Consider the following 57671-nt stretch of genomic DNA (forward strand, 5'->3'; position numbering starts at 1 on the left):
GGGGGGGGGCCGCCCGCCCCCCGGGGCGCCCCGCCCCCCCCCGCCCCCCGCCGCACCCCCCCCCCACCACCGGATCAGGTCAGCCTCTGTTCCTGCTGAGGCTCAGGGTCAGGCCTGGGTCAGGCTCAGCGTCAGCCGAGGGCCGAAGCCTTCTCGACGGCCTCGTCCCATGCCTCGTCGGCGCTCTGCGACTTCGTGACGTCGACACGGTTGAGCGCGTTGGTGACCTCGTCACGGATGGCGAAGTAGTTCGCGCCCTTGAAGGGTGCGCTGTCGATGCTCTGGGCGCGGGCGGCGAAGATCTCGCCCACCGGAGCGTCGTTGAAGAACGGGTTGGTGAAGCTCTGGACGGCCTCGGACTCCTGCGCCTCGACCTGCGACGGGAACGTGCCCGCCGACTCGAAGAACCGGGTCTGCTGCTCGGGCGCGGTGAGCCACGCGGCGAGCTCCTTGGCCGCCTCGGCGTTCTCGCCCGAGGCGGGGACGGTCAGGAACGAACCGCCCCAGTTGCCGCCGCCACCGGGGAAGACGTTGGCGACGTCCCAGCCCTCGACGCCACCGGCGCGCTCCTCGACCGGACCGGTCATCCAGGCCGGGCAGATCATCGTGGCGAACGCGTCGTTCTGGAAACCGGCGTCCCAGTCACCCTCCCACTGCACGAGACCTGCCGACAGGCCGTCCTCGACTGAGGCGGCGATCTCGTCGTAGATGTCCTTGACCTCGGTGTTGTCCGCGAGGGGCTTGGGCTCACCGGTCTCTGCGTCCTCGAACGCCTCGGGGAGCTGGTTGACCATGCCCTGGAAGGTGCCACCGACGCTGTCGTACCAGGCGGCGTCGGACTCCTTCACGAAGTCACGGCCCACGGCGAAGTAGTCCTCCCACGTGGCGTCCTCGCCACCGAGCAGCTCGGCGACCTCTTCGCGGTCGGTCGGCAGGCCGGCCTCCTCGAACAGGTCGGAGCGGTAGCAGATCGCCTCGGGACCGATGTCGGTGCCGTAGCCGATGACCTTGCCGTCGGGCGTCGTCGCCTGCTGGACCTTCCAGTCCACCCAGCGGCCCTCGAGCTCGGGGTCGGCCAGGTCGGTGAACAGGTCCGGGTACTGCGTGAGCTCCGGCAGCCAGTCGACCTCGATGGCCTCGATGTCAGCCAGCCCCTCGCCACCGGCGGCGAGCTTGGTGGTCAGGTTGGTGCGAGCGTCGTCGCTGGTGGCCGCCGTGACGTGCTCGACGGTGACGTTCGGGTGCTCCTCCTGGTACTCGGCGAGCACCTCGTCCGTGTAGCCGAAGTTGTTGAACGTCGCGACCTTCAGCGTGATGGGGCCGTCGTCCGCGGTGTTCTCTCCGTCGGATCCTTCGTTGGACCCACCACAGGCGGTGAGGGCGAGGGCGACGACGGCGGCACCGGCGGTCGCCTGGAGGGTGCGCGCGGCGGCGCGCCGTGTGGGTCGGGTACTGCTCAGCACTGGGGACTCCCTTGTCGTGCGGTCTGGGGCTAGCGGTCAAGCTCAGTGCGGTCGCGTCACGTGCGGGCACGTCTGCGTACCGGCGCTGGAAGCGCTCCCACAAGCAAGTGTGGTAGCGCTCCCACGGGCACTGATCGTTGCGCCGTCCACCGGGTCGTGTCAAGACGGGTAGCGGGCGAAGACTGTCTGTCTCACTCCTGGACGCGGAAGTCCGCGACGGTCTGCACTGCCTGGTTCCAGGCGATCTCCGGGCCGCTGCTACCGGTGTCGACCGCGGTCAGAGCGTTGTTCACCTCGTCGCGGATCGCGAAGTAGTACGGGCCCTTGTACGGGGCGCCGTCGATGGACTGCGCCCGGGCCGTGAAGATCTTGCCCACCGGGGCGTTGTTGAAGAACTTGTTGGTGTAGCCCTGGACGGTCTCGGAACCCTGCGCCTCGATCTGCGACGGGAACGCGCCGGCGGCCGTGAAGGCCTGCGTCTGCTGCTCGGGTGCGGTGAGCCATGCGGCGAGCTCCTTCGCCTCCTCGGTGTACGCGCCCGCTGACGGCACCGCCAGGAACGAGCCGCCCCAGTTGCCGCCGCCGCCGGGGAAGACGTTGGCGACGTCCCAGCCCTGCACACCCGCGGAGTAGGACTCGATCGGGCCCATCATCCAGCCAGGGCACAGCATGGTCGCGAAGGCGTTCGACTGGAAGCCTGCAGCCCACTCGGGCGACCACTGCACGAGGCCGGCCGAGAGCCCGTCGTCGATCGCCCCGGTGATCTGGTCGTAGACCGAGCGGACCTCGTTGTTGGTCGAGAGATCGGTGGGCAGCTGCGTCGCCGGGTCCTCGAACGCGGCGGGAAGCTGGTTGACCATGCCCTGGAACGTGCCGGTGGCGCCGTCGAACCAGGCGACGTCGGACTGCTCGGCGAACTGGCGGCCCACCTCGAAGTAGCGCTCCCAGGTAGCGTCCTTGCCGCCGAGCAGGTTGGCGACCTCTTCGCGGTCTGTCGGCAGGCCGGCCTGCTCGAACAGGTCCGCGCGATAGCAGATGGCCTCGGGACCGATGTCGGTGCCGTAGCCGAGGAGCTTGCCGTCCGGCGTGGTGGCCTGCGCCACCTTCCAGTCCACCCAGCGCTTGGTGACGTCGGGGTCGGTCAGGTCCTCGAAGAGCTCGGAGTGCTGCATCAGCTCGGGCATCCAGTCGACCTCTGCGGCCACGATGTCCGCGAGCTCGGCGCCGTCACCCGTGGTGAACGCCTTGAGCATCTGCAGACGGGCCTCGTCCGACGTGGGGGCCACGATGTGCTCGACCGTGACGTTCGGGTGCTCCTTCGTGTACGCCGCGAGCAGCTCGTCGGTGTACCCGAAGTTGTTGAACGTCGACACGGTCAGCGTGATCGGGGCGTCCTCGTCGCCTCCGTCGCCCGCCGGGCTCTGCCCCAGGAGCGAGCCGCAGGCGGTGAGGGGCAGGACGAAGGCCGTGAGCGCGGCGAGGGCCACGCGTCGGGGGGCGACGGTCCGGCTTCGGACCGGTCCGTTTTTGCTGGGCACTGGGACTCCTCGTGATCGTGACTCGTGTGTGTCGGGGCTTGAAAGCGATATCAGAGCACAAAGTTGCCCACATCCGACACGAATGTTCGCTCAGGTTCTAGCACTCGCCGCCCGAAAAGGGCAGGGGTTGAAGCCATACTGCAGCATTGGGGTGTTCGCGACGGCGGGGCTGCGCCAGGACCGGGGACGGGTTGGCAAGGGTGGCGCCACGGTAGCGGTGCCCACGGCCACCGTGCGGAGGGCGCCCATGGTGGGGCGTCCGGAGCGGGACGGCTCAGGCCGTACCGGTGCGCTTGCCGGCGAGCCAGTCACGGCCGGCCTCCGCCTCGGTCTCGAGGGTCGTGCGCACTGCGCTGACCGCGGCCTCCTCGATCACCGAGCCGAAGAGCGGCACCGTCGCCCGCACGTCGCCCGCATAGACGAGACGCGTCCCGCCGTCGGGCAGCGTGGTGAGGGTTGCCGTCGCGGTGACCCGAACCGGCGCGCCCATGATCTCGACGGCCACCGTGCCGGTGCGCCGGCCCTCCGAAGCCGCCTCCCAGGCCTCGGCCTGGCGGATCTCGAGGTGGGCGCCCACGAACGGGCGTGCCTGCACGGGGATGATGTCGGTCGGCAGGGTGCGGCGTACCACCACGGTGAACCCGGTTGCCGCCGTACCCGTGACGTCGGCCTGCTCGACCACACCGTTCACGGATCCGGTGGAACGCTGGGCGCGCCATCGCACGAACGACTCGTCGGCGAGCATCGTGGAGACGTCGTCGATGTTCGCGGGGAACGTCAGGTCCACTGTCAGGTGCACGGGCTTTTCCTCCTCGCGACGACGGGGCATGCCGGTGGTGGAACTCTAACCCGACACGTTGCGTGCGTCCGATACGTACCGGTGACATCGCGGCCTGAGGTGTGCACAGGGCCCGCAACGGGCTGTGCACAGGGCCCGCAACGGGCAACGGCCGGTTCCGGCATAGGCTGGGGCGCGTGTCCGCGATGAGTGACCTGATCCTTGAGCACGCCGATCTCGAGCCCGCCGACGTCGAGTGGCTGCATCTGCTGGTCGGCGACTGGCAGGTGGTCTCGGACCTGGCGTTCGCGGACCTGGTGCTGTGGCTGCCCACCGACGACGGGCGGTTCGTCGCGATCGCGCAGTGCCGTCCCTCGACGGGCGCGACCGTGCACTACGACGACATCGTCGGCTCCTTCGCGCCGGAGGGGCAGCGACCGCAGCTCGCGAAGGCGATGGCCGAGGCCAAGGCGCAGCGGGCCAGGGAGCCGCGCTGGTTCGGCGCGTACGCGGTGCGCGAGGAGGCGGTCCCCGTCGTCCACAAGGACACGGCGATCGCGGTGATCGCGCGGCAGACCAACCTGGGCTCGGGCCGCACCCCGTCGCGCCTCGAGCTGAACTACGTCGAGGCCGCGGACGACCTCGTGGCGATGATCCCGCGGGGCGAGTTCCCGCTGCCGAACGCGGCGACGGGGTCCAGGCGCGGTGCGCCCCGCGTCGGTGACGGCCTGATCCGCCTCAACTCCGAGGGCGAGGTCCTGTACGCGAGCCCGAACGCCCTGTCGTGCTTCCACCGGCTCGGTGTCATCGGCCCGCTCGTGGGGCAGTCGCTCGTCGAGGTCACCGCCGACATGGTCGAGCAGCTGAAGCCCGTCGACGAGTCGCTGCCGCTCGTCGTGATGGGCCGCGCGCCGTGGCGCACGGACATCGAGGCGCACGGGGTGTCGCTGTCGCTGCGCGCGATGCCGCTGACGGACCGTGGTCAGCGCATCGGCGCCGTGCTGCTGTGCCGTGACGTGTCCGAGCTGCGGCGGCGCGAGCGGGAGCTGATCACCAAGGACGCGACGATCCGAGAGATCCACCACCGGGTCAAGAACAACCTGCAGACGGTGTCGGCGCTGCTGCGGCTCCAGGCCCGGCGGATGGACGTTCCGGCCGCGAAGGAGGCGCTCGAGGAGGCCATGCGGCGGGTCTCGACCATCGCGCTGGTGCACGAGAGCCTCTCCCAGACCCTGGACGAGCAGGTCGAGCTCGACGACATGGTCGGCCGGGCGCTGCGCCTCACCGCCGACGTCGCCTCGGCCGGGACCTCGGTCCGTACGGTGCGCACCGGTTCGTTCGGCATGGTGCCTGCGCAGGACGCGACGCCGCTCGCGCTGGTGCTCACGGAGCTGGTCACCAACGCGGTGGAGCACGGGTTCGTCGGCCGCACGGTGGGCACCATCAACATCGGCGTGGAGCGAGAGAACTCGGCCCTGCGGGTGGTCGTGGCCGACGACGGCATCGGGCTGCCACAGAACGGTGGCGAGGGCGGGCGAGGCCCTGGCAGCGGCCTGGGCACCCAGATCGTGCGCACGCTGGTCACCAACGAGCTCGGGGGCACCATCGAATGGTCGACCCGCGAGGGTGGCGGCACGCAGGTGGAACTGCAGCTCGTACTGCGCGTGGCCGATTCGTCGCGGTCCTGAGCCGGGTGTTCTGAGCGCCGCACCGCGGCATCCGGGTGGGCGGCTCAGGACGCGCGACATTCGGACGTGCGGCATTGGGGCGTGCGACATTCGGCGCGCAGTTCAGGCGCACCTTGGGTACAACCGAAAAGAAATGACGCGAGCCGCGCCCGAGCGAAGGGGGAGTGCTCAGGCGCGGCTCGCGGAGAAGCTGTGGTGCGGAGGTCAGCCCGCGCGACGAGCGCGTGCGGTGCGACGCTTGAGCGCGCGGCGCTCGTCCTCGCTCATACCGCCCCAGACGCCGGCGTCCTGGCCGGACTCGATAGCCCACTTGAGGCAGGTATCGACGACGTCGCAGCGACGGCACACGGCCTTGGCCTCCTCGATCTGCAGCAGGGCGGGGCCCGTGTTACCGATCGGGAAAAACAGTTCGGGGTCCTCTTCGAGGCATGCTGCGCGGTGGCGCCAGTCCATGGTCACGTACTCCTTGGAAGGAACTACCCGCCGTCCGGCTCGCCAAGTGGGAGCCTCGTCGTCGTGCGTCTGGGGCGCACAGGTCTGGTTGTGGACCGGATTCCGGTCCCTGTGCGCCAGGCGACAACCGACGGGGGTTTGTTCGGGGTGTGGTGGCTTGCTGCGTCTAGGTTCACACGCTCGTGAACGCTCGCACAAGGGGTTACGGCGAAGTTTCTTCGCCGTGAACCCTGAGGTATCCGTCACACTATTGTGAATAAGCCGCTCACCAGTATCCTAGTCCGTCATGCCAGTACTGAAAGCCTTTTTCGCGCGCCGTGTCCCGGTGTTTCTTCGTGCCCTCGTGATCGGCGTCCTGATCGAGGTGACCGGCCTCGTTGCTTTCGCCGCGGTGTTACTTGGTGAACTTTTTACTGGGGGTTCCTCCTCACTCGGAGTGAGCCTCTTTCTGGTTTTCTTCCTCCTGGGTGTTGCCTGGGTTCTCGTTGTGTCCTGCCGGGCCCTTCTCGCGGGACGTCGTTCAGGCCGCGGACCCGTCGTGACCTGGCAGCTCTTTCAGATCGTCGGTTCGGTCGCGGCGATCGGCAGCGGCACCGGGGTCTCCGTCCCGGGTGGGTGGACGGCTCTCACGATCGCTGTGGTAGTGGGCGGTCTGCTCATGACGCCCTCCGTCGTGGAAGCGACGTCGGCGACCGGCTCCGAGGACTGATCCGGGGCTCCAGCACCTGGCAGAGCACGGGTTCGCCCCGGCCGCACCAGGCCGCACGGCCCGGTGGGCCACCCGATCCGGCGAGCGCCACGGGCGCCCCGAGCACCACGTCTGCCGCGCGGTCCGTGCCGAGCAGCACCAGCCGCGGCCCTACCCGCGCCGCCAGGCCGCCCACCGACGGGCCGTCGGCCGCGAGCGCGAACGCCACCTGTGACCGCAACGCCGCTGGTGGCAGGGCGCCGCGGACGTCCTCTGCCGCGTCGACGAGCACCAGCGTGCGGTTCGGGCCGGTGTGGGTGTCGGGGGCTGCGACGACGGATGCGGCGGCGAGCACGCCGGCGACAGCTCCGGCGTCGTCCGGGCGGACGGTCCCTCCGTAACCGGGAAGGCGCTCGAGGGGCGCGAGCGAGCGGGGGTCGCGTGCGATCCCTCGTACTGCCCAGCCCTGTTGCAGCGCGGCGATCGCGAGGGTGACCAGTGCCGTGGTCCGGCCTGAGCGTGCCCGTCCGACGACCGCCAGATGGCCGTCGCGGGGGTCCCACGTGACCGTCGTACGACGCTGCCTGTCCGGGTCGTCGCCGAGGGCGAGGACCAGCCCCGTCCGGTCGCGCCGGGTCGCCGGTGGCAGGCTGGAGATGGTGGCCTGTCGGGGGAGGTGCGGTAGCCACGGCGGGGCGCCCGGGACGTGGCCCAGCTCGTCCGCGGCGCGGCGGGCCGCGTCGACCACGAGTTCTGCGGGAACTGGCCGTGCGGGAACCGGCCGCTCGGGACTCAGCCGCCCGATGGGCTGCTGGCCCGGTGTGCTGCCGGGAGCCGCCGGCCAGGCAGGGGCGCGGCGGACCAGGGGGAGCTCCGCATCGGGTGGGGCGGTGACGTGTGCGCACTGCAGGGTCACGGGCGGTGCGGATCCCAGGCGCAGCACCGCCCGGCCCGGTGCCGTGACCGGGATGCGCGCCGCGGCGGGATCGTCGAGCACGTCCCGTGACTCGAGGGGGTCGGTGACGCGGAGGGCGATCCGTGCGCTGACGTTGGCCCGCAGGTCCGGCCCGACGGCCCCGCCCGGTCGCTGCGTGGCGAGCACCAGGTGCACACCGAGCGACCGCCCCTGTGCCGCGACGCGCAGCAGGGCCGGGAGGAACTCGGGCAGGTCGTCGGCCAGTGCGCGAAACTCGTCGATCACCACGACCAGCCGGGGCAGCACGCCGGGCGGCAGGTCGGCGACATCCGGCACCCCGTGGTCCGCGAGGACGCGCTCACGGCGGCGCAGCTCCGCCCGCAGCCCGGAGAGGGCCCGCGCCGCGAGTCCCGGCTCGAGGTCGGTCACCTGACCGACGACGTGCGGCAGTCCCGGGCACGCGCCCAGGCTCGCTCCGCCCTTGAAGTCGACCAGCACGAGGGCCAGGTCCGCAGGCGAGCGGGTCAGGGCGAGCCCGAGCACGAGGGTCTGGAGCAGCTCCGACTTGCCCGAACCGGTCGTGCCGGCGACGAGCAGGTGCGGCCCGTCACGGACCAGGTCGAGGCACACCGGTGCGCCGTCGGCGCCTGTGCCGAGTGGCACCGCCCAGCTGTCCGCACCGCCCCAGCGCGCCACGAGAGCCCGTGACCCGGGCATCTGGGCAAGGCCGTGGGCTCTGGTCAGGGGCACGACGGCGGGCAGCAGGGCGTCCTCCGGGGGTCCGGCGGGCGCGGTGCGGCCGAGCCGCGCGGCGCCGGCGAGGAGGCGGGCCAGGTGCTCGGCCCACTCGGTGGTGACGCCGACGAGCGGCACGGTGCACGCTGTTCCGTCGGGTCCGGTGATCCGGACGCGGCGGGCGTCGAGCACGCGTGCCACGGCGCGGCAGCCGGGCGGTACGGCTCCGACGGACACCACGAGACGGTCGCCGGGGCCGACGAGGAGGCCCGAGGCGGGCACGGTGGCGCCGTCGTCGTCCAGGACGACGACGAGCGGCCCGCCCTGGGGGAGCCAGCGGGCCCAGGACCAGCCACGAGTGCCGGGGCCGACCCGTACCTCGGCTCCCCGTGCGGCACGGTCGGCGACGAGCGCGCGTGCGACGGAGCGCGCCAGCTCCCGGGGTCCGAGCACGGCGACGACGCCGTCGTGCAGCAGCCGCTCCCAGGGACCGTCGGACCGCGGGGGCAGGAGGCGTGCGGTCAGGGCGGGGGAGGTGCCCGGGACGCCCAGCGTGCCGGGCGCGCGTGCCGTGGCGTGGACGGCCAGCGCGGCAGCCCAGGCGCCCGGCGACACGTGGTGCGCGGCGTGCGCGAAGGCCAGGAGGCGGGCCGGCCCCGGCAGCTCCTGCGACCGGTCTCGCGGCGCGCCGTCGGTCATGGCCCGCCGCCGGGCGGCACGGAGCTGCGGGAGCGCCACAACCAGGCCGACCAGCGCAAACACCGCCAGGAGCGGCTGGCGCAGCGCCACGGCGAGGGTCAGCGATGCGGCCGCGGGGAGCAGCGTGAGCGTCCAGTGCACGCCGCTGTGCGGGGGCGCGGTGCGGGGTGCCAGCCACGCCGCGGGGCCGCGCGTCCTGCGGATCGCGAGGCGCCCTCCCCGCCGCAGACGGACCCAGGCACGGAGCGCGGCCGGCGGTCCGCTGACCCCGACCACGGTCCCGGCGTCGGGCCCGGTCACGCGGGTGACGAGCCAGGGCTGGGCCGCGGCGGACCGGAGACCGGGACCCGGTGCCGGCTCGGCCCCGGGCGGGCTCGGCCGCCGCACCCCGAGGACCGCACCGGGCAGCAGGGGGCGCTCGCCGACCACCTGGTCGTCGGTCAGGGGCTCGCCGTCGACGGCGAACGTCGCGTACCGCAGCTCCGGTCGCCGGACGAGCGACGCGAGGGGCGCGCGCAGGCCGGCCAGGCGGGTGCCGGGGCGCAGGAGGAGGTCCTCGCCGGGATGCAGGGTCACGCGCACGGCGTCGTCGGACGACGGGGGACGGGTCATGGACCCCAGCCTCGTCGACCATGCGCCCGGATCGGGGCGGCTGCAGGGATTCCTGTGCACGATCCCGGTTTCCACAGGTTCGCCGTCGTGCTCGCTACGGCACAACCCCTGGGTGAGTGCCCTTACCCGGGGCCAGCCGGATGTACGACCAGGGGATGACACGGTCCGGGAAGGATCAGGCCGACGCCCGATGCCCGGACCGGTCCCGGCTCCGTAGGTTCGTATCTGCCGGCCGTACCGGGGTCAGACCCGGGAAGGCCGGACCACTTCCGGGCAGCGAGCAGGGGACCTCCCCGCACACGCACCGTCCGGCGCGAGCCGCCACCGGCGGCCGCCCGCAGCGCAACCGCGGCACAGTCCGCCGCACGACCCGCCCGCAGCAAGAGCATCGACAACTCGAGGAGAAACTCGTGGACACCACCGTGTACGTCCCGGCGGACCAGCCGGCCCCCACGCCGGGCAGCGCCGCCCGCGCCGTACGGGCCCGGAGCCTGACCAAGACCTATGGCAAGGGCGAGGCGACCGTGCGGGCCCTGGACGGGGTGGACGTCGACTTCGAGCAGGGCCGGTTCACGGCGATCATGGGCCCGTCGGGCTCGGGCAAGTCGACGCTGATGCATCTGCTGGCGGGGCTGGACTCCGCGACCAGCGGTCAGGCGTTCCTGGGCGAGACGGAGATCACGGGGCTGAACGACAAGGCCCTGACGAAGCTGCGTCGGGACCGGGTCGGGTTCGTGTTCCAGCAGTTCAACCTGCTGCCGATGTTCACCGCGGAGCAGAACATCACGCTCCCGGTCGAGCTCGCGGGCGGCGCCGTGGACCGGGCCTGGTTCGACACCTTGGTGGACACGCTGGGTTTGAAGGGCCGGCTCACGCACCGGCCGGGTGAGCTCTCCGGTGGGCAGCAGCAGCGTGTCGCGATCGCGCGCGCCTTGATCGCGCAGCCTGATGTGGTGTTCGCGGACGAGCCCACGGGGAACCTGGACTCGCGTTCCGGTGCGGAGGTGTTGTCGTTCCTGCGGCGTTCGGTGCGGGAGCTGGGTCGCACGATCATCATGGTCACGCACGACCCGTCGGCGGCCGCGTATGCGGATCGTGCGGTCTTGATCGCGGATGGTCGGATCGCGGGCGACATCAGCGACCCGACGCCTGATTCCGCGATGGCCGGCCTGGACGCGCTGCGCACCCTCGAACCCGCCGTCGCGAGCCGTCCGGGCAGCACGACCAGCGGGGCAGGTGCCTGATGGCCGGCTCCATGCCCGCAACCCGCCTCACCCTGGGGCAGATGCGTCGTAGCGCGGGCCGGCTGGCGTCGGCAGGTGTCGCCATCGCCATCGGTACCGCCTTCGTCGCCGCCACGCTGCTGGCCGGCAACATCATCACCGGCACCACGTACGCCCAGGTCTCCGCGACCCTTGCCGACTCCGACCTGGTGGTCTTCGACGACGCCCAGTCCCTGACCGAGGCCGACGTCGAGGCCGCCCGGGGCGTCGAGGGCGTCGCGGCCGCCGACGCGCAGGAAACGTTCTACACGGAGCTCAACCACGGCGGGAAGTCGATCTTCCAGGGCGTGGTCGGTGCAGCGTCCGACCCGCGGCTCACGCCGCTCGAGGTGTCCGACGGCGAGTGGCCGACGGCCGGCGACGAGATCGCGCTGCCCGAGGACGTCGCCGAGCGGCTCGGCGTCGGCCTCGGTGACACCGTCTCCTCCTCCCGCTGGGTGACGGACACCGAGCCGACGAAGCTCGAGGACGGTTCGGAGACCTACGAGGGTCACGAGGTCGTCGACAAGCTGACCGTCGTCGGCCTCGTCCAGGACCCCTACGACGCCTACAGCGCCCTGGGCGGCGCCGCGGTCCTGAGCGCACCGACGCTCACGCAGTGGATCGCCGACGAGTCATCGCCGGACATGACGTCGACGATCGGCACGATAGTCGTCGCGCTCGACGACCCCGCCGCCGTCGAGTCGGTGCGCGCCGCGCTGGCGGACGCCGTCCCCGCGGCCACGGACGTCACCACCACCGACGAGCATGCCGAGCAGATGGTGGCCAGCATGTCCGGTGGCCAGGACCTGGTCTTCCTGATCTTCGTCCTGACCTTCGCCGCCGTGGCGCTCGTCGTGGCGGGCCTCGTCATCGCGAACACCTTCCAGGTGCTCGTCGCGCAGCGTTCCCGCACCCTCGCACTGCTGCGCTGTGTCGGTGCGGGCACCGGTCAGCTCTACCGCAGCGTCCTGCTGGAAGCGGCGATCCTCGGCACGCTCGCGTCCCTCGCGGGCATCGTCGTGGGCACGGCGCTGGTCCAGGCCGGCCTCATGGTCGCACCGGCCTTCGATCTCGGCGTGCCGCTCCCCGAGACCGTCAACCTCAGCGCGCCCGTGTTCATCGCCCCGCTCGCGGTCGGCATCCTCGTCACGCTCACCGCCGCCCTCGCCCCGGCGCGCGCGGCCTCGCGCGTCGCGCCCCTGGCCGCGCTCCGGCCCGCGGACGCCCCGAGCCTGGGCAAGGGCGCCGGACGGGCCCGTGCGGTCCTCGCGACGATCATGTCCGTCGGCGGCTTCGCCTCGCTCGCCCTCGGGATCGTGCTGGGCCTGCAGGGACGCATAGACGTCGGCCTCCTGGCCGCCGTCGGTGGCGGGTCCGTCTCCCTGATCGGCGTGATCATCGGCTCGGTGTTCTGGCTGCCGAAGGTCGCAGCGGGCATCGGCAGGCTTGTCGGCGCCGCAGGACCATCGGCCCGGCTCGCGGCGGCGAACACGCTCCGCAACCCGCGCCGGACGGCCGCGACGTCCACCGCGCTGCTCATCGGCGTGACCCTCGTCGGCATGATGACGACGGGTGCCGCCAGCGCACGCACCACCCTGGACAACGAGCTCGACGCCCAGTTCCCCGTCGACGTCGACGTCGCGACCACCACGTACGACGGCGAGCAGATGGCAGCCATGCCCGGTGCGGTCGTCGACGTGGTCGACGGCGTCGACGGGCTGCGGTCCACCGTGGCCGTCATCGACGCATCGGTCGCCACGGCGAGCGAGCAGTGGGTCCCCACGCTCGCAGCGACGCCTGACCAGCTGCGCGACGTCGTCAACACGCCGGGGGACTTCGACGCACTGCGGCCCGGGACCCTCGTCGTCCCGGACGGGGTGGCGAAGAACTACGGGCTCGAGGGCATGGACGAGCTCGAGCTCACCGGCCCCGGCGGGAGGACGACCCTCGACATCGTCGGTGTGGACGCCCAGTACGCGTACGCGTTCCTCGTGCCGCAGGACCTCGCGGCCATCTATCCGGACCTCGAGCCCAACCGGGTCTGGGCGAGCGTCGCCGAGGGAGAGGACGTCACGGCCACGGTCGCCTCCGTGCAGGACGCGGTGTCCACCACCGACGAGGTGGTGGAGGTGACCGGCGCGGTGGTCCAGCGGCAGAGCTACCAGCAGGTGATCGACGTGATCCTCGGCATCGTGGTGGGCCTGCTGGCCGTGGCGGTCGTGATCGCCCTGATCGGTGTCGCCAACACCCTGTCGCTGTCCGTCATCGAGCGCACCAAGGAGAACGCCATGCTCCGGGCCATCGGGCTCTCGAAGGCACAGCTGCGGACCATGCTCGCCATCGAGGGGATGCTCATCGCCGGCGTGGGGGCAGCGCTCGGTGTCGTGCTCGGCGTCCTCTACGGCTGGGCCGGCGCCACCACCGCGCTCTCCTCGATGGGTGACGTGCCGCTCGTGATCCCGTGGGCCGACGTCGCGATGGTGCTCGGCGTGGCCCTCGTGGCCGGGCTGCTCGCCTCCGTCGTACCGGCGCGGGCCGCCGTCCGCACCCACCCGGTGGCGGCGCTCGCGGCGGAGTAGCCCAGCAGGGGGACCGGTCACACCGGTCAGCACGCGGCAGCCCGGACGACTCGAGGGAGAGATCTCGTGGACACCATCGTGCACTTCCCGCGGAGCCGGCAGGGCTCCGCGTGCTGACCACCGACCCCACCACCCGTCTTGCCCTGGGCCAGCTGCGGAGCGGCGTCCGCCGGCTCGCCGCCGCAGGCGTCGCCGTAGTCATCAGCACTGCGTTCGTGGCCGCGACGCTGCAGGCCGGAAGCATCGTCACCCGCACGACGTACGACCAGGTGGCCGCGCAGTACGCCTCCGCCGACCTCGTGGTCTTCGACCGCGACGGCACCTTGACCTCCGCCGACACGGAGGCGGCACGGGCGGTCGAGGGTGTGGCGGCGGCCGACGGGTTCCGCGGTGCCTACGCGGAGCTCAGCCACGGCGGCCGGACCGTCCACCAGTCGCTCGTCGCCAACCCCTCCGACCCGCGGCTGTCGCCCCTGGTCCTGGCCGACGGCGCCTGGGCCGACCGTCCCGACCGCATAGTGCTCCCCGTGGACGCCGCGAAGCTCTTCGGCGTCTCCGTCGGCGACACCATCGCGTCCACGCGCTGCCTGCGGGGCGGCGACCCCGCCGCCGACAAGGACGGCGCCGAGTGCTACGGCGGCCACGGGGCCACCGAGCAGCTGACGGTGTCGGGCCTCGTCGACGATCCCCTGGACACCTACACGGCGGGCGGCGGCGTGGCGGTCATCACCGCTGAGGCGCTGGAGCAGCGGATCGCCGACGAGGCGGGCGTGGCCGAGCCGCCGGGCATGAGGACGCTGGTCGTCGCCCTGGACCGGCCCGGCGACGAGGCCGCCCTGGAGGCGGCGGAGAACGCCCTGGCCGCGGCCGTCCCGTCCGCCACAGAGGTCACCACGCCCGAGGAGCGCGCCAAGGACGTCGTCTCGGCGATCTCCGGCGGCCAGAACATCGTCTACCTCGTGTTCGCCCTCGCCCTCGCCGCCGTCTCCCTCGTGGTCGCCGGACTCGTCATCACGAACACGCTCCAGGTCCTCGTCGCGCGGCGGTCACGCGACCTCGCGCTCCTGCGCTGCGTGGGCGCGAGCACCGGACAGATCTACCGCGGCGTCCTGCTCGAGGCCGCGATCCTCGGCGTGGTCGCGTCGGTGGCGGGCGTCGCCGCCGGGTCCCTGCTCGTGCAGGTGGGGCTCATGGTGGCGCCGGGTTTCGACCTCGGCGTCGCGCTGCCGGCGACCATCACCCCGAGCGTGCCCGCCCTCCTGGTACCCGTCGCGGCCGGTCTGCTGGTGACCCTCGCCGCCGCGCTCGCCCCGGCCCGGGCCGCGTCGCTCGTCGCCCCGCTCGCCGCGATGCGCCCCGCCGCCGCACCCGGACCGTGCGGGCCCGCCCGTGGCCGGGCGGTGCTCTCCGTGCTCGCCACCGTCGGCGGGCTCGCGCTCCTGGCCGGGGGTGTGGCCCTCGGGATGTCCGGCAGCATCGACGTCGGACTGTTCGCGACGGTCCTCGGTGGCTCCCTGTCGCTGGTCGGCGTCATCCTCGGATCGGTCTTCTGGCTGCCCCGCGTCGCCGCCGCGTTCGGCCGGGTCGCGGGCGCCGGAGGGCCGGCGGCACGCCTGGCGTCGGCCAACACCCTGCGCAACCCCCGCCGGACGGCGGCGACGTCCACCGCGCTGCTCGTCGGCGTCACCCTGGTCTCGATGATGACCACCGGTGCCGCGAGCGCACGGGTCGCGATGGACGAGAAGCTGGACGAGCGCTTCCCCGTCGACCTCCAGGCCACGAGCACCACGCACGACCGGGACGGCTCCGCCGCGGCAGTCCCCGGAACGGTGCTCGACGCCCTGCGCGGCGCCGACGGGCTGCGCGCCGTGATCGAGGTGACGAGCGTGTCGGCCGAGCGGGCGGACGGGGGCCGGCCGGTCCAGCTCGCCGTCGTCGGCCCGGAGGCGCTGCGGTCGGTCGCGAACACTCCGGTCGACGCGGAGGCGCTGCGGCCCGGCACCCTCGTGGTCCCCGAGCGGGCGGCCGCGCTGTACGGCCTGGCGGGCCTCGACACGATAGAGCTCACCGGGCCGGACGGGACGGCGATCCTCGACGTCGTGCACACCGGCTCCCAGGCCGACCGTGCCTACCTGACGCCGCAGGACCTCACCGTCTTCGACGCGGGCACGGCTGCCGGCGAGGTCTGGGCGAAGGTCGACGAGGGCCAGGACGCCGCGGCCGTCGTCTCGGCCGTGCAGGAGGCCGTCTCGACCACCGGGGAGACCGTGCGGGTCGCCGGGATGTTCGTCGAGCAGGCCGCCTACCAGCAGATCGTCGACGTGATCCTCGGCATAGTGGTCGGGCTCCTCTCCGTCGCCGTGGTCATCGCCCTCGTCGGTGTCGCCAACACGCTTTCGCTGTCCGTCATGGACCGCACCAGGGAGAACGCCGTGCTCCGGGCGATCGGGCTCTCGAAGGCACAGCTGCGGGCCACGCTCGCCGTCGAGGGCATGGTCATCGCAGCGGTGGGCGCCGTGCTCGGCGTGGCGCTCGGCCTCCTGTACGGCTGGGCGGGCGCCACCACGGCGCTGTCCGCCCTCGGCAGGGTGCCGCTGGTCGTCCCGTGGACCGAGATCCTGGTGGTCCTCGGCGTCGCCCTGGTCGCAGGGCCGGCCGCCTCGGTGGTGCCTGCGCGGGCCGCCGTCCGCACCCACCCGCTCGCGGCGCTCGCGGCGGCGTGAGGGGTGTGGCGGATCAGGAGCCGGGGCGGACCAGGCCGGTCTCGTAGGCGGTGACCACCGCCTGCACGCGGTCGCGGGCGTCGAGCTTCGACAGGATGCGCCCCACGTGCGTCTTGACCGTCGCCTCGGCGACGAACAGGTCGGTGGCGATCTCCGTGTTGGAACGCCCACGGGCCATGAGCACGAGCACCTCGCGCTCGCGGCTCGTCAGGGCGGCCAGGGCCTCCTGCGGCCCCGCCGCCTCCTCCGGCGGCAGCGTGGTGACCAGGCGTTCCATGAGCCGCCGGGTGGACGACGGCGCGATCACCGCGTCGCCCTGGTGCACCGTCCGGATCGCCGTGAGCAGCTCCTCCGGCTGCGCGTCCTTGAGCAGGAAGCCGCTGGCCCCTGCCCGGATGGCGTCGAGCACGTACTCGTCCAGGTCGAACGTGGTCAGCACGACGACACGGGGGTCGCCCGCCGCGGCGGCGGCGCCGTCGGCCAGGAGGGCCCGGGTGGCGGACAGGCCGTCCATCCCTGGCATGCGCACGTCCATCAGCACGACGTCGGTCGCCGTGGTCGCCAGCCGGTACAGCGCGTCGCGCCCGTCGTCGGCCTCGACCACCACCTGCAGGTCGGGCTGGGAGTCGATGACCATGCGCAGGCCCGCACGGACCAGTGGCTGGTCGTCGACGAGCGCGACCCGCACGGGCCGGGCGGGTGCGTCGGGGGCGTAGGTCATCGTGCTCCTCGTGTGTCGTTCTGTGTGTCGTCCTGGGTCGCGTGCCCGGCACGCGGGATGGGGATGACGAACCGCACCGAGAACCCGCCGCCACGGCGCGGGCCGGCGGAGAGGGTGCCGCCGAACATCTCGGCACGCTCGCGCATCCCGAGCAGGCCGTACCCGGCGGTGGGCGGCGGCTCGTCGGGGCCGGGGGAGCCGTCGGCCGCCAGGCCGCGGCCGTCGTCGTCCACCCGCAGCTCGACCTCGTCCTCGCCCCAGCGCAGCAGGACGGTGACGGCCGGCCGCGGGCCCGCGTGCTTGCGCACGTTGGTGAGCGACTCCTGGCACACCCGGAACAGGGTGAGCCCCACACCGGGCGGCAGGCGGCGCTCGATGCCCACCCGGGCGAACGAGACCCGCAGGCCGTCGTCGCGGGCCTGGTCGACCAGGCCCGCGATGTCACCGGTATCGGGCTGGGGCTGCAAGGGGGCAGCGCCGCCCGACGACGGTGCCGCCGCGGGCAGGGCGCCTCCCGGCCCGCCGGGGCCGCTCCCCGTGCCCTGAGGGGCGGTGCCGCCGGGCGTCGCGGCGCCCGGCGCTCGTCCGGGGGCGACCGTTGCCGGCGCCATCAGGCCCAGCGGCGTGGCGGCGCTGGGCTGGTCCTGCCGCAGCACCCCGAGCAGTCGCCGCATGTCGGCGAGGGCGGCACGGCCCGTCTCGGCGATGGTGCCGAGGGAGCGCGCGGCGGCCGCGGGGTCGGCGGCCGCGGCGTACCGCCCGCCGTCGGCCTGCGCGATGATCACCGACAGGGAGTGGGCGACGATGTCGTGCATCTCGCGGGCGATGCGCGACCGCTCGGCCGCCGTGGCGATCTGGGCCTGCTGGTCCCGCTCGATCTCGAGGCGCTCGGCGCGGTCCCGCATCGCGGTGATCATCGCCCGCCGCGAGCGGCGCACCAAGCCGGACGCGAACGAGCAGCCGAGCAGCGCCAGGGACAGGACGGTCATCGGTGCCACGGACAGCGGCGAACCGACGCCGTTGTAGAGCCACAACGAGGCGCCGACGGCGACCGACCCGACCACCGCCATCCCGCAGGCCATCCGGTACGCCCAGCGCGGGCCGTACACCGTCACGCAGTACATCGAGACGAGCACCGCCAGGTCGGCCGGGAGCAGCAGGGGCGTGCCGAGGACCGTGATCTGCAGCATGCACACGACGAACACCGCGATGCACGAGGCCACGGGTCGCGTACGGCACCAGGGGAGCGGTGCGAGCACGGCGGCGGAGAGCAGCACGGCTTGGCCGCCGCCGAGGCTGAACGTGGACGGGGACGACGCCGCGAGCGTCAGTGCGAACAGCGCCGCCAGCAGCGTCCAGGAGAGGTCGACGAGGAACCGATAACGCTCCGCCCACTGCGCCCACCGCTCGTACCAACCCATGCAGGTCAGAGTAGGTCGAACCGTTGCGGTGGCGCGTCATACCGTGGTAGCACTTGCGCCATCGCTCGCTCTGCCGAAAGGATTCGGTAGTACGGCCGTCCCGTGTGTGCCCGGGTAGCGCCAGAGCGTCGGTTATGCCCTACGATGGCGAAATGACTCACGTACTCCTAGCCGAGGACGACCCGGCCATTGCCGAGCCGTTGGCACGAGCGCTCTCCCGTGAGGGATACGACGTCGTCGTGCAAGGAACCGGCAAAGGTGCGATCGAGAGCTCGACCGGTGCGGACATCGTAGTTCTGGACCTGGGCCTTCCGGACATGGACGGGCTCGATGTCGCGCGCGAGATCAGGGCCAATGGCCTCACCGTGCCCGTGCTGGTGCTGACCGCCCGTGCCGACGAGGTAGACCTCGTCGTGGGCCTTGACGCCGGTGCCGACGACTACGTCACCAAGCCCTTCCGACTTGCCGAGCTGCTGGCGCGGGTGCGCGCTCTCCTGCGCCGCTCGCACGGCGAGACCGGCGAGGAGGAGGAGCTGCACGCGCAGGACGTCCGCGTCGACGTCTCCGCGCACCGTGCCTTCCAGGGTGACCGCGAGCTCCACCTGACCACCAAGGAGTTCGACCTGCTGCGCGTCCTCGTGCAGAACGCCGGCTCCGTGGTCGTCCGGGACACGCTCATGCGCGACGTCTGGGGTTCGGACCCGGTCGGTTCGACCAAGACGCTGGACATGCACGTCTCCTGGCTGCGTCGCAAGCTCGGCGACGACGCCAACGCACCGCGCTACGTCTCGACCGTGCGCGGTCTCGGTTTCCGCTTCGAGATCGGGGCGAGCTAGCCAGATGCGCGCCCGCGTGCTGCAGGCGACGATCGCCGCGGTTGCGGTCGCCGTCCTGCTCCTGGGCATCCCGCTCGCGATCTTCGGTGCCCGGTACATCTACGGCCAGGAAGTTCAGCGAGTCGAGACCCGGGTGCAGGATCTCCTGTCCTCTTCCGTCAACTCCTACGAACGTAACCGTTCGGCCGCGGAGACCGGCTTCGTCGACCAGTCGGTCCTCGACCGGGCCGTGCAGCCGCAGGACACGGACATCGTCGCCTACGTGACGGTGAACCAGCCCGACGGCGAGCAGCTCGTCGCCGGCGAGCCCGTCTCCGGCGCCACCATCGAACTGGGCGACATCTCCGACGCACAACCGGTGATGAGCGTGCTGGTCTCCGTCTCGGCCTGGCCGGCGTACATCAAGGCGATCAACGTCGTCGTGCTCGTCGTGTTCGGGAGCGTGGGCGCTTTCGCCGCGGGGGCCGTCACGGCCGCCTGGCAGGCGAACCGGCTCGCACAACCCTTCGTGTACCTAGCGGCGTCGGCCGAGCAGCTCGGCGCGGGACAGGTGCGGCCACGGCTGGACCCGTCCGGCGTGGAGGAGATCGACCTGGTCGCGGCCGAGCTGGCGCGGAGCTCCGACCGGCTCGCGGCGCGGCTCGCCGTGGAGAGACAGTTCACGTCGGACGCCTCCCACCAGCTCCGCACGCCGCTCACGGCGCTCACCATGCGCCTGGAGGAGATCACGTTCACCTCCACCGAGCCGGACGTGCAGGAGGAGGCCCGGATCTCGCTCGAGCAGGTGGAGCGGCTCGTCGGTGTGGTCGACGCCCTCCTCTCCCGCTCGCGGCGCGCCCAGGGCGGCACCACGGAGTCCGTCGACGTCGCCGTCGTCTTCCTCCAGCAGGAGGAGGAGTGGCGCGAGTCGTTCGAACGGGCGGGCCGGCACCTGAACGTCGAGGACTCCGGCGGCGCCCGCGTCCTGGCCACCCCTGGTGCGCTCGCCCAGGTGCTGTCCACGCTGCTGGAGAACTCGCTCAAGCACGGCGCCGGCACCACGACCCTGCGGATCCGCGAGGGTCAGCGCGGGGCCATGGCCATCGAGGTCACGGACGAGGGCGCCGGTGTGCCCGAGGACATGCAGGGCAAGATCTTCGAGCGCGGTGTCACGCTGGGCGCCGGGACGGGCCTCGGGCTCGCGCTGGCCAAGGACCTGGTCGCGGCCGACGGCGGAAACCTCCAGCTCACCCAGCGCACCCCGCCGGTGTTCTCGGTGTTCCTGTCGGGTGTGCCCAAGACGCTCGACCCGCACCAGGTGCTGCCCGTGGGGTCGAAGATCTCCAGCTTCGGCCAGAAGAAGGGCCGCGGCCGCCGGTAGGCTTCACTCACGTGAGCGCAACACTCGATTCCCTCCCGGCCGACCGACCTTCTTCCGCTGGCAAGCCCACTGGTGAGCCGTCCGCCGCCGCCCCGTCCCCCGCAGGACCACCCATCGTAGCGGTGGTCGGAGGCGGGCAGCTGGCTCGGATGATGGCGCCGGCCGCCGGCGAGCTGGGCGTCCACCTGAGGGTCCTGGTGGAGGAGCCGGGGTCGTCCGCGGCGCAGGTCGTGACGGACGCGCCGGTGGGCGCAGCCTCGGACGAGGCGGCGATCCGTTCGCTCATCGCGCCCTCCGACGGCGCTGCGGCGTCAGTGCTGACGTTCGAGCACGAGCACGTGCCGAACACCCTGCTCACGGACCTCATCGAGCACGGGACGCCGGTGCGCCCCGGCCCGCACGCGCTGGTGCAGGCGCAGGACAAGATAGTGATGCGGCAGCGGCTCACGGAGCTCGGCGTGCCGTGCCCGCGGTGGGCTCCGCTGCCGACGTCGCCCGCGGAAGGGCGGGCAGCCCTGGCCGCCTTCCTGACGGAGGCGGGCGGCGAGGCAGTCGTCAAGACCTCCCGCGGTGGTTACGACGGCAAGGGCGTCCGTGTGGTCTCGTCCCCGGACGATGTCACCGACTGGTTCGCCGCAGTGGCGGACGGCGGGCCGCAGCTCCTCGTCGAGGAGAAGGTGCCGTTCGTGCGCGAGCTGGCCGCGCTGGTGGCCCGGCGGCCGTCCGGTGAGGTGCGGGCGTGGCCCGTCGTGGAGTCGGTGCAGCGCGACGGTGTGTGCTCCGAGGTGATCGCCCCGGCGCCGGGCCTGTCCGCGGAGCTCGACGCCCGTGCGCGCGAGATCGCGACGACGGTCGCAGAGGGTCTCGACGTGACCGGCGTGCTGGCGGTCGAGATGTTCGAGGTCACCGGTGGGCCTGACGGAACGCCGACAGTCCTGGTCAACGAGCTCGCCATGCGCCCGCACAACAGCGGCCACTGGACCATCGACGGCGCCGTCACCAGCCAGTTCGAGCAGCACCTGCGTGCCGTACTCGACCTGCCGTTGGGTGCGACCGAGCCGGTCGCGGCCTGGACCGTCATGGCGAACGTGCTCGGCTCGACGCTGGACGAGCTCACGGACGCGCTGCCGGAGCTGCTCGCGGCCTTCCCGGAGGCGCGTGTGAACCTGTACGGCAAGGGCATCCGGCCGGGCCGGAAGCTCGGCCACGTGAACGTGAGCGGCGACGACCTGGACGAGGTCCGGCGTCGGGCGATCGCCGCGGCGGCACTGCTGCGCGGTGAGTCGGCTCCGGCGGTCGAGCTTGTCGAGACCACCACCGAGGAAGAGGCGAACGCATGAGCACCACCCCGCAGGTCGGCATAGTGATGGGGTCGGACTCCGACTGGCCGGTCATGGAGGCAGCCGCCGAGGCGCTGCGCGAGTTCGACGTGCCGGTAGAGGTCGACGTCGTCTCCGCGCACCGCATGCCCACCGAGATGATCGACTACGGGCGGCAGGCCGCGGGCCGCGGGGTGCGCGTGATCATCGCGGGCGCCGGCGGCGCCGCACACCTGCCGGGCATGCTCGCGTCGGTGACGCCGCTGCCCGTGATCGGGGTGCCGGTGCCGCTCAAGTACCTGGACGGCATGGACTCGCTGCTGTCGATAGTGCAGATGCCCGCGGGCGTGCCCGTCGCGACGGTGTCGATCGGCGGGGCGCGCAACGCGGGCCTGCTCGCGGCGCGCATCCTCGCCTCGGGAGCCGGCTCCGACGCGGCGGCCCTGCGGGAGCGCATGGAGGCGTTCCAGGTGGAGCTGAGCGAGGTCGCGCACGCCAAGGGCGCCAAGCTCCGCGCCCAGCTCTGACCCCGAGCCGCCGAGGTAGAACTGCGGCGAGATAGCACAGGACGAGGTAGAACAAGGGCGAGACAGAACCGGAGCCTCCGGTTCTGTCTCGCCCTTGTTCTACCTCGCTGCAGTTCTACCTCGCCCTGGTTCTACCTCGGCAAGGTCACTTCGGCATGCCGCCGACCTCTTGACCCGCCTCGTATTCGCCGTCGCGGATCTTGGCCCAGAACTCGGGGGTCTGGTTGTCGTCGAGCAGCACCGCCGAGGCACCCGAAGGGGTGCGGAAGCCGATCGTCGCGATCGGCGGGGTGCCGGTCACGCCGTCGTCGCCGTTCGCGGTCCGGAACGCGAGTCCCATCATGGCGATGTCGATGATGCCCGAGTCGGTGTCGGTCACGAGGGCCCCGAGCCCTGCGTCGGCGATCCCGACCTGCGTGGCAGGGTTGAGCAGGACTGCCGGGTCCCCGACCTTCTTGCCGATCTGGGCGATGACCTGCTGCTGGCGCTGTGCGCGGCCGATGTCGCCGGTCGGGTCCTCGTACCGCATCCGCGAGAACGCGAGTGCCGTCTTGCCGTCCGCGACGTGGCAGCCCTTCTTCCACTTGAGCTTCGACTTCACGTCGTGCACGTCGTAGTCCAGGCAGAGCCGCACGCCGCCGACGGCGTCCACGACCCCCTCGACGCCGCCGAAGCCGACCTCGACGTAGTGGTCAACGGTGAGCCCGCTGAGCGTCTCGACCGTCTTGACCAGCATCGGCGCGCCCCCGTAGGAGTACGCGGCGTTGATCTTGTTGCTCCCCGAGCCGTCGGGCATCACCGCCCAGGTGTCCCGCGGGATCGAGATGAGCGCGACCGGCCCCGACGACGGCTTGTGCAGCAGCATGATCGTGTCGGTACGCGCACCCGAGGTGGAGTCGTTGATGCCGCCGCTGCCGCGGGCGTCGGAGCCCGCGAGCAGGTACGTCGTCCCCGGGGTGTTCGATGCCCCGGACAGGGCTTCGACGTGCTGGATCTTGCCGTTGGCCCAGATCAGGAGCCCGACCGGCCAGGCGATGATGGCGAGCAGCACCAGCACCGCGATGACGCCGGCCACGCGGCCCTTGCGGATGCGGATGTTGCCACCACCGCGCCCGCCGCGTCCGCCGGAGGCGAGAGCACCCGCGGGGTAGCCATTGCCACCACGGCCGCCGCCGGCCGGGGGGCGCGGCGCGCTGCGCACCGGCGTCGGACGCACGGGGCCCGCGCTCGCCCGGACCGGGCGGCCCGGCGGGATCGCCTGCGGCGGCTGGCCACCGGCGTGCGGCGCCGAACGAGGCGGGATGGAGCGTGGTGCTCCGCCCGACTCGTTGCGCGCCGGCATCCCCGACCTCCGTGGTGGGACGGGCGGGGGATTGTTGCGTTGGCCGGACACCGGTACCTCCCGAGAAGACTGTCTGCGTATGCGTGGTTCGCTGCGGGCCCCGTCGGACGAGCCTTCCGGCCGTCCGATACGGTGCGCGCCGCCGACGCCGGGAACCCCGACGCCCGGCGTCTCCGCGTTGGCGAGCCCGCCCTGCTCAGGGCTCGACGCCACGCCCGGCAGAGTACGCGGTCTCTCACCGGTGTCACCCACCGGGATGGCATCGTCGGCACCCGGCCGCCCGCTCACGCCCTGCGGCGTGAAGCTGGGTGGTATCCGGACGCGCGTCACGTCGTCGTCGGCACCTGGGGCCGATCGGTTCGACGTCCTGGGATCTGACATGGCTAGCCGCAGACCTTGGTGGTGTCGGCGCCGGTGAAGGCTTCTTCACCGGCCTGCTTGATCTCTGTCGAATCGGGAGAGGGCGAGTCGGAAGCGGGCTCGGCAGCACCTTCTGCGCCGTCCTCGGTCCCCGTCTTCGTCCCCGCGTTCCCCGTCCCGGCCCCCGCGCTCTCGCCGTCGCTCGGCGCGGACGGCGACGCGTCGGCCGACGGTGCGTCCGGGTCGAAGTCGAGAGGCCTGTCGTGCTTGACGTTGTCCCACAGCTGTACGGCCTCGTCGGTCCAGATCACGTTCGCCGTCTGCACCGGGTCGTACTCGTTGGGGACAGTCATGAAGGTGATCGTGTCAGGCCGTACGTTGCGCAGGGAGTAAGCCAACCCGGCGAGTCCGTCGATGCTGGCAAGCTCCTCGTTCATGGTGAGCGATCTCGTCACCGCCTTGAGGAAGTTGAGCGACTTGGCGGGGTTCGTCAGGACCTCCTGGCTCAGCACCTTCCGGGAGAGCGAGGCCATGACGTCCTGCTGCCTGCCGATACGGCCAAGGTCGGTGCCGTCGCCCAGCCCGTCGCCCTTGCGGGCCCGGGCGTAGTCGAGGGCCTTGACGCCCTTGAGCGTGTGCACACCCGCATCGAGCGACAGGTGGTTCGCGTCCTCGGAGTAGATCGGCTCCTCGACGCAGACCTCGACACCGCCGACGGCGTCGACCATGGACGAGAACCCGGCGAAGTCGACGACGATGAAGCCGTTCATGAAGACGCCGGTCAGCTGCTCGACGGTCTTGACCGTGCACAGGGCGCCGTCGGCGACGGTCCCGCCGGCCTGCACGCCCTGGGCGAACGCGGCGTTGAACTTGGTGCTGTAGAGCTCGGACGTCGTCGTGCCGTTTTCCGTGGTGCAGCTCGGGACGTCCACTGTCGAGTCGCGGGGGATCGAGATCATCTCGATCCGCGACCGGTCGCCCGAGATGTGCATGACCACGGTGGTGTCCGACCGGGCGCCGGCGTCCTCGCCGCCCGCCAGGTCGCGGTTCTCCCCGCCGCGTGAGTCGCTGCCCATGATCACGATGTTCATCGGGGTGCCCGCATTGGGATCCTTCGGCAGCACCACCTTGGGCCGGTCCGGTCCGAGGACCGTCATCTGGGCGGTCTCGATGTTCCCGGTCAGCTGGGTCATCGCCGCCACCCCGCCCGCTGTCGCGAGCGACACCGCTGCGACGAGCACCATCGCCACCGTCCGGGCCGTGCCGCTCATCCCCTTCAGCGTGCGCGCATGAGACGGCCCAGTGGCTGGGCTCGTCGCATCTGCGGCGCTGAAGTCAGGGAACGTCACGGCCTCAGATCCTAGGGGCTGCCTGTTGGACGGCGGCGCGCCCCCCGGGGTCGGACCGTAGAGGGTTCGTGGAGAAGACCGAAGACGTTGTGCCGCAACGTCCGAAACGGCCTGCGACCGGGCATTTCGACGCCCCGAACCGGGTGCCTACCCCAGCGGCAGGCGTGCCTGCTCCGTGCTCAGCAGACGCGTCAGCCGGGCCTCGTCCTGCTCGAGCTCCGCGGCGGTCGCTGGCGAGGTGAGGACCACCGAGCCGCCGCCCGCCCAGACGCCCAGCAGGCCGCGCAGCACGTCCGCCACGGGCCCCCGCCCGTCCACCAGGACGCGCGCACCCTCGCCGGGCTCCGGGACCAGGCCCTTGTGCCCGACGGCGCCCGCAGCGGTCACCAGGGCCTCCTGGTCGGGGTCCACCTCTGGCACCCAGCCGATGGCGTCGCCGTAGGTCATCACCGCGGAGGCGGCGTCGATCGCACCGGAGGGCAGGTCGCCGTCGTACCGGCGGGCGAGTGCGGGCAGCGAGACGACGACCAGGTCCGCGCCGTCGTCCGCCCAGCGGGCCGGGCTGTCGGTGACCACCACGTCCGGGTACGCCCCCTCGGTGCCTGGCAGCACGACCGTCACGCCCGCGCGCCAGGCCGCCAGCGTCCACACCGCGGTGCGCCAGTGCACGGGCAGGTCGACGACGATGCGCGTGCCGGGAGCGGCGTCGAACTCCTCGACGAGCAGGTTGACGGTCTTGCTCGCCCAGTTGGCGAGGACCGCGCCGGAGAGCTCCACCCGCTCGCCGTCGTCCCCGTACCAGGTGAGGCGGGGCTGGCCGCCGTCGGCGGCGAGGCGGGCGAGGAGGGTGGCGACGTCGGGCACGGGGCCACCGCTGCGGGGCGCGATCTGCATGCCGCCAGCCTAAGACGTCGGGCAGCGCTGCCTCGGTCTCGGGCAGGCACATCTCGGACCTTCGGCGTGGCGACTCGCCGGGTGTCGCGACATATGAAAAACGGGGCACCGGGTGAGACGTACGCCACGACCTGCGGAAGGACTGGTGAATTACCGGTGGAATCCGTGGGCGATAGCACATTTCCGCTTGACGACTCCAGGCGACACGCGTGTAATTCCATGTATGCAGTTTTCGTAGCGCATATGCAACGGGGTCTCGAAGCTGCACGTCTGGCCAGGCACGATGGATCGGCAGGAACAGATCGGCAGATGGATCGGCATGGTCGGCCGGCAAGGCCCGGAGCACGGACACGGCATGGAGGGGCACGTCATGTGGAACATTCTGGAATCGGACGTGGAGTTCCCGACTGACGCCGAGAACACGGCGGCACCGGTCGCACGGGTCCTGCCGCTTTTCGGTGAGCTGTACGAGCTGACCGAACCTGACGACTCCCTGCTCGGCTGGCAGGAGCGCGCCCTGTGCGCGCAGACCGACCCGGAGGCCTTCTTCCCGGAGAAGGGCGGGTCCACCCGCGAGGCCAAGAAGGTCTGTTCCGGCTGCGAGGTCAGGGCCGAGTGCCTGGACTACGCGCTGGAGAACGACGAGCGGTTCGGTATCTGGGGCGGTCTTTCGGAGCGTGAGCGGCGCAAGCTGAAGCGCCGCGCCGTCTGAGCCGGAGGTGCAGCGGAGGGTGAGGGCCGAGGAACGAGGCACTCGCCTGGAGCGGAACCGCAGGCGCAGACGTCAGACAGCAGAGTCTGAGGTCTGCGCTGGAGGATGCGTGCCTCGACCGGCGCGTCTGCGGCGTGTCGGCGCAGACGCGCCGCATCATGTGAAGCGAGATGAGCGCTCCACGTACCGACAGCCTGTCGGCTCCCAGCCCGGACCGTGGTCCCCACGAGGACACGGTCGGTCCCGTCTGGGCCAAGGTCCCGGCCCAGACCGCCACCGCTGCGCCGGTGGCGGTCACAGTCACGGCCGTCGTCGTGACGCGCGGCAGCAGTCCCTACCTCGCCGCGACGCTCGCGGCGCTACGGACGCAGTCCCGCACCCCTGACTCCGTCGTGGTCGTCGACGTCGACACCGCACCGGCGACGTCCGGCCACCAGGACCTGCAGCTCGGCGGCGCGCGCTTCGTGGCAGGTGCGGGCGCCCGCACCTTCGGTGACGCGGTAGATGCGGCGCTTGCCGCCGTCGGCACCCCGGAGCAGGGCTGGCTCTGGTTCCTGCACGACGACTCCGCCCCCGCCCCTGGCGCCCTTGCGGCTCTCACCCGCTCGGTGGAGCACTCGAACGCGGTGGCCGTGGCGGGCTGCAAGCAGCGGCGCTGGGAGACGGGCCCGGACGGCGTGCCCCTCGACCCCGACCTGTCCGACCGGGGGGTGCTCGTCGAGGTGGGGCACACCGTCTCGCCGCTCGGCCGGCGCATGACCGGCATCGACGACACGGAGATCGACCAGGGACAGCACGACGCGCGCGAGGACGTGCTCGCCGTCGGCCTCGCCGGGGCGCTGGTGCGGGCGTCTGTCTGGCGCGAGGTCGGCGGTACCGACCCGGCCTACGGCCAGCTCGGCGACTCCACCGACTTCTGCCTGCGGGTGCGGCTCGCCGGCCACCGGGTGGTCGTCGTGCCCGACGCCGTTGTGCGGCACGCGCAGGTCGCGCTGCACGCTCCCGGCTCCTCCGGTGCCCGGCGCCGCAGCCAGCTCTACCTGCGGCTGACGTCGGTGGCGCCGTGGATCCTGCCGTTCGCGATGTTCGCGATGGTGCTGTGGGCGCCGTTCGCCGCGGGCTACCGGCTCGCGATGAAGCAGCCCGACCAGGCGCGCGACGAGCTGTTCGCACCGCTGTGGGCGGTGTTCCGGCTGGGGCCGCTGCTGCGTGCCCGACGCCGGATCGCACGCACCTCGACAGTGCCCCGCAGCGTGCTGCGGCCGCTGCTGGGCACCTGGCGCGAGGTGGCCGCCGAGCGCCGCGACAAGCGGCTCGCCCGCGGCGAGGCACACCGGGTGGACGCCGCCCCGTCCGAGCTGGAGCAGGCAGAGCTGGCGGCGCTCGCCGTCCGGCGCCGGGCCGCGCTGGGTGCCGTGGTGCTCTCCGCCGTCGGCCTGGCGGCGGCGCTGTTCGGGCCCGCCCTCGGCGCCCTCGCGGCCGGCGGACGCCTGGTCGGCGGCGCGCTGCTCCCGGCGGCCGGCACGACCGCGACCGCCTGGTCGGCGGCGACGTCCGGCTGGGTGCGTGACGGGCTCGGCACCGCCGCCCCGGCGGACCCGCTGCTGTTCGTGCTGACCGGCCTCTCCGCGCTGGTCGGCGGATCGCTGCAGCACGCGGTGGACGCCGTGCTCCTGCTCGCGCTGCCCGTCGCCGCCATCGGAGCGTGGGCAGCGGCCGGCACCGTGACCCGCTCCGTGTGGCTGCGTGCGCTCGCGGCGTTCGCCTGGACCGTCGCCCCGGCCTTCCTCGGCGCGCTGGACGGCGGCCTGCTCGGCGGGGTGCTGGCACATGCGCTGCTGCCCTGGACGGCCGTCGCGCTGGTCCGTGCGGTGGGCGTCCAGGCGGTCGACAGGCTCGGGCCGCCCGACGGCGCCGCCGAGGAGACGGCAGGTGCCACCGCACGCGCGTCCCGGACGAGCTCCGGCTCGCTGGGCGCTGCGGGCGCGAGCGGTCTGCTGCTCGCCTGCGTGGTGGCCGGAGCGCCCGCGCTGCTCCCTGCGGCGGTACTGGTGCTGCTCGGGGCGCTGCTCGTCGCCCCGCGCCGCCGCATCTACCTCGCGCTCGCGGCCGTGCCTGCGTTCGTGGTCGGCGCCCCGCTCTGGTGGACGGCGCTGCGCCACGGCAACAGCAGGCTGCTCACCACAGAGCCGCTGGCCGGGTCCGGCGTGCCGGCACCGGGCACCGCCTCGGGTCTCGAGCTGCTGCTCGGCCTGCCCTCGGTCCCCGCACCTTGGTTCGACGTGCCCGGCGACGGCCTCGTGCCGTCCGCCGTCCGCGCGATCGTGACGGCGGGCCCGTGGGCGCTCGGCGCTCTGGTGCTCGCGCTGGCGGCGGCCGGTCTCGGCGTGGCGCTCCTTGGCATCGGCCGCAAGCGGGTCGCGGAGTCGGCGCAGCACGTCGCCGCGACGTCGCTGGTGGGCTGGCTGGTCGCCGCGGCGGGTCTCGCCGTCGCGGTCCTGGCCCAGGGCGACGGCAGGTGGTCCGGCCCCGGGCTGTCGCTGGTCCTGCTCGGCCTGAGCGCCGCCGCCCTCGCGGGCGTCCGTGCGCTCGCCCACAGCGGGGCGTCGCTCAGGGGTTTCCTCGGTTCGGCGCGCAAGGTCGCGGTGGTCGCTCTGGTGGTAGTCGCGCTCCTGCTTCCCGCCGCGCAGGCGGCCGCGTGGCTGACCGGCTCGGGCAGCATCTCGGGCCCCGGGCGGAGCGGCATGCTGCACGTGACCACCGACCCGGTGGTGCCCGCCGTCGGGCAGCAGATGCAGGCACCGCCTCGGCAGGCGCGCGTGCTGGAGGTGGGTTTCGCCGGCGACGCGGGTAGCGCCGGCGGTGCGGACGACACGGTGCAGTACGCCCTCCTGCGGGCCGACGGCTCGCAGCTGGCCGACATCTCGGCGACGGCAAGGGCGACGGCGGACGATCGCGCCGGGGCGGGCGACGAACCGGTGGGCTCGCTGGACACCGCGGTCGCGGCGCTGGTGTCCGGCGCCACCGAGGGGGTGCCGGAACAGTTGGCCGACCTTGGGATCGGTGCGGTCCAGGTCCGGTCGGACGGCGGCCTGGGCGCGATGCCCGGGACGGATCCCGCGCGCGCCGTCGGCGACCTCGTGGCCACGCTCGACATGGTGCCGGGCATGAGCCGGGTCACCGAGGGGCAGGCGATCTCCGTGTGGCGGGTCGCCCCGGTGGGTGAGCCCGCACCCGGCTGGGCCCGCATCGAGGAGGCGGGTGCCACGGAGCAGGTGCTGGCGTCCAGGGGCACCACCGTCCGCGCCGACGTGACCGCGGGCGGTGCGGACCGCGCCGTCGTGCTGGCGGAGGCCGCTGGACCGGGCTGGCACGCCACCCTCGACGGACGCCGGCTGGAACCGGTGGCCGTCGACGGGTCGGCGGGCCTGCAGGCGTTCGCGCTCGGGGCCGACGCCGGGCACCTCGTGGTGCGCTACGAGGCGCCCCACCGCACGGCATGGCTGGTGCTCACGACGTTCACGCTGGTTGTCTTCGCCCTGCTGGCCCTGCCGGTGGGACGCAGGAGGGTTCGATGAAGCGCAAGAAGCTGGTGGTCCCGCCGGTCGCCCGGCGGTCGGCCGCCGCGGTGGGTGGCCTGCTCTGCGCGACGGCGGTCGCCGCCCTCGCCACCACGGGCGGCGGCGCGCTGGTCACGCCTCCGGGGGACGCCGTACGCGCCGTCCCCGTGGCCGCCGTCGAGACCGGGCTGGTCTGCCCCATGCCCGCTGAGCTGCAGCAGCCGGACGTCGGCGACGACGAGTTCAGCGCGGTCCGGGGCGAGACCACCACGACGCTCACCGCCGCGGTGCTGGACGGCGCGGAGGGTACGGAGTCCTCGGTCACCACCCTGGGCGGGGCCGCGGCGCCGGACCTCCCCGGCCCGCTCGTGACCGGCGGCGTCGCCGCGGTGCGCGAGGGCGCGGTCACCGGGGCGCGCACGGTGCGCGTGACGCCGAGCGGCGCCACCTATGCGACGGGGACCGTCGCCTCGGTGACCGCCGACGGTGACCTGCGCGGCATGGTCGCGGGGCCGTGCGCGGTGCCGTCCGTCGAGCACTGGCTGGTCGGTGGCAGCACCTCGGTGGGTTCGAGCGGCCTCCTGGTGCTGCAGAACCCCGGCCGGACGCCGGCCACCGTGTCGCTCGAGGCCTGGGGCGCGTCCGGTCCCGTGGTGCTGGGCAGCAAGTCGCTCGTCGTCGTACCGCCGGGCGAGCAGGTGGTCACCATGCTCGAGGCCGTCGCACCCGACCAGAGCCGGCTCGCGCTGCACGTCACCGCCGAGGGCGGCCGCGTGGGCGCCTACGTGCAGCACCACCGCATCGAGGGTCTGGTGCCCGCGGGCGCCGACCTCGTCGTGGCAGGCGCCGCGCCGTCCCGCACGACCGCGGTGTCGGGCGTGGTCAGCACCGGCGAGCCGGTGGACGACCCGCACGCACCGCGCCTCGACCTGCTGACTCCCGGCACCGCGGCCGGCACGGCGAACCTCGCGGTGCTCGGGCCCGACGGGCCGGTCCGGCTGCGTGGCGGCGAGGAGCTGCCTCTCGAACCGGGCAGGGTCACCACCCTGCCCCTTGGCGGGCTGCCCGCCGGTGCCTACACGGTGGTCGTGGACGCCGACGTGCCGGTCGTCGCGGGCGCCGCCCTGGACAGGAAGGGCTCCGCCGCGGAGGAAGCGGTCGTCGACGACGACCCGTACGACCGGGCCTGGCTGGCGGGGCAGGCGGTGCCGTCGGCGGGGGCCGTGGCCGACGGTGCCGTCGCCGTCCCGGTCGACGCCGCCTACGGGGTGACGCTGAGCGGCGTGCCCGACGAGCGCGACCCGGACCGGATCGACGACGTGGACGGCAGCACCGCGGTGGCGCTGCGCGGCGTCGGGCCGGACGGCGAGGAGGCCTGGACCCGCACGGTGGACGTGCCGACCGGTGGGACCGTCGAGCTGGGACGGGCGGAGCTGGAGAAGCTCGGCCCCACCGTCGCGGTGGTCGCGGAGCAGCACGCTGGGCAGGCGGGCGTCATCTGGTCGGTGGGCATCGCGGAGGCCGGTGACACGACCCTGTTCTCGGTGCTCTCGCCGACGGCGCCGCTCGCCGCGGGCGGGGACGTGCACGTGCGCCGGGTCGACGCGGCCGGCTGAGCGGCGGGCCGACCAGCCGGCCGCCGATCAGCCGGCGAGGGTCAGGAGCGGTCGCCGAAGTTCGGGTCGATCTCCTCCGGGGTGCGGGCCAGCATGTGCGCCACCTGCTCCACCACGACGTCGCGCACCAGGTCGGCGAGGTCCTCCCGGTCGAGGGCGCGCACCTCGACGGGCCGGCGGTAGACCACCACGCGTCCGGGCCGGCCGGCCTCGGCAGGGAAGAACCGGCCGAGCAGCACACCGCCGTCCTCCCACGGCGCCGGGTCCGACGGCGGCACGTCCTCGACGGCGAACTCGGTGCCGCGCAGCTGTGCGGCCCAGGTCCGGTCGAGGTCCTCGACGACGTCGAGCACGAAGTCGTCGAACCGCTGCGCCCGCGTGCGGTGCGCTGGGGTCCCGGGCGGGAACATCGGGCCCCGCAGCCCGCGGCCGCGCCGGTCCCGGCGCCGGGGGCGCACCGCCTCGCCGGAGGTGTCGCCCGGCTGGCCGACGGCGCCGGAGCGGGTCGCCGCGAGCCGGAGCAGGTCCGCCTGGGAGGCCTTGGGGATACCGGCCGGGCTGCCGGCCGAGCCGGCGGCGCTGCTGGAGCTGCCGGACGAGCTGCCGGACGAGCTGCCGGCGGGGCCGGGACCGCGGTCCGACCGCCGGTTCCGGCCGCGTGGAGAGAACGGAGGCACCTACCGACGATACGTCCGATCGGGGTTCCGGTTCGCCACCGCCACGGTCCGTCGTTCCACGGTGACGGGCCCGTGCCGACCTGGTGCTGAGCTACCGACCTCCAAGTGTTCACCAGCACGGTGTCCACCAGCACGGGAGACAGCGGTTGAGCACCCCTATCCTGTTTTCGTGCGCGACGATCCCGCCGAGGCGGCGTACCGCCGGGCGCTGGCCCTGATCACTGCTCTCGTCACGTTGACAGGTGTTCTCTGGGCGGTGCTCACCCCGGCGTTCCGGGCTCCCGACGAACCACAGCACGTCAACAGCGTGCTGCGCCTCGCGTACGGCGGCGGCTGGCCGGCCGCCGGTGAGGCGCTCGTCGGGCCGGCGGTCGACGAGGCGCGCGACCAGGCCGCCCTGGCGACGGACGTGCCCGGCCGGCATCTCGACCGGCTCGACCTGCCCCCGTACGTCACCGTGCCGCCCCTCCGGGACACCGAGCGCAGCATGGTCACCGGCGCGAACGCTCTGGCCGACCCGCTGCCCCCCGGCACCGACACCAGGGGCCTGGACCCCGAGACCGTGGACCAGATGACGCAGCACCCGCCGCTGTACTACGTGCTGGCGGCCGGCGTGCTGCACGCGACGGGCACGGCCGAGGCCCGGTGGGACGTGCAGCTGTTGGTGCTGCGGCTGTTCGACGTCGGGCTGGTGCTACCGCTGCCGCTGCTGACCGCCGCGGCCGCGCGCCGGCTGTCCGGTTCGCGTGCCGCCGCACTGGTCGCGGCGTCGTTCACGCTGTTCGTGCCGCAGGCAGGGCACATCCTGGGCAGCGTCACGAACGACGCGCTCGTGACCCTGAGCGGCGCGGCAACCGCCTATCTGTGCACCCGGGTGCTGACGGGTGACCTGCGCCGACGCACGGCGGCCGGACTCGGCGTGGTGGTCGGTGTCGGGCTGCTCACCAAGGTCATGGCGGCGTTCGCGCTGCCCGTGGTCGTCGCGGCATATCTGCTGGCCTCCGGCCCGCGTGGCCGGCGCGTGGGCGGTGCGCTCATCGCGGTCGGTGCGGCCTTCGTCGTCGGCGGCTGGTGGTGGCTGCGCAACCTGCTGGTGCTGGGGACGGTGCAGCCGGTCGGCATCCCGGACCGGTTCGTCCCCGAGGACGAGCCGCAGGGCCTCTGGTACTTCCTGCGGGTCGTCGTGACGAGCCTTACCCGGTCCTTCTTCGGCAACTTCGGCTGGCTGGAGATCCGGGTGCCCGACGCAGTCTTCTGGTCCGCGGCGATCGTGGTCGCGGTCCTGTGCGCGTGCGCCGTGGTGCGCGGTCCCGCGCGGCGGGCCACGGCGGTGCTCCTGCTGCAGCCGGCGGCGCTCTGGTGCGGGGTGCTCGTCAACGCCTGGCCGGACTACTCGGCGCACGGATGGATCTCCGCCGTGCAGGGCCGGTACCTGTTCGCCGGACTCCTGGCGCTCGGCTGCGGGACCGCGCTGGGCATGTACGCCCTGCGTGGCACCTTGCTGCACCGGGCGGTGCCCTGGGTGACCGGTGTGGCGGGCACGGTCGCGGCGAGCGGCCTGGCCTACGGATTCTGGGGTTTCTACCAGGGGCCCGGCCAGTCGGTGGCCGACGCCGCCGCCCGCTGGGCCGGGTGGAGCCCGCTGACCGGCCTTCAGCTCGTGCTGGTCGGATCCATGACGCTGGCCGTGGGGGTTGCCGCGGTGGCGGCCGCCGTCGGGTTCTCGCGTGCCGTGTCGATCTCCCGGACCGCGCGCAGCGCGAGCACCGCCGAGCCCGCGACGGCCAGCGTGGCCACCACGCCGACCACTGCCGCGGGCAGCGGCAGCGCGGGGTAGAAGCCCGGCCCCTTGGGTGTGACCAGCTCGAGGGTCAGCCAGACTGCCAGGTCGAGCAGCGTCAGCGCGGTCCAGGCGGGGAGGAGCAGCCGGGGACGTACCGCCAGGCCCGCCGCGATCCCGAGGCACAGGGGCAGCGCGACCACCAGCAGATAGCGCGGGTAGACGCCGCCGCTGTTGGAGGCGTACCCGACCTGCACGGACACGGAGACGAGCACTGCGACGACCGGCAGGGCGCCGGCCAGCGACGCCTCGACCAGCGGTGTGCGGCGTCGGACCGCCGTGACCAGCGCGATCACCAGGGGCGTCCAGACGAGCAGCGCCGCGGTGACCACGAGCGTGGTGACCGTGAGCGGCGTGCTCGGCGGCAGGCGCCCGGCCCACCAGTAGAGGTCGGGCAGGCGGGCCCAGGTGACCGGGTCGGCCAGTACCGCCCACACCGGGCGTTCCGTCCGGTTCTGGTTCGCCAGGGCCCAGTCGAAGTGTGAGCCGGTGATGTTGCCGGTCAGCGCGAGGTTGCGCAGGTAGAACCAGCCGCTGCTGGCCAGCACGGCCCCCGGGGCAGCCAGCACGAGGGCGACCACGGGCCCCCACCTGCCCCGGCCCTGCGCGGCCCGGATGGCCGCAGCGGCCAGGGCGACGCCCGCCACCACGGCGGCGATCAGGGCGGCGGACAGCCGGGTGAGCGCGCACGCGGCGGCGACCAGAGAGATCAGGGCGACCAGCCGCGCGTCGAGCCCGCGTCGGATCGCGGTGCCCGCCAGCCCGAACAGGACGGTGACCAGGACGGCGGCCAGCAGGTCGTTGTACGCGCCGCCGCCCACGTGCGCGGCGGCGGGCATGGCGCCGGCGAGGAAGGCGGCGAGCGGGGGCAGCACGCTGCCCGGCCGGGCCAGGCGCCGGGCGCTCCACCCGACCGCGAGCACAAAGACCCCGCTGAGCAGCACGTTCACGGCGCGCGCGGCGTAGACGGCGGCGATCGTGTGCCCGGCGTCCGCCAGGGGTCCAGCCAGTGGTGCGACCAGCAGGTAGTACAGCGGCGGGTGCTGGGCGGTCCACTGCACGGGGGCGATCCAGGCGAGCACCGGTGCCTCGGGCGGCAGCTCCAGACCTTCCTCGAACACGGGCAGCTCGCCGTGCCAGACCTGGTAGGCGTAGTCGACGTGCGGGGCCTCGTCGCCGGTCGCGTATGGCGGGTCGGCCAGCGCCACCATCAGGGCCAGGAGCATCCCGCTGAGCACCGCGCAGCCGAGCGCCAGGCGTTCGGCGCGGCCCTCGGCCAGCTGCCGGACCAGCTGCCTGACCCGGTCCGCGACCCGGCTGAGCGCGCGGCTCATGCGGCCTGGCGGGGTTCGGCGTCCACACCCGCTGCGCGCTCCGGGCGCTGCTCGCCGACGGCGGTCCGGGTGAGCGAGATCGCGACGGCGACGCCGAGCGCCACGCCCGCGACGAGCACGACGACCAGCACGGCGCTCGGGAACGCGTACCAGTGGCCCACGGCGGCGAGAGCGGCGGCGAAGGCGCCCGGCCCGGCGTCGTGCGGCATCCAGTACAGGTGCCAGACGTCGTACTGGTACGCCAGGTGCATGCCGCCGGCGAGCACCAGCAGCGCCGCGGGCACCGTCCGGCGCCACGCGGGACGCAGCACCGCTGCCCCGGCGAACGCGACGACCATCAGCCCCACGAGGCCGGTGTACAGGTACCGCCCCTGCTGGGCGGCGCCGAGCTCGTGGAACGCCGCGAACTGCTCCCACGAGCCGCGGGCGACGATCCCCGCGAGGGCAGGTATCGGGAACAGCAGCACCAGCGCGTCGAGCCGGGGTATCGGCCTGCGCACCAGGGCCGTGACGAGACCGGCGAGGATCACGACCAGCCCGACGCGGGCCATCCACCACGACGCGTCCTGGTCGCGGGTGGCCGCGTGGTCCTGCACGAAGAACAGCGTGATCATGCGTTCGGTGAACCGCCCCAGCCACGTGAGGCCGCCGTCGGCCCAGCCGTAGACCGGGGTGAGGTCGGGCGGGGTGGCGTGCGTGCCGTGCGGCTGGAGCATGCCGTGCACCAGCACGTTGCGCACCCACCAGGCCACGCCGGGGAGGGTGGCGACGGCGACCACCAGCAGCGAGGTCACGGCGGCCCGGAGACGTGCGCGGTACCGGTACGCGGCGACGAGGTAGGCGAGCAGGATCCACAGGGGGAACATCAGCGCGAAGCCCTTGGTCAGCAGGGCGAGCATCGTGACGAGCCCGAGCAGGACGGCGGTGCGGCGGCTCAGGTCACCGGTGAGGACCCGGATCACCAGCAGCGTGGCGCACGCTCCGAGGACGACCAGCAGGTTGTCGTTGTTGACCGCCGACTCCAGGTGCGTCAGCTCGGGCACGGCGAGCGGGACCAGGGCGGCGGCCACCGGTAGCGGTTCGGGCAGTCGCAGGCGCCGTGCGGCGGCGAACAGCAGCAGCGGCAGCGGCAGCGCGAGCAGCGCGTTCCACCAGCGCAGGAGCAGCCACACCTGGTCCAGCGGCCGGTCCTGCCAGTCGGGCACCAGGCCGACGACGCCCGCCCCGAGCAGGTAGTAGAGCGGCGGGTGCTGGACCAGCTGGTTGAGCACCGGCGCGACGACGCCGTCGGCTTCCTCGGCGGTCAGCGGGGCCGTGCCGCCGGCATCCGCGTACGAGGGCCGTTCGCCGCGTGGCGGCACGTCCTGACGGTCGGCCAGGTGCAGCGGCCCGTCGAGGCTGTCGGCATCGACGAAGCCGCCCGCCGTCACGCCCTGCGTGACGTAGGCGGTGCCAGGGCCGGGCCACGGCCAGGCGTCGCCCTGGCGCACCTGGAGGATCAGGTCCACGTGCTGGCGCTCGTCGGGCGAACGGACGTTGGGGAAGACGGTGGTCTGGCCGAGCATCACCGCCAGGTGCAGGAGCACGACCAGCCACACGACGACCGGAACCGCGCGAGGTCGGGTCACGCGAGCAGGGTAGCCGCGCCGGACGGGCGTATCCGGGCGCTCCGGTTACGGGCGGGTAACAGTCACTGAATGGCACGTGATGTTCATACGGTGGTCATCTGGCGTGCTTACGCTCGTGACGCCGCTCCTGCTTTTCGCAACCGCTTACCGCAACCGCTTCCCGCAATCGCTCACCGAGAGCCTGCTACCGAAAGCACAGGGCCATGAAGCTGTTCGTGCAGATTCCCTGCTTGAACGAGGAAGAAACCCTTCCTCAGGTGCTTGCCACGATTCCACGGAGCATTCCGGGCATCGACGAGATAGAGATCCTGGTCGTCGACGACGGGTCCACGGACGGCACGGTCGAGCTGGCGCGCCGCCTCGGTGTGCGGCACTTCGTCCACCACACCCGCAACATGGGGCTGGCCAGGTCGTTCCGCGACGGCGTCGACTACGCGCTCCGGCACGGCGCGGACATCGTGGTGAACACCGACGGTGACAACCAGTACCCGCAGGAACGGATCGGCGACCTCGTGATGCCCGTGGTGCTGGGCGACGCGGACATAGTGATCGCAGACCGGCAGACCGGGACGATAGAGCATTTCTCCCCGCTGAAGAAGGCTCTGCAGAAGCTCGGCAGCAATGTCGTCAACTTCGCCGCCGGAACGGATCTGCCCGACGCCGCGAGCGGCTTTCGTGCGTATTCGCGCGGGGCGCTGATGCGGCTCAACGTCGTCACGCAGTTCAGCTATTGCATGGAGACGATCATCCAGGCCGGCCACAAGCGGCTGCGGATCCAGAGCCTCCCGGTCACCACGAATCCGAAGACCCGGGAGTCCCGGCTCTTCACGAGCATGTGGCAGCACATCATGAAGTCGGGCCAGGCGATCAGCCGGTCCTACGTGATGTACAAGCCGCACACCGTGTTCATCACGCTCGGCCTGATCTTCGCGCTCGGTGCGGCGATCCCGTTCGCCAGGTACGCGGCGCTCCTCGTCGCGGGTACCGGCGGGCAGCACCTCCAGTCGATAGTGCTCGGGGCGACCTCCCTCGTCGGCGCGCTGCTCAGCTTCGCCCTGCTCGTGCTGGCGGACCTCCAGCGCACCAACCGCGTACTGCTCGAGGAGACGCTGGAACGCCTCAAGGACGTGCAGTACGGCACGACGGCGGCTCCGGTCGGATCGGCGGCCGCGGAGCACCGGAGGCCGTCCGGCGGCAACGAGCCGGGCCCGCTCGACCGGACCGGTCCGCTGGACAACGCCCGGCCGACGGGGTCCGCCGACCTCCCGGCAACCGTCCAGTGATCGCTTTCGGCACGTACGACGCCGCGCGCCACCCCCGCATCGCCGTCCTGATCGCAGGGCTGCGCGCCCACGGCGGCAAGGTCACCGAGCTGAACCGGCCGCTCGGGTTCTCCACCGCCGAGCGGGTGCGCATGCTCCAGCAGCCGTGGCGGCTGCCCGCCCTCGCTGTTCGGCTGCTGCGGTGCTGGGCGGGCCTGGTGCGCGACGCCGTGCGGCAGCGACGGGCGGAGGGCCGGCCCGATGCCGTGCTCGTCGGTTACCTCGGGCACTTCGACGTCGTCCTCGCGCGCCTGCTCCACCCGCGCTCACTGATCGTTCTGGACCACCTGGTCTTCGCCGGGGACACCGCTGCCGACCGTGGGGCCGCTGGCCTGCGGGTGCGGCTGCTGACCGGGCTGGACCGGCTGGCCGTCGCGTGCGCCGACCTCGTCGTCACGGACACCGAGGAGCACCGGCAGATGCTCCCGGACCCGGACAAGGGCGTCGTCGTACTGGTCGGCGCACCGGACGCCTGGCGGACGGCGGCCTCCCCGCCGGCCGTCCCGCCGTCGGCCGACGAAGCGCTATCCGTCGTCTTCTTCGGGCTGTACACACCGCTGCAGGGCGCACCCGTCATCGCGGAGGCGGTGCGGGACGCCGTCGCAGCGGGTGCCGCGCTGCGCGTCACGATGGTCGGTACCGGCCAGGACCTACCCCGGGCGCGCGAGATCCTCGCGGGCACACCGGGCGTGACCTGGCACGACTGGGTGGAGGCCGACGAGCTGCCCGGCCTCGTCGCCCGGCACCAGGTCTGCCTGGGCATCTTCAGCGACACCCCGAAGGGCGTGCGGGTGGTGCCGAACAAGGTGTACCAGGGCCTCGCGGCAGGCTGCGTGGTGGTCACCTCGGACACCCCGCCGCAGCGCAGGGCGGTGGGGGAGCACGTGGAGCTGGTCCCGGCGGCCGACCCCCGGGCGCTCGCGGCCGAGCTCGTGGACCTCTGCGACCCCGCGGTGCTGGCCGCTGCCCGGGAACGCGCGGCACGCGGCCGGGACCGGATCCGCCCGCAGGTCGTCACCGAACCACTGGTCGCCGAGCTGCGGCGCAGGGGAGTGCTGTGACGAGGGCAGGCGCGGGGACGACGGCGTCAGACCCGAGGGCGTCAGACACGGGGGCATCGGACCCGACGGCGTCAGACACCACGGCGCCCGCCGCCCGCCGCCCGGTCGTCCGTGGCGCGCTGACTGCCCTGCGGTCGCGGTGGGTGCGGTGGGGCTTCCTGGCCGTCGCCCTCGGGCTGGCCGTCTGGTACGTGCTGGGCAACCGGGAGGCCCTGGCGCGCGCCGCGACGGACCTGTCCGGGACCGAGGCGGTCCTTGTCGTCGTCCTCGGCGCCCTGTACGTGTGGTGCACGCTGCTCGCCTGGCGCGCGGTCCTGGCGGACCTCGGCTCGCCCCTGTCGTTGCGGAGCGCGGTCGCCGTGTTCGGCGTCAGCCAGCTCGGCAAGTACGTGCCCGGCGGCGTGTGGAACGTCGTGGCCGCCGCCGAGGTCGGGGCGGGGCACGGCGTGCCCCGCAGCAGGTCGGCCGCGTCGATGCTGGTCGCCGTGGCGGTGTCGGTGGCTTCGGGTGCCGCCGTGGGCGCGGTGGCGCTGCCGTTCGTGTCCGCCGGTGCGCTGGGCGCGTGGTCCTGGGTGGTGTGGGCCGCGCCCGTCGTCGTGCTGGTGCTGGCGCCGCCGGTGCTCAACCGCCTGATCGGGTCGGCCGTCCGGCTCACGGGGCGCGCCGCGCTGGAGCACCCGATGACGTGGGGCGGCCTGGCGCGCGCCACGGCCTGGTCGGTGGCCGGGTGGCTCGTCGCGGGACTGCAGCTCTGGGTGCTCTGCACGGGGCTCGGCCTGCCCCTCACCGTCCGCACCTTCGCCCTGGCGGCAGGCGGCTGGGCGCTCGCGTGGACCGCCGGATTCCTGTTCGTGGTCGCGCCGGCCGGCGCGGGCGTGCGCGAGCTGGTGCTGGCGGCGGTCCTCGCGGGTGCGCTGCCCGCCCCCGCCGCGGCCCTCGCGGTGCTCGTCAGCAGGGTCGTCCTGACTCTTGTCGACCTGACCTTCGCGGGCGTGGGGCTCTGGCTGGCCCGCGGGAGCAGACAGCCAGGTTGACCATGCACCTGCTGCCACGCCTGGCATGATCCTGGCAGCAACTGCATGGTGATTCCGTCGGAGGCCGCCCACCCCAGCTCGACCCGGGTCGTTACGCCCGTGATCGTCCGGCGTGTTCGGCACGTTGTGCCCGGTCAGGGCGTAGTCTCGGCGCGTGAGATCGGTGAGACAGTGTTCGCGCTCGGCCTGTACAAACGCGGCCGTAGCGACGCTCACATACGTGTATGCGGACTCGACGGCGGTACTCGGTCCGCTTGCGCACCTGGCCGAGCCCCACAGCTACGACCTGTGCGCCGAGCACGCCGAGCGGCTGACGGCACCGCGCGGGTGGGAGGTGCTCCGCCTGATGCCGGAGTTCGAGGACGCCGGGCCCAGCCCGGACGACCTGTCCGCCCTCGCCGACGCCGTGCGTGAGGCCGGCAAGGTGCGCCGTCCGGCGGAGCCGCCGACAGTCACGGAAACGGCGCGCCGGGGCCACCTCCGCGTCCTGCGCGCCGACGACGACAACTCGGCCTGACCCCGTCGCCGAAGTAGAGCGTGCGTCCAGACACCCGCTCTACTTCACCGAAGCGAGGCTGCCGAAGTAGAGCGTGTGTCTGGACGCACGCTCTACTTCGGCGAATTGGTTACGGGACCCAGGCGCAGACCGCGTGGCCCGCGCCCGTGAGCGTCAGGTTCCCCGCGTCGTGCGGTACGAAGACCGACTCGCCCTGCGCCAGGCGCTGCGGGCCGTCCTCCGAGCGGTCTGCGTCGAGCTTCAGCTCGCCGGCCAGGCACAGCAGGATCCGCGGCCCCGTTGCGGGCAGCGTCACGGGCTCGGCGGGGTCGACGTCGGCGGTGGTGAGCGCGAACTCCGTGACCGGTACCCGGTAGGTGTGCACCTGTCCGCGGCTGCCCGACGTCGTCATCTCCGGGATGGAGGGCTGCTGCGGGGAGAACACCGTGCAGGCCACGAGGTTCTCCTCGTCGACGAGCTTCGTGGTGAGCCCGGCGCGCAGCACGTTGTCGGAGCTGGCCATGATCTCGATGCCGAGCCCCGACAGGTAGGCGTGCACGACGCCGGCGGGCGTGAACGCCGCCTCGCCCGGCTCGAGCGAGAACCGGTTGAGCATGAGGGAGGCGATGGCGCCCGGGTCGCCGGGGTGCTGCTCGGCGAGGTCGACCACCGTGCGGTCGGCGCGCTCGAACGGGGAGCCGGCCTCGAGCCGTGCCCGGACGGAGTCGAGCGTGACCTGGATGTCGGCGGCGCAGGCCTCATCGGCACGTGCTGACAGGAGGTGGTTGAACGCCTCGCGCATGCCGTCGTGGCTGCGGTCGTGCTGGAGCGCGGTGCGGACGCCGTCGACCAGGTCGCCCGCCAGGCCGTCCAGCACGTCCAGGATGATGCGGGGCGTGCGGAAGCCCGCGAGCCCCTCGAACTGCGAGAGCGCGACGATCATCTCGGGCTTGTGCTGGTCGTCCTTGAAGGACCGCTTCGGCGACGTCAGCGGCAGGCCCGCCTTGTTCTCGCGCGCGAAGCCCTCCCGGGCCTGCCGCGGTGAGGGGTGCACCTGCAGCGAGAGCGCCTTGCCCGCGGCCAGGATCTTCAGCAGGTACGGGAGGCGGGGGCCGAACTGCTCCGCCACGCGGTGGCCGAGCGTCTGCACCGGCGCCTCACGGACCAGACGGTCCAGCGCGACGTCCTCGTCCTCGATCACGCTGACCGACGGCGCGCTGGGGTGCGCGCCGAGCCACAGCTCGGCCTGCGGGCCACCGTCGGGCTGGGCGCCGAGCAGGTTCGGGATCGCTTCGACGGACCCCCAGTCGTACCGCTGGATCGTGTTGGTCAGCGGGAGCGGGGCATGGAATTGGGCGACTGCGAGCACCGCGCAAGGATATCCCTACGACGACTGCGGATGCCGGACGCGACTGCCGCTGCTGGGCGAACTGTCGGTCAGACGGGAGGGCCTGCATGGCTACTCGACGCCCCGAACACGCCCTACCTGGGCTTGGGTTGGTCTGACACCACGACAGGCTGCGTTCGGCGATCACTCATCCAGTCGAGCCATCATCTCGTCATGAAGTTTGCGGTTCCCGGCTACGACCAGTCGCTGTCTGCGAACTACCCCACGCCGCAGGTCAGAACAAATTTGCTCCCAATCGACAGGTAATCCGTCGGCGTCGGTTACAGTGCCTCCGGCGAGTTCAACGAGCCGATACGGAAGCGCCTCATAGGCTGGTTGACCGATCTTGTGGTCGAGAAATGCGTCCACGTCGCCGGCACAAATTCGTGCGGCAACAATTCCACCGTCGACCGTAAGCAGAAGTCCGCACTCCTTCGCCACACCTGATTGGAGGTAGGAGCGCCGATGCCTCTTCATCAACGAAATCACTACCGTGGCGTCCGCCAGGTTCTGTGTCGAACTGAGTGACACAGGACATGCGCCGCCGTCCTCCCAGACCATCGACAGCCCTACTCCTCGTACGAATACCAGCGAACGCCAGCACTGGAGATCTGCGACTGCCGCGGATATGAAGGCCCCGCCCTCATCGATCTCAAATCCTGTAACTGCTGACTCTCGTATGCCTCGGAAGGTCAAACTCGTATTGCAGTATGGATCGGTAGCGAATAACCTCTGATCGTCGCCCAGCACAACGACTCCGGCCTCTTCAGAGAAGACCGTGCCGCGATAGTCAGCTTCGCTGAGCAGGCTCATCAGCATGTCCTCGGCATAGGTGTCAATCCGGTGGGCGAGGTGGCCATCGCCTTTGTCCTTGGTCACCGCAGACGCCATTGCCACAAAATCACGTGAACTCAGCCTAGGTCGCAAGAATTGCGCCACCGACCGGACTATAGAGCCTGCTAGGCCTATGTCTGATTGCTTACCGATAGCCACGGGTAATTCCTCTTTCTCGACCACAGCTTCGGCACAGCGTTCGCCGGGATAGTATATCCAAATGCTGTCTTCTCCTCCACACTATTCTATTGCCGCACATGTCACAGTAATGCTCGGGTATGACCTGCTGCCTCACCGCGAGAACAATAAGAGACCCGTGCAATGCAAGTCCACCTGCTGCTGAATACGCCAAGATCTGAGCAAGTTCGCGCAGCCCCGCCCAGTCGGTAATGGTCAGAATCGCGAACAGAATGATTGGGAAGTAGATCAGTGTAGGCGCGCCGCTCAACCACAGGGTCGCTCGACGGTCGTGGATATCGGCTGATCGGTACTCTGAACGACGTTCAGTGATGGCCCGAACGAGCGGGGGGAGGAGGGAGAATGCCAGGGTGGTGGCGCCCAGATCTTCCAGACCTGCCATTATAAATGCTATCGACAGCCCGGCATTCAGGCATCCAAATGCTGCGCCAAACGGAAGTCGGGCGAGATTCAGAAACATGCTTTGATCGGCCAGCCCGTAGCGATATGATAACAACACTTCGGAGCCCGGGAAGAAGCCCAGCTTTCGCACGCGACCAGGTGCAATGCCCTGGGCAAGCGTGTGATATTCGGAATTGTCCAGGCGTGCGCGGAGCGCGAAGTGTTCTGGGTGATCTAGATTCATCACCACACGGGCGGCGGTATCGAATCTTAGTCCGAGACCTAACTGCCAGTTATCGGAGAATCCCGAAAATTCTTCTTTCACGAATGCGGTGTCCAGATCGATTTCGATCGTGACCTGCCGGGTGGAAGCCTGCTTGCTCATCAGCCTGACAACCGTTGACTCGCTCCCTTGAGAGACATCGAATTCGGCACGTTCGTCTTCACTGGAGACGCGTACGTAAGTGACAGGTGCGCGTGTGATGGCGTGACCAGCGACAATTTCCAAAGGGTAATAGAGGTGGATGGTTAGTTCCGAAAGAGTCGTGGTTATTTGAACCGGGACGAGCGTGGAGTAAGTCGTGGGTGCTTCGACGATTTCAACGTCTAGAGTCACGGTATCTGGTGTGCTGTAGACGTGCCAAAGTTCCCGCCTACGAGCTGCGTCGAAGGCTTGCAGAGAGCCGACGCCATTCTGCGGCACATTCGCTTTCAGCTGATTAGCACCCATGTCGGGCATCTCAGAGCGTGCTCTGAAGAGCCGTCGCTGCTGGCGGCGTGTCTTCGGTGACAGCGATGGGTGCTGCTCGGTAGCGGTTTCGTGGTTTTCTGCCTGCAGATCGGCTTTGTCGGCAGCTGAATCTGCGGAGGGGCTGCCCCCGAATCGGTGGCCATCATCTTGTGGTAGTGCGCCATGGTCAGTCATGCCGCTCCCGTGTCGACCGGTCAGGACTTCACACTACAACGATATGGCGCATGTCGACTAGATCGGTATTATCGGTTCATGAAGGTCGTCGCGTACGCGTCCCCACAGGGCTTGGGTCGTGCGATCGCCTGGGACATCGTTAGAGGGCTGGTCGATGCGCGAATCCGGCGAGCCGCGTTCTGGACGCTGTGTCTTCCATCTGGGCGATCGTGTGTTCCCGTGCTACGTGCGTTGCGTGTCCTGCCGACGACCGCCTTCGTCAACTTGCGGCTTCTCATGCCGGACGCGTACTGCAGGGACGACGAACTCGCGCTGTGCCCTTGCGCGGAACCCCATAGCGTCTACCAGTTCGTGAAGAAGCACCTTCCCAAATTTTGGGCAACGCTCCAAGACGGAGGTGTCACGGACCGTCTTCTCGTACCGAGCCCGAAGAATCCGACAGATATTTGGGATCGACTCGGCGCGGGCGACGTCGACCTTATGCTTCTGGCCTCCGGCTCTGGCGACGGCCATATCGCATTCAATAGCCCCGGAACCTCATTGGAATCTGAAACCCGCGTTGTGTTGTTGCCTGAGAGTACGCGCCGCGATAATCTTCGGACCTACCCTCACTTCGGAGAGGTGGCCAATGTTCCTCGCCGTGGTGTTACTATAGGAATGCGTGAGATCCTTGAATGGCCGAAGCGTACAATTATGGTCCTGCCTGGCCTCGAGAAAGCTGAGGCCCTCGACAGGGTGATATCGGCGCATGGCTACGACCCTGCTTGGCCTGCTACAGTAATCTCAGTTTGCACGAATCCGTGCATCTACACGGACCTCGAGGCCACGAGAGGGCGAGCGCGCCTAAGATGATTTCGGCTGTTGCATTCGACCTGGATGACACCCTTGCACACTCTAAATCGCCCATCTCTTCGGAGATGGCAACGCTTCTCATGGACCTGGTGAGACTCGTTCCTGTATGCATCATTTCTGGAGGGCGGTACGAACAGTTCGAGGATCAACTTCTTCGGAGATTGCCTGATGGGGCAGACTCGTTGTTCGACCTTCATCTCATGCCCACCTGCGGCACTCGCTATTATCGCTACGAGTCTGACGGTTGGGTGCTTGTCTATGCCGAAGACCTCGACGAGTATGCGAAGATCGCGGCGTTCGCCGCGATCGAATCGGAAGCGAAACGGCTTGGTCTGTGGGAGCAGGACAGTGACGTCTTTGGATCGAGGATCGAGGATCGAGGATCCCAAATAACTTACTCGGCGTTGGGCCAGGAAGCTCCGGTGCAGTTAAAGAAAACTTGGGACCCTAACGGGCGAAAGCGCGAGAAGCTTCGCAAGAGCATTCAGCGTAGGCTACCGGATCTTGAGGTGCGTTCCGGCGGATCAACATCAATTGATATCACGCGTAAGGGGATTGACAAGGCTTTCGGGATGCGTGAATTCGCGAAGATTTTGAATGTCTCCTATCAGGAAATCTTGTTCATTGGGGACAGGTTGGAGCCGGGTGGTAATGATTACCCAGTAGTTCCGCTCGGTCTGATAACCAGGAGCGTCGCAAACTGTGAAGAGACCGAAGCGCTGCTGCCCCAGTTGATCTCGGAGGTTCGAGAGACCCAGGTTGAGTCAGGTACTCGACGAGCCGTCTCCAGGAGTGAGCAGTCGAGGTAACGGAACTCGCCAGAGCACCTACCCTGCTCCGGCAGCGCACTACCGTTGACAGCGCCCGCGGATCGATGAGAAGTGCCTTCCGATCCGGAGCTGACTGCACGGGACAGTAGATCAAGTCCACCTGACCGACCGCGGGGAGCCGTAGGCTGTCAGTTATGGCTATCGACCTGAGGCCTTTGTTCAAGGCGTACGGAGTGCGCGGTGTCGTTCCCGATCAGTTGTCGCTGCAGGTGGTACAAGCCCTGGCGGCCGCGTTCGCGCGGGTGGTGGTGATGCCCGATGCCGGCGTCCCGGCCGAGCCCGGGCGGCCGGGGGTGGTGGTCGGCCGGGACATGCGGGATTCGGGCCCGGAGCTGGTGGAGGCCTTTGCCCGGGGTCTGACGTCGGCTGGGGTGGACGTGACGCTCATTGGGCTGTGCTCCACGGACGGCCTGTACTACGCCTCGGGCCAGCTTGACCTGCCCGGCGCCATGTTTACCGCGAGCCACAACCCGGCGCAGTACAACGGGATCAAGCTGTGCCGCTCGGGCGCCCGCTCGGTCGGGCAGGAGACCGGGCTGGCCGAGATCCGGGAGCTGGCGCAGGGCTACCTCGACGGCGCGATCCCGGTGCCGGTGCGGTCGGCGGCAGAGACCGGCGAGATCATCAACCGGGACCTGCTCGCGGACTACGCCGGGTTCCTGCGGTCGCTGGTCGACCTGTCCGCGGCCCGGCCGCTGAAGGTCGTGGTCGACGCGGGCAACGGTATGGCGGGCCTCACGGTTCCCGCGGTCCTCGGTGACGCCGCGGGTCTCGCCGGGTTGCCGCTGGACCTGGTGCCGCTCTACTTCGAGCTCGACGGCTCGTTCCCCAACCACGAGGCCAACCCGCTGGACCCGGCCAACCTGATCGACCTGCAGGCGGCGGTCGTGGCGAACGAGGCGGACCTGGGCCTCGCGTTCGACGGCGACGCCGACCGGTGCTTCGTGGTGGACGAGCGCGGCGGCGCCGTCTCGCCGTCGGCCGTGACCGCCCTGGTGGGGCTGGCCGAGGTGACCAAGGAGCTCGCCGCAGGCCGCACGCCCACGGTGATCCACAACCTCATCACCTCGCGCGCCGTCCCGGACCTGCTGTCCTCGGCCGGGGCGACGACGGTGCGCACCCGCGTCGGCCACTCGTTCATCAAGGCGCAGATGGCCGAGCACGGCGCCGTGTTCGGCGGGGAGCACAGCGCGCACTACTACTTCCGGGACTTCTGGTTCGCGGACACCGGCATGCTGGCCGCCCTGCACGTCCTGGCCGCTCTGAGCACCCAGGGCCACACGATGTCCGAGCTCGCCGAGATGTTCGAGCCGTACTACGGCTCGGGGGAGATCAACTCGACGGTGTCCGACGCCGCTGCCGCGACCGACCGGGTGCTCGACGCCTACCGGGCCGCCTACCCGGGGATCGTCGTCGACACGCTCGACGGCGTGACCGTCTCCCACTGGGAGGCCCACCCGCAGTGGTGGTTCAACCTGCGCGCGTCCAACACCGAGCCGCTGCTGCGGCTCAACGTCGAGGCCGCCGACGAGGACATCATGGAGAAGGTGCGCGACGACGTCCTGTCGCTCGTGCGTGAGACCGCCGGCCCTGCCGAGGAAGAAGAGGCACTGTGAGCACGAACAAGATCGACGCGCTGGAGCCCTGGGTACGCGAGATCCTGCGCTGCCCCGTGACCGGCGCGACGCTGGTCGACGCCGTCGGGCCCGACGGGGAGCCGGAGCTGCACTCGACCGACCCCGAGCGGCCGCTCGCCTACCCCGTGCGCAACGGTGTCCCGGTGCTGCTGGAGTCGGACGCCCGCCCGCTCTGACCCCGAGGCCGACGACGGCGCCGCCGTCGTCGGCCGGGACGGCTCAGGCCGTGCGCGTCCCCGCGACGAGGTGTCAGCGCGTACTGACGCGCTTGATCCACGACGACGGCAGACCACCCTTGGAGTGCGGGCTCACCGCGGCGCGGACCTGGTCCGCCGACCTCGTGAGCGTGCCGGTCTGCCCGTTCGACGACCTCGCCCGCAGCGTCCGCACCTGGCCGCTCTCGTACCGCGAGACCACCCACACCGCCGTGACGTCCGGCAGGTCGAACAGGGCGCGCGCATGGGCCTGCGTGAGGACCCGCACCCAGCTCGCGTACCGGTTGCCCGGAGCCGCGGCGGAGTACGGGTCGGCCACCGACCGTTCGTGGGACAGCGCGGACGACCACACGTCCTCGGAGTTGGCGGTCCGGCCGCCGCTGGACGAGTAGTAGTGCGCCTCGACCGGTCGGCCGCCGGACGTCAGCACCACCGCCCGGGTGGGGGAGAGCTGCGTCGAGCTGACGGCGCCGATCCAGGCGCCGCGGTAGGCGGCGGCGGTGTCCTGCCAGCCCACGAAGTTCTGGTCCCGCACGTCGTCGACGACGTGGCAGCCGCACACCGACTTCCACCTGTCCCTCTTGAGCAGCGCGTACGACCGCGCCACGACTGCCTGCGCGCGCAGGGCCTCCTTGCCACCGCTGGTGCCCCAGGAGCTCGGCATCTCCGCCAGCCCCCACAGGTACTCGGAGTTCAGCCGCAGCTGGTTGACGACGTTCACGCCACCCCGCGACTCCGACAGCACCATCTGACCGTGCCGGTAGATCCCCTGGGCGCCCACGACGTCGACGACGGCCGGCGCGGCGGACGGCCGGTGGTAGCGGGTGCCGGACCAGCGCAGGATCAGGTTCTCGCGCTGGTACCGCTTGCCCTCCGCCCAGACGACGGCGTCGCCACCCTGCGCGGAGACGTGCATCGTCCCGCCCCATCCGGACGCCAGGAGCCTGCTCCCCGCGAGCAGCAGCCACTGCCCCTCGCGGACCGTGATGTCGGTCTTCGCCGGGTCGTCGTGACCGGAGTACCCGTAGGGGTCGGGGCCGAAGACCTGGACGTTGATGAGAGTGGGGGTGGCCCGTGCCTCCACCGCCGTGCCGCTGTAGAAGTGCCGCAGGATCCGGCTCGCGCCGTGCCCCCGCCGCGCCATCTCGTACGCCCCGTACTGGGGCATCCCCACGCCGTGGCCGTACCCGGAACCGTGGAGGAGGAACTCGTCCGGGAGGGCCGCGGCAGCCGTGATTCCGGGAGCCGTGCACAGCAGCACCAGGGTCACCGCCGCAGCGGCGAGACGAGCCCGCAGGCCTGCAGATCGAGCCGTCATGTCGAACACCCCCCGGTGCCACCATGCATCACCGGTGCGGGGTCGGCACCCGGGGCGTGTGACCAACCTGGCGGGTGATTTATCGGTCTGCCGGGTCAACTGTGTGGGCGAGCCCAGTTCCGGCGACCTACCCTCACGGAGGGAGCTGCCGCAGCGCTCCGCGATTCGAGGGGTAGCCGTTCTTTTGTCCAATATCTTGCTCGACGTTTCTCAGGGACCGACCACCGACCGCCGCCGGTCCCGCCGTGCGAGCACCCAGCGGAAGTTCCTTCCCGAGGTCCAGGCCCTCCGGGCGCTCGCAGTGGCGCTGGTGATCGTGTACCACCTCGAGCCCCGGCTCGTGCCTGGCGGCTTCATCGGCGTCGACGTGTTCTTCGTGATCTCCGGCTTCCTGATCTCCGGGCACATGCTGCGCGAGGTCCGGGAGACGGGCCGGCTGTCCCTCGCGCGGTTCTGGGCGAACCGTGCCCGCCGCATCCTGCCGGCGGGCCTGCTGGTCATCGGCCTCACCTCTGCCGTCTCCACCTGGGTGATCGCGTCGTCCGAGTGGCTGAACCTCCAGCGCCAGGCCCTCGCCAGCATCTTCTACGTGCAGAACTGGCTGCTCGCCAGGGACTCCGTCGACTACCTCGCCGCGGACAACGCGCCCACGCCGTTCCAGCACTTCTGGTCGCTCGCGGTCGAGGAGCAGTTCTACCTGCTGTGGCCGCTCGTGGTCGTCGTGATGGCCGCACTGGCCGTGCGGACCGCCCGCGCCGGCCGACGGCCCCGGGTAGGCCGCTGGGTCTTCGCGGGATTCGGCGTACTCGTCGCCGCCTCGTTCGTCTGGAGCGTGCTCGAGGTACAGGCGCAGGACCCGTCGGCCTACTTCGTCACCACCACCCGCCTGTGGGAGCTGGGGGCCGGCGGCATGCTCGCCGTCGTGCTCCGGCACACCGAGCGGTTCGCCCTCGCCAGGGCGTTCCTGGCGCTCGCGGGCCTCGGGACCATCGCGGCGGGCGCGTTCCTGATGTCCTCGGAGACGCCGTTCCCCGGTGTCGCGGCCCTCGTTCCCGTCCTCGGCACCGTCGCGGTGATCGCCGCGGGCCGGACGCACGGCGCCGGCTCGCTCACGTGGCTCGTGGACCGGAGCTGGGTGCAGTGGCTGGGCAACGTCTCCTACTCGGCCTACCTCTGGCACTTCCCGGTGATCGTGTTCTTCGTCGCGTGGGCGGACCGCGACCCCAGGCCCTTCGAGTCGGTGGGTCTGCTCGCGCTCGCGCTCGTGGCGGCACAGGCCAGCTACACCCTGGTGGAGCAGCCGCTCCGCACCGCCCGCTGGGCGCGGCGCGGGAACACCAGGGTCCTGGTCGCCGCCGCGGTGGCGATGGCGGTCACCAGCGTGGTGGCGCTCGTCCCCGGCTATCGCGCCGCGCAGGAGGAGCAGGAGTGGGTGGAACGAGCGGACGTCGTCACGATCGCCGAAGGCTCCGGCTTCGGCGCCGAGGCGGTGCACGACGGCATCTTCCCCGCGTACGTCACCGACGAGCGGGTGCTCGTGCCGAACGTCGCCGACCTGGGCAAGGAGCTCGCGCCCATGTTCAGCAACGGCTGCACGTCGGGCGAGGCGGACGGCGTCACCAAGGGCTGCACCTTCGGCGACACGACGGGCGAGCACACGATCGCGCTGGTGGGCGACTCGCACATGCGGATGCTCGGTACCCCGCTCGTCTCGATCGCCGAGAAGAACGGGTGGCGGGTGCGGACCTACCTGCACAACTCCTGCCCGTTCGCGCTCGAGCCGCGCACCCTGCCGGGCGGTCCGGCCTGCGTCGAGGCCAACCAGGCGACGCTCGAGGATCTGCTGGCGGACCCGCCGGACGTCGTCGTGACCACGTTCTACTCGGGCTCGGAGTTCCGCCCGTCCGGTTCGGGACGGCCGCCGGGCGTCGAGGGCCTCCGACAGGTCTGGGACGAGCTGGAGGACGCCGGCTCGCGGGTGATAGTCATCGCGGACGCACCCCGGCCACGGGGTGACGTGACCGAGTGCGTGGCGGACCACCAGGCCGACCCGGCGCGATGCGACGTCTCCCGCGCGGAGGCACTCGACCAGCCGGGCGCACGGACGCTGCGGCAAGCGGTCGAGGAGTCCGGCAGGGTCGAGCTCGTGGACCTCACCGACTACTACTGCGACAGCGAGCGCTGCCCGGCGGTGGTCGGGAACGTACTGGTCTACCGCGACGGCAACCACGTCACGGACACGTACGCCCGCTCCCTCCAGCCGTACCTCGCCGAGGCCATCGGGATCGGCGGCTGAACCCCGCGGGCCGAGCCGGTCTCCCGGCCCGGCCCGCGGACGGCGTCAGCCCCGGACCTTGCGCGCGAGCTTCTTGCGCAGCTCGGAGCCCTGCGTCTGCTGGTCCACCCAGCCGAGTGCCGGGTGCCGGAGGACCGCCCGTGCGGCGTCGGTGGCCGCCTCGACCACCGCGCTCTTGCGCGGTGCGCCCGGTAGGCGCAGGGCACCGACCCGGGAGTCACTGATGTAGCGGCGCCGCTCACCCTCGGAGAGTCCGGCGAGGAACTCGATGGTGGTGTCGCGGTGCGCCTCGTGCGCCCTCGGCTGCATGCAGTACGCGACGGCACCGACCAGCTCCTGCAGCCGCGCCGGATCCGTGTACGGGGTGTCCTTGCGGTGCAGGGCGTCGATGATCGTCACCGGCATGCGGTTGCTGTTCTCGTACGGCGTGAGCAGCTTCAGGACCCTGCCCGTGTCGACCGCGACGGACGGCACACCGAACACGGTGCGCGCCGTCACGAGCGCCGTGGAGAAGCAGCCGACCATGGCGACGTAGGGGCGACCGGCGAGGAGCACCTCCGCCGGCAGCGGGTCGTCGATGATCTCGAACGTGACGCCGGCCGCCGTGGCGGCGTCGGCGAGCGGGGCCGTGAGCGACGGCGGAGCCGACGGGTGCGGCTTGAACCTGACGTGCTTGGCGCCGGACTTGGCGGCCGCACTGATCATGCGCTCGTGCAGGCGCGTCTCGTCGGACCGGGTCATCAGGCCGAGCGCGGCGAGGTACTGGCCGACGACCAGCGCCGTCGGCGGCTGCTCCCCCTCGGGCGCAGGGTGTGACTTGGCGGCGATCTCCTCGATGATCCCGCGGAAGGACTCGTTGGGGATGACCGTCGGGTCGATGCCGTACTCGGAGAGCAGCACCGGCCGCAGGCCCGGCACGAGGTCCAGGTGCAGGAGGCCCTCGAGCCGCTGCCGGACGTCGAGCGGCAGAGGGCTGCGCGTCGGGCCGTAGCTCATCAGGCCGTCGGCGTACACGGTGACGGGGCTCGAGTGGAAGATGCGGGCCAGGGCCTGCGCAGGGTTGACCCAGACCGACTCCGCCACGATGTCGACGGGCCCGTCGCCGAGACCCCAGTACTTCCGGAGCAGCCGCTCCATCGCCGGACGCTCCCGCTGACCAGGGCTCCAGCCCGACGGGTGGGTGGGTGCGATGAGGTCCGTCAGGTGGACCGTCCGGTCGAACCGGCGCAGCACCGGGTCAGCGCCCTCGATCTCGTCGAGGGCCGGGGTGAGCTCCGGTGCAGGGGCGTTGTTCACGATCAGCAGCACGCGCTCGCCGTCCGGCGTGCCGAGCAGGCCCGCGTCGACGGCTGCGGCGGCGGTCGCGGCGCCGAAGAGGGTTGATGCGACGACAAGCTGGGTCATCGTGTTGCCTCCTCGGCAGGCTCGAACGAGACGTCCTTGGACAGGTGGGGGAGCAGGCCGTGCAGCAGCCGCTCGCGCTCGCGCTTCAGGTACCGGACCTCGTGGGCGAGGACGTTGGGGGGGATCGCCGCGAACAGGTCCCGTGCGCCGGCCTTCAGGTCGCGCCGGACGTCCGGAGTCATCTTCCGGCTGCGGGACATGTGGTGCGCCACCAGGGCGAACGTGGTCCGCGTCAGCTTGGGCAGGAACCGCTCGGCCTCCTTGTCGGCCAGGATCAGGTCGAGCGTCGTGCGCAGCGCCGGGATGATGTCGAGCTGGCGGCGGTCGTACGTCGAGGTGAGCGAACCCGACACGGAGCGCCGGTAGCAGAGCGTCGGTGCGTCGACCACCGCATAGGAGCGCGACTTCAGGAACAGCTGCCAGATCCAGGGCCGGTCCTCCGCGGTGTGCAGGCCCTTGGGGAAGGTCAGCAGCCCGTCCTGCTCGATCGCGCGGTCGAACATGCCGGCCCACGCGTAGGGGTAGTCCACCATCGTGGAGTCCGTGGCCGGGAGGATCGAGTCCCGCGGGTTCAGGACGACGCCACGACGTGCCTGCGGGGCGCGCGCGATGTTGCGCTTGCGGCCGTCGACGGTGGTGTGGTCCGAACGCACGAAGTCGACACGGAAGGCCTCCATGGCATCGGCGAGGACCTCGAGCCTGCGGGGCGCGAGCCAGTCGTCCGAGTCGAGGTAGACGACGTACCGTCCGGTGCTCTCCGCCAGACCCTGGTTGCGGGCGTTCGCCAGGCCGGAGGGTTTGGCGTTGGTCAGGACCTTGAGGTTCGGCAGCCGGGACGCGTAGCTCTCGGCGATGTCGCCGGTCGCGTCCTTGGACCCGTCGTTGACGACGATGACCTCGAGGTCGTGCGGGTCGGGCATCTGCCGGGTGAGACTCGTCAGCGTGTCGGCGATGTAGTTCTCGGCGTCTTTTCCGGGAACGATCACCGATACGCGGGGACGCGCGGGTGAACTCATGTGGTGTGCAGTCCTGTCAGTGGCTTCGGCGGCTGTTGTCGCGTCGCCCGGTCGAGAGGCCGCAGACCGGGCCGGTCACGTCGGTATTCAACCATAGGGCCTTGAAACGGCTCGGGTGCTGTCAAGGCCGTGGCCCCGTGGTGCACTAGTCTTGGCGCCGGTCCCGTGAGCCCATCCTCTCTATGATCACGACCCGCGAGGGGCCAGCGAGGTCGCGGCGAACGAGGTACCCAACACGATGTCCTTACCGATCGACAACGGTCCGGAGACGCCCAGCGGGCGACCGGGAATCGTCATCATCCCCGCGCGCGGGGGCTCACAGGGCGTCCCGCTCAAGAACCTGGCCCGCGTCGACGGGATCACCCTCGTCGGACGAGCGGTGCAGGCGGCGCTCGCCGCGCCGTCGGTGGCCCAGGTCATCGTCTCGACGGACCACGACGAGATCGCCGCGGAGGCACGGCTGCACGGTGCGCGCGTCGTCGCGCGCCCCGCCGAGATCGCCGGCGGCACCGCGTCGTCCGAGTCCGCGCTGCTGCACGTGCTCGACCGGGTCGAGGCAGGCGACGGTGGTCTGCCGCCCCAGGAGATCCCGCCGGTGACCGTCCTGGTGCAGTGCACGTCGCCGTTCATCGACCCGGAGGACCTCGACACCGCCATCCGCCGTGTCGCCACCGGTGAGAAGGACGTCGTGGTGGCCGTCTCCGAGACGCACGACTTCCAGTGGCGGCTCGACGACGGCGTGGCGAGTCCTGTGGGACACACCACCGAATACCGGCCGCGCCGGCAGGAGCGGGCGCCGCACTACCGGGAGACCGGAGCCTTCTATGTGATGAGGACCGCCGGGTTCCGTGGAGGCAGCACGCGGTTCTTCGGCGACGTCGGCATCCAGCCGGTCGCCTCCGAGTGGGCCATCGAGATCGACGAGCCGCGTGACCTCTGGCTCGCGCGTCAGCTCGTGGACCAGGTGGACGACGCCGTCCCCGCACCGCTCGACGTCGACGCGCTCGTCACGGACTTCGACGGGGTGCACACCGACGACCACGCCTTCGTCGACCAGGACGGCACCGAGCAGGTGCGCGTGAGCCGTGGTGACGGCATGGGCGTCGCCCGCCTGCGCCGGACCGGCCTGCCGATCCTCATCCTGTCGACGGAGACCAACAAGGTGGTCGCGTCCCGTGCCGACAAGCTGAAGGTGCAGGTCATGCACGGTGTCGACGACAAGGCGTCGGCCCTGCGGGCCTGGATCACCGAGCAGGGCCTCGACCCGGCACGCGTCGCCTACGTCGGGAACGATGTGAACGACCTGGGTGCCATGGCCGTCGTCGGCTGGCCCGTCGCCGTCGCCGACGCCCGCCCGGAGGTGAAGGCGCAAGCCAGGCTCGTGCTCTCCCGGGAGGGCGGGAACGGTGCGGTTCGCGAGATCTGTGACCGTATACTCGCTGGGCGTCAGGGTGAAGCTGCCCCTAGTACGGCAGCCGTCCAGACCCCCGTCGTCACCGGTTAGTCCCGACGACATGCAACAGCACTACCCTGTGCTCGACCCTTTCGGAAGGACCTTCTTATGAGCGCGACGAACGCGCAGCCCGCGCCGGTCACCATTGGCGACCTGCAGGTGGGCGCCGACCAGCCCGTGTACGTGATCGGCGAGATCGGCATCAACCACAACGGTGACGTCGAGATCGCCAAGAAGCTGATCGACGTCGCGGTCGAGGCCGGATGCCAGGCCGTGAAGTTCCAGAAGCGCACTCCGGAGATCAGCACTCCGAAGGACCAGCGCGACAAGATTCGTCAGACGCCCTGGGGCGAGATGACGTACCTCGAGTACAAGTACAAGGTTGAGTTCGAGGAGCCCGAGTACACGGAGATCGACGCGTACGCCAAGGACAAGGGCGTGCAGTGGTTCGCCTCCCCGTGGGACGCGCCGTCGGTGGACTTCCTCGAGAAGATGGACGTGCCGACCCACAAGGTGGCCTCCGCCTCCGTGACGGACCACGAGATGCTGCGTGCGCTCGCCGCGACCGGCAAGCCGATCATTCTCTCGACCGGCATGTCGACGCTCGAGCAGATCGACGCCGCCGTGGAGATCCTGGACACGAGCAAGCTCGTGATCCTGCACTCCACCTCGACCTACCCGCTTCCCCCCGAGGAGGCGAACCTGCGCACCATCACGACGCTGCAGGAGCGCTACGGCGTGCCCATCGGCTACTCGGGCCACGAGACCGGTCTGCAGATCTCGATCGCGGCAGTGGCACTCGGTGCCGTCGCCGTGGAGCGGCACATCACGCTCGACCGCGCCATGTGGGGTTCGGACCACGCCTCCTCGCTCGAGCCCAAGGGCCTCGAGAACCTGGTGCGCGACATCCGCATCCTCGAGAAGGCGCTCGGCGACGGCCAGAAGCGCGTCATGCCCGGCGAGTTCTCGCCGATGTCGCGGCTCCGTCGCGTCGACGCCTGAGCCGAAGGCGCAGCGCAGGCTCAGGCGCGGAAGATGGAGCCTGAGCCGAAGGCGCAGCGTAGGGTGAGGGCCGAACGAGGCACTTGCCCGAAGCGAAACCCCAGGCTCAGGCGCGTCAGACGCGCCTGAGCCGAGCGCACGACGTGGGCTCGGACACCCGACGGGGTCCGGGCCCGCGAACTGTTCATTCGTCGGAGGCGGGCGCCGCACGCGCGGTGCCCGCCTCTGATGTACCCAGGACCGGGAAACTCCCGGGCCGGCGCGGTCCGGCATCGTGTCCACGAGAGGGGGCCTCGTGCCCGAGCGGGTAGAGGCGGCCAGCATGCCGTTGGTGACGGTGGTCGCCGTCGTACGTGACGAGGAGCCGTACCTCGAGG

41 protein-coding genes and 1 pseudogene (1 of these 42 running past the window's edge) are annotated in these 57671 nt (G+C 71.5%); 24 read left to right on the top strand and 18 right to left on the bottom strand.

What is annotated here, in order from left to right; genetic code table 11:
- Positions 1-131: 131 nt before the first annotated feature.
- The 3 genes from AB0I32_RS20990 to AB0I32_RS21000 form a co-directional block, all read right to left on the bottom strand.
- On the bottom strand, positions 132-1463 hold the full coding sequence (locus AB0I32_RS20990; protein WP_357509542.1) for an extracellular solute-binding protein: 1332 nt from the start codon (positions 1461-1463) through the stop codon (positions 132-134).
- A gap of 191 nt (positions 1464-1654) precedes the next feature.
- The gene (locus AB0I32_RS20995; protein WP_357509544.1) at positions 1655-3001 is read right to left on the bottom strand and encodes an extracellular solute-binding protein; all 1347 of its coding nucleotides are present in this window, start codon (positions 2999-3001) and stop codon (positions 1655-1657) included.
- Between the two features lie 274 nt (positions 3002-3275).
- Positions 3276-3800 carry a DUF2505 domain-containing protein gene (locus tag AB0I32_RS21000; RefSeq protein ID WP_357509546.1) on the bottom strand — a complete coding sequence of 175 codons (525 nt, stop codon included), beginning with the start codon at positions 3798-3800 and terminating at the stop codon, positions 3276-3278.
- A 185-nt stretch (positions 3801-3985) separates the two neighbouring features.
- Here AB0I32_RS21000 and AB0I32_RS21005 point away from each other — a divergent pair, with 185 nt between their 5' ends.
- Complete coding sequence (locus AB0I32_RS21005; RefSeq protein ID WP_357509620.1) at positions 3986-5467, top strand: histidine kinase N-terminal domain-containing protein; 1482 nt, start codon at positions 3986-3988, stop codon at positions 5465-5467.
- A 204-nt stretch (positions 5468-5671) separates the two neighbouring features.
- Here the strand turns inward: AB0I32_RS21005 and AB0I32_RS21010 are convergent, their stop codons facing one another.
- Complete coding sequence (locus tag AB0I32_RS21010; protein WP_026365970.1) at positions 5672-5920, bottom strand: WhiB family transcriptional regulator; 249 nt, start codon at positions 5918-5920, stop codon at positions 5672-5674.
- Positions 5921-6206: 286 nt separating this feature from the next.
- Here AB0I32_RS21010 and AB0I32_RS21015 point away from each other — a divergent pair, with 286 nt between their 5' ends.
- Positions 6207-6629: a hypothetical protein gene (locus AB0I32_RS21015; protein WP_357509548.1), complete on the top strand. Its 423-nt coding sequence runs from the start codon at positions 6207-6209 to the stop codon at positions 6627-6629.
- Here AB0I32_RS21015 and AB0I32_RS21020 read toward each other — a convergent pair.
- The gene (locus AB0I32_RS21020; protein WP_357509550.1) at positions 6577-9570 is read right to left on the bottom strand and encodes an FtsK/SpoIIIE domain-containing protein; all 2994 of its coding nucleotides are present in this window, start codon (positions 9568-9570) and stop codon (positions 6577-6579) included. The genes AB0I32_RS21015 and AB0I32_RS21020 overlap by 53 nt on opposite strands.
- Before the next feature lie 410 nt (positions 9571-9980).
- On the opposite strand from AB0I32_RS21020, the gene AB0I32_RS21025 reads away from it, so the two are divergent.
- From AB0I32_RS21025 to AB0I32_RS21035, 3 genes are all read left to right on the top strand, one after another.
- Positions 9981-10814, top strand: coding sequence for an ABC transporter ATP-binding protein (locus tag AB0I32_RS21025; RefSeq protein WP_357509552.1), 834 nt, complete (start codon positions 9981-9983; stop codon positions 10812-10814).
- A gap of 11 nt (positions 10815-10825) precedes the next feature.
- Positions 10826-13414 carry an FtsX-like permease family protein gene (locus tag AB0I32_RS21030; RefSeq protein ID WP_357509554.1) on the top strand — a complete coding sequence of 863 codons (2589 nt, stop codon included), beginning with the start codon at positions 10826-10828 and terminating at the stop codon, positions 13412-13414.
- 110 nt (positions 13415-13524) lie between these two features.
- The gene (locus AB0I32_RS21035) at positions 13525-16137 is read left to right on the top strand and encodes an FtsX-like permease family protein (RefSeq protein ID WP_357509556.1); all 2613 of its coding nucleotides are present in this window, start codon (positions 13525-13527) and stop codon (positions 16135-16137) included.
- A 13-nt stretch (positions 16138-16150) separates the two neighbouring features.
- On the opposite strand, the gene AB0I32_RS21040 is transcribed toward AB0I32_RS21035, so the two are convergent.
- Together AB0I32_RS21040 and AB0I32_RS21045 are read right to left on the bottom strand one after the other, a co-directional pair.
- Entirely contained in the window at positions 16151-16858 is a 708-nt protein-coding gene (locus AB0I32_RS21040; RefSeq protein WP_357509558.1) for a response regulator transcription factor, read from the bottom strand.
- On the bottom strand, positions 16855-18279 hold the full coding sequence (locus tag AB0I32_RS21045; protein WP_357509560.1) for a histidine kinase: 1425 nt from the start codon (positions 18277-18279) through the stop codon (positions 16855-16857). The genes AB0I32_RS21040 and AB0I32_RS21045 overlap by 4 nt, the downstream gene beginning before the upstream one ends.
- A 152-nt stretch (positions 18280-18431) precedes the next feature.
- On the opposite strand from AB0I32_RS21045, the gene AB0I32_RS21050 reads away from it, so the two are divergent.
- The 4 genes and pseudogenes from AB0I32_RS21050 to purE all read left to right on the top strand — a co-directional run bounded on the left by AB0I32_RS21050 (position 18432) and on the right by purE (position 22321).
- Positions 18432-19115: a response regulator transcription factor gene (locus AB0I32_RS21050; protein WP_026366105.1), complete on the top strand. Its 684-nt coding sequence runs from the start codon at positions 18432-18434 to the stop codon at positions 19113-19115.
- 4 nt (positions 19116-19119) lie between these two features.
- Complete coding sequence (locus AB0I32_RS21055) at positions 19120-20475, top strand: HAMP domain-containing sensor histidine kinase (protein WP_357509562.1); 1356 nt, start codon at positions 19120-19122, stop codon at positions 20473-20475.
- Between the two features lie 110 nt (positions 20476-20585).
- Positions 20586-21815 (top strand): annotated as a pseudogene (locus tag AB0I32_RS21060) (5-(carboxyamino)imidazole ribonucleotide synthase); the annotation flags it as partial.
- A complete protein-coding gene (gene purE / locus AB0I32_RS21065; protein ID WP_357509564.1) occupies positions 21812-22321 on the top strand; it encodes a 5-(carboxyamino)imidazole ribonucleotide mutase in 510 nt (169 codons plus the stop codon). The pseudogene AB0I32_RS21060 and the gene purE, both read left to right, overlap by 4 nt.
- A gap of 145 nt (positions 22322-22466) precedes the next feature.
- On the opposite strand, the gene AB0I32_RS21070 is transcribed toward purE, so the two are convergent.
- The 3 genes from AB0I32_RS21070 to AB0I32_RS21080 form a co-directional block, all read right to left on the bottom strand.
- Entirely contained in the window at positions 22467-23663 is a 1197-nt protein-coding gene (locus AB0I32_RS21070) for an LCP family protein (protein ID WP_357509566.1), read from the bottom strand.
- Between the two features lie 383 nt (positions 23664-24046).
- The gene (locus AB0I32_RS21075) at positions 24047-25294 is read right to left on the bottom strand and encodes an LCP family protein (RefSeq protein ID WP_357509568.1); all 1248 of its coding nucleotides are present in this window, start codon (positions 25292-25294) and stop codon (positions 24047-24049) included.
- A 225-nt stretch (positions 25295-25519) separates the two neighbouring features.
- Entirely contained in the window at positions 25520-26266 is a 747-nt protein-coding gene (locus tag AB0I32_RS21080; protein ID WP_357509570.1) for a TIGR03089 family protein, read from the bottom strand.
- A gap of 370 nt (positions 26267-26636) precedes the next feature.
- Here AB0I32_RS21080 and AB0I32_RS21085 point away from each other — a divergent pair, with 370 nt between their 5' ends.
- The 3 genes from AB0I32_RS21085 to AB0I32_RS21095 all read left to right on the top strand — a co-directional run bounded on the left by AB0I32_RS21085 (position 26637) and on the right by AB0I32_RS21095 (position 32154).
- On the top strand, positions 26637-26978 hold the full coding sequence (locus AB0I32_RS21085; RefSeq protein ID WP_357449210.1) for a WhiB family transcriptional regulator: 342 nt from the start codon (positions 26637-26639) through the stop codon (positions 26976-26978).
- A gap of 170 nt (positions 26979-27148) precedes the next feature.
- Positions 27149-30556 carry a glycosyltransferase gene (locus AB0I32_RS21090; RefSeq protein WP_357509572.1) on the top strand — a complete coding sequence of 1136 codons (3408 nt, stop codon included), beginning with the start codon at positions 27149-27151 and terminating at the stop codon, positions 30554-30556.
- On the top strand, positions 30553-32154 hold the full coding sequence (locus tag AB0I32_RS21095; protein ID WP_357509574.1) for a DUF5719 family protein: 1602 nt from the start codon (positions 30553-30555) through the stop codon (positions 32152-32154). Before AB0I32_RS21090 ends, AB0I32_RS21095 begins: the two co-directional genes overlap by 4 nt.
- Positions 32155-32195: 41 nt before the next feature.
- On the opposite strand, the gene AB0I32_RS21100 is transcribed toward AB0I32_RS21095, so the two are convergent.
- Positions 32196-32831, bottom strand: a complete 636-nt coding sequence (locus AB0I32_RS21100) for a metallopeptidase family protein (RefSeq protein ID WP_357509576.1) — start codon at positions 32829-32831, stop codon at positions 32196-32198.
- Between the two features lie 169 nt (positions 32832-33000).
- Between AB0I32_RS21100 and AB0I32_RS21105 the strand changes: the two genes are divergently transcribed.
- Positions 33001-34668 (top strand): DUF2142 domain-containing protein, encoded by a 1668-nt coding sequence (locus tag AB0I32_RS21105; RefSeq protein WP_357509578.1) that lies wholly within the window; start codon positions 33001-33003, stop codon positions 34666-34668.
- A gap of 1333 nt (positions 34669-36001) precedes the next feature.
- On the opposite strand, the gene AB0I32_RS21110 is transcribed toward AB0I32_RS21105, so the two are convergent.
- Positions 36002-37633 carry a DUF2142 domain-containing protein gene (locus tag AB0I32_RS21110; protein ID WP_357509580.1) on the bottom strand — a complete coding sequence of 544 codons (1632 nt, stop codon included), beginning with the start codon at positions 37631-37633 and terminating at the stop codon, positions 36002-36004.
- A 203-nt stretch (positions 37634-37836) separates the two neighbouring features.
- On the opposite strand from AB0I32_RS21110, the gene AB0I32_RS21115 reads away from it, so the two are divergent.
- The 4 genes from AB0I32_RS21115 (at position 37837) to AB0I32_RS21130 (ending at position 41567) form a co-directional block, all read left to right on the top strand.
- Positions 37837-38916, top strand: a complete 1080-nt coding sequence (locus AB0I32_RS21115; protein WP_357509582.1) for a glycosyltransferase family 2 protein — start codon at positions 37837-37839, stop codon at positions 38914-38916.
- Complete coding sequence (locus AB0I32_RS21120; protein WP_357509584.1) at positions 38913-40016, top strand: glycosyltransferase; 1104 nt, start codon at positions 38913-38915, stop codon at positions 40014-40016. Before AB0I32_RS21115 ends, AB0I32_RS21120 begins: the two co-directional genes overlap by 4 nt.
- Positions 40013-41050, top strand: coding sequence for a lysylphosphatidylglycerol synthase domain-containing protein (locus AB0I32_RS21125; protein WP_357509585.1), 1038 nt, complete (start codon positions 40013-40015; stop codon positions 41048-41050). Before AB0I32_RS21120 ends, AB0I32_RS21125 begins: the two co-directional genes overlap by 4 nt.
- A 154-nt stretch (positions 41051-41204) precedes the next feature.
- A complete protein-coding gene (locus AB0I32_RS21130; RefSeq protein WP_357449023.1) occupies positions 41205-41567 on the top strand; it encodes a DUF3499 domain-containing protein in 363 nt (120 codons plus the stop codon).
- Positions 41568-41676: 109 nt separating this feature from the next.
- Here the strand turns inward: AB0I32_RS21130 and manA are convergent, their stop codons facing one another.
- The 3 genes from manA to AB0I32_RS21145 form a co-directional block, all read right to left on the bottom strand.
- Positions 41677-42915, bottom strand: coding sequence for a mannose-6-phosphate isomerase, class I (gene manA / locus AB0I32_RS21135; RefSeq protein ID WP_357509586.1), 1239 nt, complete (start codon positions 42913-42915; stop codon positions 41677-41679).
- A 162-nt stretch (positions 42916-43077) separates the two neighbouring features.
- The gene (locus AB0I32_RS21140; protein WP_357509588.1) at positions 43078-43812 is read right to left on the bottom strand and encodes a hypothetical protein; all 735 of its coding nucleotides are present in this window, start codon (positions 43810-43812) and stop codon (positions 43078-43080) included.
- A gap of 100 nt (positions 43813-43912) precedes the next feature.
- Complete coding sequence (locus AB0I32_RS21145) at positions 43913-45271, bottom strand: hypothetical protein (RefSeq protein ID WP_357509590.1); 1359 nt, start codon at positions 45269-45271, stop codon at positions 43913-43915.
- 848 nt (positions 45272-46119) lie between these two features.
- Between AB0I32_RS21145 and AB0I32_RS21150 the strand changes: the two genes are divergently transcribed.
- The 3 genes from AB0I32_RS21150 (at position 46120) to AB0I32_RS21160 (ending at position 48766) form a co-directional block, all read left to right on the top strand.
- The gene (locus AB0I32_RS21150; protein WP_357509592.1) at positions 46120-46932 is read left to right on the top strand and encodes an HAD-IIB family hydrolase; all 813 of its coding nucleotides are present in this window, start codon (positions 46120-46122) and stop codon (positions 46930-46932) included.
- Positions 46933-47087: 155 nt separating this feature from the next.
- Positions 47088-48569 carry a phosphomannomutase/phosphoglucomutase gene (locus AB0I32_RS21155; RefSeq protein WP_357509594.1) on the top strand — a complete coding sequence of 494 codons (1482 nt, stop codon included), beginning with the start codon at positions 47088-47090 and terminating at the stop codon, positions 48567-48569.
- Positions 48566-48766 carry a hypothetical protein gene (locus AB0I32_RS21160; protein WP_357509596.1) on the top strand — a complete coding sequence of 67 codons (201 nt, stop codon included), beginning with the start codon at positions 48566-48568 and terminating at the stop codon, positions 48764-48766. The genes AB0I32_RS21155 and AB0I32_RS21160 overlap by 4 nt, the downstream gene beginning before the upstream one ends.
- 73 nt (positions 48767-48839) lie before the next feature.
- On the opposite strand, the gene AB0I32_RS21165 is transcribed toward AB0I32_RS21160, so the two are convergent.
- Positions 48840-50123 carry a SpoIID/LytB domain-containing protein gene (locus AB0I32_RS21165; RefSeq protein WP_357509598.1) on the bottom strand — a complete coding sequence of 428 codons (1284 nt, stop codon included), beginning with the start codon at positions 50121-50123 and terminating at the stop codon, positions 48840-48842.
- A 196-nt stretch (positions 50124-50319) separates the two neighbouring features.
- Between AB0I32_RS21165 and AB0I32_RS21170 the strand changes: the two genes are divergently transcribed.
- A complete protein-coding gene (locus AB0I32_RS21170; RefSeq protein WP_357509600.1) occupies positions 50320-52419 on the top strand; it encodes an acyltransferase family protein in 2100 nt (699 codons plus the stop codon).
- A gap of 45 nt (positions 52420-52464) precedes the next feature.
- On the opposite strand, the gene AB0I32_RS21175 is transcribed toward AB0I32_RS21170, so the two are convergent.
- Together AB0I32_RS21175 and AB0I32_RS21180 are read right to left on the bottom strand one after the other, a co-directional pair.
- Positions 52465-53823, bottom strand: a complete 1359-nt coding sequence (locus AB0I32_RS21175; protein WP_357509602.1) for a polysialyltransferase family glycosyltransferase — start codon at positions 53821-53823, stop codon at positions 52465-52467.
- The gene (locus tag AB0I32_RS21180) at positions 53820-54839 is read right to left on the bottom strand and encodes a glycosyltransferase family 2 protein (protein ID WP_357509604.1); all 1020 of its coding nucleotides are present in this window, start codon (positions 54837-54839) and stop codon (positions 53820-53822) included. The genes AB0I32_RS21175 and AB0I32_RS21180 overlap by 4 nt, the downstream gene beginning before the upstream one ends.
- Before the next feature lie 238 nt (positions 54840-55077).
- Between AB0I32_RS21180 and AB0I32_RS21185 the strand changes: the two genes are divergently transcribed.
- The 3 genes from AB0I32_RS21185 to AB0I32_RS21195 form a co-directional block, all read left to right on the top strand.
- The gene (locus AB0I32_RS21185) at positions 55078-56343 is read left to right on the top strand and encodes an acylneuraminate cytidylyltransferase (protein WP_357509606.1); all 1266 of its coding nucleotides are present in this window, start codon (positions 55078-55080) and stop codon (positions 56341-56343) included.
- Between the two features lie 57 nt (positions 56344-56400).
- Positions 56401-57294 carry an N-acetylneuraminate synthase family protein gene (locus tag AB0I32_RS21190; RefSeq protein WP_357509608.1) on the top strand — a complete coding sequence of 298 codons (894 nt, stop codon included), beginning with the start codon at positions 56401-56403 and terminating at the stop codon, positions 57292-57294.
- Between the two features lie 295 nt (positions 57295-57589).
- On the top strand, positions 57590-57671 hold the start of the coding sequence (locus AB0I32_RS21195; RefSeq protein WP_357509610.1) for a glycosyltransferase family 2 protein. It continues 962 nt past the right edge of the window; the window shows 82 of its 1044 coding nt (coding positions 1-82); its start codon is at positions 57590-57592; its stop codon lies beyond the right edge, outside the window.

This window comes from Promicromonospora sp. NPDC050249, assembly GCF_040656015.1.
Lineage (GTDB): Bacteria > Actinomycetota > Actinomycetes > Actinomycetales > Cellulomonadaceae > Promicromonospora.

What these genes read in the sequence shown, in the direction of transcription:
- AB0I32_RS21045 (WP_357509560.1), bottom strand. Translation starts at nt 18,279, where the DNA reads ATGGGTTGGTACGAGCGGTGGGCGCAGTGGGCGGAGCGTTATCGGTTC.
- AB0I32_RS21115 (WP_357509582.1), top strand. Translation starts at nt 37,837, where the DNA reads ATGAAGCTGTTCGTGCAGATTCCCTGCTTGAACGAGGAAGAAACCCTT.
- AB0I32_RS21020 (WP_357509550.1), bottom strand. Translation starts at nt 9,570, where the DNA reads ATGACCCGTCCCCCGTCGTCCGACGACGCCGTGCGCGTGACCCTGCAT.
- AB0I32_RS21050 (WP_026366105.1), top strand. Translation starts at nt 18,432, where the DNA reads ATGACTCACGTACTCCTAGCCGAGGACGACCCGGCCATTGCCGAGCCG.
- AB0I32_RS21090 (WP_357509572.1), top strand. Translation starts at nt 27,149, where the DNA reads ATGAGCGCTCCACGTACCGACAGCCTGTCGGCTCCCAGCCCGGACCGT.
- AB0I32_RS21190 (WP_357509608.1), top strand. Translation starts at nt 56,401, where the DNA reads ATGAGCGCGACGAACGCGCAGCCCGCGCCGGTCACCATTGGCGACCTG.
- AB0I32_RS21055 (WP_357509562.1), top strand. Translation starts at nt 19,120, where the DNA reads ATGCGCGCCCGCGTGCTGCAGGCGACGATCGCCGCGGTTGCGGTCGCC.
- AB0I32_RS21180 (WP_357509604.1), bottom strand. Translation starts at nt 54,839, where the DNA reads ATGAGTTCACCCGCGCGTCCCCGCGTATCGGTGATCGTTCCCGGAAAA.
- AB0I32_RS21165 (WP_357509598.1), bottom strand. Translation starts at nt 50,123, where the DNA reads ATGACGGCTCGATCTGCAGGCCTGCGGGCTCGTCTCGCCGCTGCGGCG.
- AB0I32_RS21040 (WP_357509558.1), bottom strand. Translation starts at nt 16,858, where the DNA reads ATGACCTACGCCCCCGACGCACCCGCCCGGCCCGTGCGGGTCGCGCTC.
- AB0I32_RS21070 (WP_357509566.1), bottom strand. Translation starts at nt 23,663, where the DNA reads ATGCCGGCGCGCAACGAGTCGGGCGGAGCACCACGCTCCATCCCGCCT.
- AB0I32_RS21005 (WP_357509620.1), top strand. Translation starts at nt 3,986, where the DNA reads ATGAGTGACCTGATCCTTGAGCACGCCGATCTCGAGCCCGCCGACGTC.
- AB0I32_RS21155 (WP_357509594.1), top strand. Translation starts at nt 47,088, where the DNA reads ATGGCTATCGACCTGAGGCCTTTGTTCAAGGCGTACGGAGTGCGCGGT.
- AB0I32_RS21010 (WP_026365970.1), bottom strand. Translation starts at nt 5,920, where the DNA reads ATGGACTGGCGCCACCGCGCAGCATGCCTCGAAGAGGACCCCGAACTG.
- purE (WP_357509564.1), top strand. Translation starts at nt 21,812, where the DNA reads ATGAGCACCACCCCGCAGGTCGGCATAGTGATGGGGTCGGACTCCGAC.
- AB0I32_RS21075 (WP_357509568.1), bottom strand. Translation starts at nt 25,294, where the DNA reads ATGAGCGGCACGGCCCGGACGGTGGCGATGGTGCTCGTCGCAGCGGTG.
- AB0I32_RS21080 (WP_357509570.1), bottom strand. Translation starts at nt 26,266, where the DNA reads ATGCAGATCGCGCCCCGCAGCGGTGGCCCCGTGCCCGACGTCGCCACC.
- AB0I32_RS21085 (WP_357449210.1), top strand. Translation starts at nt 26,637, where the DNA reads ATGTGGAACATTCTGGAATCGGACGTGGAGTTCCCGACTGACGCCGAG.
- AB0I32_RS21185 (WP_357509606.1), top strand. Translation starts at nt 55,078, where the DNA reads ATGTCCTTACCGATCGACAACGGTCCGGAGACGCCCAGCGGGCGACCG.
- AB0I32_RS21150 (WP_357509592.1), top strand. Translation starts at nt 46,120, where the DNA reads ATGATTTCGGCTGTTGCATTCGACCTGGATGACACCCTTGCACACTCT.
- AB0I32_RS21030 (WP_357509554.1), top strand. Translation starts at nt 10,826, where the DNA reads ATGCCCGCAACCCGCCTCACCCTGGGGCAGATGCGTCGTAGCGCGGGC.
- AB0I32_RS21095 (WP_357509574.1), top strand. Translation starts at nt 30,553, where the DNA reads ATGAAGCGCAAGAAGCTGGTGGTCCCGCCGGTCGCCCGGCGGTCGGCC.
- AB0I32_RS21175 (WP_357509602.1), bottom strand. Translation starts at nt 53,823, where the DNA reads ATGACCCAGCTTGTCGTCGCATCAACCCTCTTCGGCGCCGCGACCGCC.
- AB0I32_RS21145 (WP_357509590.1), bottom strand. Translation starts at nt 45,271, where the DNA reads ATGACTGACCATGGCGCACTACCACAAGATGATGGCCACCGATTCGGG.
- AB0I32_RS21015 (WP_357509548.1), top strand. Translation starts at nt 6,207, where the DNA reads ATGCCAGTACTGAAAGCCTTTTTCGCGCGCCGTGTCCCGGTGTTTCTT.